The organism is Pseudomonas sp. PIC25 (genome assembly GCF_002286785.1).
Classification (GTDB): domain Bacteria; phylum Pseudomonadota; class Gammaproteobacteria; order Pseudomonadales; family Pseudomonadaceae; genus Pseudomonas_M.
In genome coordinates this window covers 1-57,073 of the sequence record NZ_MUJY01000082.1, presented here as the reverse complement: position 1 = coordinate 57,073, position 57,073 = coordinate 1, and the positions used below count along the sequence as shown (strand labels likewise).

Here is a 57,073-nt window from a genome sequence, read left to right as displayed (position 1 = left end):
GGAACATCACCAAGCACTTGCAGCAACTGGACATGGAGTCCAACGGCAAGAGCGTGCGCCAGGACGGCACCCCGGTCACCATCAGCACCGGCCCGGTGATCTGGGGCGGCGTCGGTTGCAACGGCCAGCACGCCTACCATCAGCTCCTGCACCAGGGCACCCCGCTGATCCCGGCGGACTTCATCGTACCGGTGGTCAGCTACAACCCGGTGGTCGACCACCACCACTGGCTGTACGCCAACTGCCTGTCGCAGAGCCAGGCGCTGATGCTCGGCAAGACCCGCGAGGAAGCCGAGGCCGAGCTGCGCGCCAAGGGCCTGAGCGAGGACAAGGTGCAGGCCCTGGCACCGCACAAGGTCATTCCCGGCAACCGGCCGAGCAACACGCTGGTCCTGGAGCGCATCGACCCACGCCGCCTGGGCGCATTGGTGGCGCTGTACGAACACAAGGTCTTCGTGCAGAGCGTGATCTGGGGGATCAATGCCTTCGACCAATGGGGCGTGGAGCTGGGCAAGGAACTGGGCAAGGGCGTTTACCAGCGCCTCACCGGCTTCGACCAGCCTGCTGCCGAAGATGCCTCGACCCAGGGCCTGATCGACTACTTCCGCGGCCGCCATCGCGGCTGAACCCGGCAGGCAGCCCCTCCCGGCGCCCCGCTGCGCCGGGAACGGCCCGGCAACGTCCCTGGGCTCCTTCTCCAGCCGCTCTGGAATGCGGCTTCCCACCTCCCGAACAACGGCCGCGGCAGTTGTCAAAGCCTGTGTGACATCCACCTGTTTTCGGGCTCCGGGCCATTCGCCAGGGGTTGAACCCGGCGGCTGCCTGGGTGCACCCTTAGGCTCACCGCGGACGGACAAAAACAAGGAACCGCCATGTTCGAGATCAGCACCCACCCGGTCGCCGATGCAGTGCGCAAGCGTGCCCACCTGGACAACGACGCCTACCAGCGCCTGTACCGGCAATCCGTCGAACAACCCGATGCCTTCTGGGGCGAGCAGGCCAAGGTCTTCCTCGACTGGTTCAAGCCCTGGGACAGCGTGCATGAAAGTAACCTGGAACAAGGCCAGGCCAGTTGGTTCAAGGGCGGCCAGCTCAACGTCAGTTACAACTGCATCGACCGCCACCTGGAAAAGCGCGGCGAACAGATCGCCATCATCTGGGAAGGCGACAATCCCGCCGAATCCGCGCAGATCACCTACCGCAAGCTGCACAGCCACGTCTGCCGCCTGGCCAACGTGCTGAAGAGCCGTGGGGTGAAGAAAGGCGACCGGGTGTGCATCTACATGCCGATGATTCCGGAAGCCGCCTACGCCATGCTCGCCTGCACCCGCATCGGCGCCATCCACTCGGTGGTGTTCGGCGGCTTCTCGCCGGATGCGCTGCGCGACCGCATTCTCGATGCCGACTGCCGCACCGTGATCACCGCCGACGAAGGCGTGCGCGGCAGCAAATACATCCCGCTCAAGCAGAACGTCGACAAGGCCCTGCAGAGTTGCCCGGACGTCTCCACCGTGGTGGTGGTCGAGCGCACTCAGGGCAAGATCGACTGGGTCGAAGGCCGCGATCTCTGGTATCACGAAGCCTTGCACAGCGCGAGCACCGAGTGCCCGCCGGAGCCGATGGATGCGGAAGATCCGATGTTCATCCTCTACACCTCCGGCAGTACCGGGAAGCCCAAAGGCGTGCTGCACACCACCGGCGGCTACCTGCTCAGCGCCGCCATGACCCACAAGTACGTCTTCGACTACCACGACGGGGACATTTACTGGTGCACCGCCGACGTCGGCTGGGTCACCGGGCACAGCTATATCGTCTACGGCCCGCTGGCCAACGGTGCGACTACGCTGATCTTCGAGGGTGTGCCGAACTACCCGGACACCTCGCGCTTCTGGCAGGTAATCGACAAGCATCAGGTCAACATCTTCTACACCGCCCCCACCGCCCTGCGCGCCCTGATGCGCGAAGGCGCCGGCCCGGTGGAAAAGACCTCGCGCGCCAGCCTGCGCCTGCTCGGCTCAGTCGGTGAACCGATCAACCCGGAAGCCTGGGAGTGGTATTACCACGTGGTCGGTGAGAGCCGCTGTCCTATCGTGGACACTTGGTGGCAAACCGAAACCGGCGCGATCATGATCACCCCGCTGCCGGGTGCCACCGACCTCAAGCCGGGTTCGGCGACCCGCCCGTTCTTCGGCGTGCAGCCAGTGCTTCTCGATGAGAAGGGCCAGGAGATCGAAGGCCCCGGTTCCGGCGTGCTGGCGATCAAGGCCAGTTGGCCGAGCCAGATCCGCAGCGTCTATGGCGATCACCAGCGCATGGTGGACACCTACTTCAAGCCCTACCCCGGCTATTACTTCACCGGCGACGGCGCCCGTCGCGACGAGGACGGCTACTACTGGATCACCGGCCGCGTGGATGACGTGATCAATGTCTCCGGCCACCGTATCGGCACCGCCGAGGTGGAAAGCGCACTGGTGCTCCACGATGCCGTCGCCGAGGCTGCGGTGGTGGGCTGCCCGCACGATGTGAAGGGACAGTGCATTTACGCCTTCGTCACCCTCATGAGCGGCTGCGAAGCCAGCGAGGAGCTGAAGAAGGAACTGCTGGCCCTGGTCGGCAAGGAAATCGGCAGCTTCGCCAAGCCGGACTTCCTGCAGTGGGCGCCCGGCCTGCCGAAGACCCGCTCCGGCAAGATCATGCGCCGCATTCTGCGCAAGATCGCCTGCAATGAGCTGGATACCCTGGGCGACACCTCGACCCTGGCCGATCCCTCAGTGGTCGATGACCTGATCGCCAACCGCTTCAACCGCTGACAGGGGGCAATCCTGTAGGAGCGAATTCATTCGCGATGGGGCCATACCGAGCCCCATCACGCGCGGATGAATCCGCCGTAGTCCGAATAAGCGCCAGCGCAATCCGGGAGTTCACTGCCCCGGATTGCTGGTCGGCGGAATCTCCGCCCTGCTTCTGCAAGCCTTGCACCCGCTGGCACTGGCGGGCGTCTGGGACCACTCCAACTTCCGCGAGGACATGCTTGGCCGCCTGCGCCGCACCGGCCAGTTCATCTCAGGCACCACCTACGGCTGTCGCGCCGATGCCGAACGCCTGATCGCGCGGGTCCGGCGTATTCATGAAAGCGTCACTGGCGTCGCCCCGGACGGACGGCCCTATTCCGCCAGCGCCCCCGACCTACTGACTTGGGTGCATGTCGCCGAAGTCAGCAGCTTCCTGAAATCCCACCTGCGCTACCTCAACCCGAATCTCTCCGGAGAGGAGCAAGACCGCTATTTCGCCGAAACGGCACTGATTGCGGAGCGACTTGGTGCTCGCGACATACCACGTTCGCGGCAGGCAGTCGCCGATTACCTGGAATCCATGCGTCCGCAGTTGCTCTGCGACGAGCGGACCCGGGAAATCGTGAGGATTCTGCTCGAGGCGCCGGCACCCAACCTGCTGGTCAAACCGTTCGGCGCCCTGATGATGCAGGCCGGGATCGACCTGCTGCCCGAGTGGGCCGCGGAGATGCTGGAACTACCACTCGGTGAGAATCGCCGACGCTGGATTCGCGCCGGCGTGCAGCGCAGCGCGCCCTTGCTGCGCTGGGCGGTCTGCAATGGTTCGGTACACCGCGCCCGGCGGCGCATGGGATTGCCCCCGAAGGGTTGAGCCCGGCCGCTACTTTTCCGGCATCGGCATGGGGAACGGCATCACGTTGCCGCCGCCCTTGGCCTCGCTGATCTTCGGCGTACCCAGGCGCTCCACCTCGTCGATGCGGATGATCGCGTGCATCGGCACGAAGCTGCGCACCACGCCCTCGAACTGGGCCTTGAGCTTCTCTTCGCTGGGATCGACCACGACCTGGGTGCGCTCGCCGAAGACGAACTCCTCCACCTCCAGAAAGCCCCACAGATCGCTCTGATAGATCTGCTTGGCATACATCTCGTACACCTGACCTTGGTTGAGGAAGATCACCTTGTAGATCGGGGTTTCACGCTTGCTCATGGGCGAAGGATAGACAACGGATGGGAATGGAAAGGGCGCGAAGCATAGCACACGGGGCAAGCGGCAAGCGGCACAGCATGGAATCGCGTCCCCCGGAAGCGACCACCCACGCACATCGCCTCTCGCTTGTAGCTTGGTTGCCTTCTATAATGCGCGGTTCTTCGATTTCCCCTGACGAATGCGCATGGCCAAGAAGCTTTTCATCGAAACCCACGGCTGCCAGATGAACGAGTACGACAGCTCGCGCATGGCCGACCTGCTGGGCGAACACCAAGCCCTGGAGCTGACCGAGCGACCGGAAGAAGCCGACGTCATCCTGCTCAATACCTGCTCGATTCGCGAAAAAGCCCAGGAAAAGGTCTTTTCGCAGCTCGGCCGCTGGCGCGAGCTGAAGCAGCAGAATCCGCAACTGGTGATCGGCGTCGGCGGCTGCGTGGCCAGCCAGGAAGGCGCCGCCATCCGCGACCGCGCGCCTTACGTCGATGTGGTGTTCGGCCCGCAGACCCTGCACCGTCTGCCGGAAATGATCGATGCCGCCCGCACCACCCGCAAGCCGCAGGTGGATATTTCCTTCCCCGAGATCGAAAAATTCGACCGCCTGCCCGAACCCCGGGTAGACGGGCCCAGCGCCTTCGTCTCGGTGATGGAAGGCTGCAGCAAGTACTGCACCTTCTGCGTAGTGCCCTACACTCGCGGCGAGGAAGTCAGCCGTCCGCTGGACGACGTGCTGAGCGAAATCATCCACCTGGCCGAGAACGGCGTGCGTGAAGTGACCCTGCTCGGCCAGAACGTCAACGGCTACCGCGGCGACACCCGCGACGGGCGTATCGCCGACTTCGCCGAACTGCTCTACTTGGTGGCCGCGATCGACGGTATCGACCGCATCCGTTACACCACCTCGCATCCGTTGGAGTTTTCCGACGCGCTGATCCAGGCCCACGCGGACATTCCGGAGCTGGTCAAATTCCTCCACCTGCCAGTGCAGTCGGGCTCCGACCGCGTACTGGCGGCGATGAAGCGCAACCACACGGCGCTGGAATACAAGTCGCGCATCCGCAAGCTGAAGGCCGCGGTGCCGGACATCAGCATCAGTTCGGACTTCATCGTCGGCTTCCCCGGCGAGACGGACAAGGACTTCGAGCAGACCATGAAACTGATCGAGGACGTCGGCTTCGACTTCTCCTACTCCTTCGTCTACAGCGCTCGCCCCGGTACACCGGCGGCCGATCTGGTCGACGACACCCCGGAAGAGGTGAAGAAGCAGCGCTTGGCGATCCTGCAGAACCGCATCAACCAGCAAGGCTTCGAGATCAGCCGACGGATGGTCGGCACCATTCAGCGCATCCTGGTCAGCGACTACTCGAAGAAAGACCCCGGCATGCTCCAGGGGCGCACCGAGAACAACCGTATCGTCAACTTCCGCAGCGACAATCCACGCCTGATCGGCCAGTTCGTGGACGTGCACATCGATGACGCCCTGCCCCACTCGCTGCGCGGCAGTCTGCCGGGTTAACGGCACCTTGGCCGCAGGCCCCGCCGGGCCTGCGGCCAAGGGTTTACTTCACGCCTGCCCATCCGAGCGTTATCCTTGCCCTATCTTCCCCTGCCGTACGGCGGCTGACACACGACATTGAACGCACCCATAGAACCGCATCGTTTCGTCCTCGAACCCTTCGAGGCTCGCCGCTTCGCCAACCTCTGCGGGCAATTCGACGAGCACCTGCGCCTGATCGAACAACGCCTGGACATCGAAATCCGCAACCGCGGCAACCAGTTCGAATTGGTCGGCGACCCCAAGCACACCCAATCCGCCGAGCACCTCCTGCGCCGGCTCTACCGTGAGACCAACGGTACCGAGCTGTCGCCGGACATGGTTCACCTGTTCCTCCAGGAATCCGCCATGGAAGAACTTGGCGGCGAGAAAGGCGAAGCCAGCGTCACGCTGCGCACACGCAAGGGCATGATCCGTCCGCGCGGCGCCAACCAGCAGCGCTACGTCAAGGCTATCCTCGACCACGACATCAACTTCGGTATCGGCCCGGCCGGCACCGGCAAGACCTACCTGGCCGTGGCCTGCGCGGTGGACGCGCTGGAGCGCGAGCAGGTACGCCGCATCCTGCTGGTGCGTCCGGCTGTCGAGGCCGGCGAGAAGCTCGGCTTCCTGCCCGGCGACCTGGCGCAGAAGATCGACCCTTACCTGCGCCCGCTGTACGACGCCCTCTACGAAATGCTCGGCTTCGAGACCGTTGCCAAGCTGATCGAGAAGCAAGTGATCGAGGTCGCGCCGCTGGCCTACATGCGCGGTCGTACCCTGAACAACAGCTTCATCATCCTCGACGAAAGCCAGAACACCACGCTCGAACAGATGAAGATGTTCCTCACCCGCATTGGCTTCGGCTCCACTGCCGTGATCACCGGTGACACTACCCAGGTCGACCTGCCGCGCGGCACCCGCTCGGGCCTGCTGCACGTGATCGACGTGCTGCGCGACGTGCCGGGCATCAGCTTCACTCACTTCAAGCCCAAGGATGTGGTGCGCCACCCCTTGGTGCAGCGCATCGTCGAGGCCTACGAGCGCTTCGACGACGCCCAGGGCAAGGCCGCCGAAGCACGAGCCGCCGCGCGCCGGCAGGCCAAGGACGACGACAGCGATGCTTGAACTCGACCTGCAGGTCGCCACCGAAGCCCCCATTCCCGACGAGGCCCATTTCCGCAAGTGGTGCGAACTGGCCCTGCGCCAGCGTTCGGCACCGTCCGAACTGACTATCCGCCTGGTCGACGAAGCCGAAGGCCGCGAACTGAACCGCACCTGGCGGCACAAGGACTATGCCACCAACGTACTGTCGTTCCCGGCCGACGTGCCCGACGAAATGCTGGACATCCCCCTGCTCGGCGATCTGGTGATCTGCGTGCCGGTGGTGGAGCGGGAGGCAGCGGAACAGGGCAAGACGGCGGAGGCCCATTGGGCCCACTTGGTTATCCACGGCTGCCTGCATCTGCTCGGCTACGACCACATCGAGGATGAGGAAGCCGAGGAGATGGAAGCGCTGGAACGGGAATTGCTCGCTGAACTGGGCTACCCCGATCCCTATGCAGATGACGAATAACCGGTGCTCCCCGGAACCATGAGCAGGAAACCATGAGCGAAGATCGATCGAGCAACGGGCAAAAGTCCTGGCTGGACAAACTCACCCAGGCTTTTACCCATGAGCCGAGAAACCGCCAGGAGCTCCTTGAGCTACTGCGCGAAGCCCATCAGAACAAACTCCTCGACAGCGAAGCGCTGTCCATCGTCGAAGGCGCCATCCAGGTGGCCGACCTGCAAGTACGCGACATCATGGTCCCGCGCTCGCAGATGATCAGCATCAAATCGACGCAGACACCCAAGGAATTCCTCCCCGCCGTCATCGAGGCCGCGCATTCGCGCTACCCGGTCGTCGGCGAAAGCCTTGACGACGTGATGGGCGTGCTGCTGGCCAAGGACCTGCTGCCGCTGATCCTCCAGGGCGACGCGCAGAGCTTCAACATCCGCGACCTGCTGCGCCCGGCCACCTTCGTGCCGGAGTCCAAGCGGCTCAACGTCCTGCTCAAGGAATTTCGCGCCAACCGCAACCACATGGCCATCGTCATCGACGAGTACGGCGGCGTGGCCGGCCTGGTGACCATCGAGGACGTGCTGGAACAGATCGTCGGCGACATCGAGGACGAGCACGATGTCGAGGAAGACAGCTACATCAAGCCGCTGCCCAGCGGCGACTTTTTGATCAAGGCACTGACGCCGATCGATAGCTTCAACGAGTTCTTCGACAGCGAGTTCTCCGACGAGGAATACGATACCGTCGGCGGGCTGGTGATGAGCGCATTCGGCCATCTGCCGAAGCGCAACGAAGTCACCGAGATCGGCGAATTCCGCTTCCGGGTGCTGAACGCCGACAGCCGCCGCATTCACCTGCTGCGCCTGTCACCCCTGGCCCAGTGAGCCACGGCCGTCGAGTGCGGCGGCCGGACCAGAGCAAGACACCGGATTCACGGTGCAGTACGCGGGCACGACGACCCTTTTACGCAAGGAATGTGCATGAACTGGATCAAGCGCCCGGGTTGGCCGGGCCATCTGCTGGCGCTCGCTGCCGGGGCGCTGACGCCGCTGGCGCTCTCTCCTTTCAACCTGTGGCCGGTGGAGCTGCTGTCCATCGCCCTGTTCTACCTGGGGCTACGTGCCCTCTCGCCCAAGGCGGCCTTGCTGCGTGGCTGGTGCTACGGCTTCGGCCTGTTCGTCGCTGGCACCAGCTGGGTCTACGTCAGCATTCACGACTACGGTTCGGCCTCGGCCCCGCTGGCGGCCTTCCTCACCTTCGGCTTCGTCGCTGGTCTCGGCCTGTTCTTCGCCCTGCCCGCCTGGCTCTGGGCGCGCTGGCTGCGCCGCGATGAAGCGCCCCTGGCCGATGCCTTGGCCTTCGCCGCGCTCTGGGTGGCCCAGGAAGCGTTCCGCGGCTGGTTCCTCACCGGCTTTCCCTGGCTCTACGCCGGCTACAGCCAACTGGAAGGCCCGCTGGCCGGGTTGGCGCCGGTCGGCGGTGTCTGGCTGCTGTCCTTCTGTCTGGCGCTGAGCGCCGTCCTGCTGGCCAACCTGCGACGGATGCGGGTGCGCCCGCTGTTCTTCGCCATGGGCCTCGTCCTGCTGGCCACGCCCTGGGTCGCCGGCCAGGCCCTCAAGGGCCATGCCTGGACCACCGCGGCCGGTGCACCACTGAAAGTGGCGGCCATGCAGGGCAATATCGCCCAGAACATGAAGTGGGATCCAGAGCAGCTGCACGCCCAGCTCAACCTGTATCGCGACATGAGCTTCACGTCGCAGCAAGCCGACCTGATTATCTGGCCGGAAACCGCCGTGCCCATCCTCAAGGAGTTCGCCGAAGGCTATCTGACCGTGATGGGCCGCTTCGCCGAAGACCGCAAATCGGCGCTGATTACCGGCGTGCCGATCCGCCAGGACAACGAGCGCGGCCAGAAGCGCTACTACAACGGCATCGTCGTGGTCGGCGAAGGCGAAGGCACCTACCTCAAGCAGAAGCTGGTGCCCTTCGGTGAGTACGTACCGCTGCAGGAAGTGCTGCGCGGGCTGATCGCCTTCTTCGACCTGCCCATGTCCGACTTCGCCCGTGGCTCATCCGAACAGCCGCTGCTGGAGGCCAAGGGCTACAAGATCGCACCCTACATCTGCTACGAAGTGGTCTACCCGGAATTCGCCGCGGGCCTGGCGGCGCAAAGCCAGCTGCTGCTGACCATCAGCAACGACGCCTGGTTCGGCACCTCCATCGGCCCGCTGCAACACTTGCAGATGGCGCAGATGCGGGCGCTGGAAGCCGGACGCTGGATGATCCGCGCCACCAACAATGGCGTCACCGTGCTGATCGACCCGTTCGGCGCGATCCGCGAGGAGCTGCCGCAGTTCAAGCGCGCCACCCTCTACGGCGAGGTGGAACCACGCGAAGGACTAACCCCCTATCTCCGCTGGCGTGCCTGGCCACTGATCGTCCTCTGCGGCCTGCTGTTCGGCTGGGCGCTGCTGGCCAACCGCATGGCCAAGATGGTCTAACCGCAGCGGCAAGCAAGGCGAATGTCGGGCGGGCTCCTGGCTAATAGAACAGCGGATAGACCAGTTGCCCCACGGCCTCATTGAGCAGCATGCCGTTCTGCCAGACGGCCTTGCTCTCCGGCAACCAGCCGCCCAGCGGACGGGCGTTGGGCACGCCGAGGAAGCCGATAGGCGCGGTAATCACCTCGAAACCCTGTCGCTCGAAACTCCAGCGTGAACGGGGCATGTGCGCGGCCTGGGTCACCAGGACGATGCGGGTGACACCGTCCGCCTTCAGAATGGGCGCCGATTCCGTGGCGTTCTCCCAGGTCGTGCGGCTTCGCTCTTCGCGCCAGCGCACCTCGATCCCGTAATCGCGCGACAGGCTGTCGGCCATGATCGCCGCCTCGCTGGGTGGCGTGCCGTAATGCAGACCGCCGGTCACCAGGATCGGCAACCCGCTGGCCCTGGCCAGTCGCGACGCATAGCGCAGGCGCTCCATCGCCATGATTCCTGGTTGGTCTTCGCCCCAGGCCGGATCGCCTCGTTCGCGCCCGGCGCCGAGGATGACGATGGCGTCGGCGCGCTGCGCCAGCCCCGCCCAGTCGCTTTCAGCCAGCGGCGGTTCACGTTCGAGGCTACGCGCAGCCCACTCGACCACCGCCGGCAGACTCATCAGCCACAACCCGCCAAAACCGGTCACGAAACACAGCGCGGCCAGCCGCGGTGCGCGCCGGCGCAGCCACCAGGCGAGCAGCAATAACAGCAGCAGAATGCCCGGCGGCAGGATGATCTGTTTGATGATGTAGCGGATCGGCATCGGCACCTCCTGGGTGCGCGAAGCCTAACCCGAAGCCAAGCCCACGTCATGGGAACGTGCCGGAGCAGAGCTATCCCGTCGGGAAACTAACCGATGCGCTTCGGCTGGCCGGCCCGGAACAGTTGCGAACCGCAGGTCATGCAGGCGCACACGCATTGGCCGCGCTGCACGTGGGCCGCCGTGCCGCATAGGGCGCAGAACAACTGCTGGCGCCGCTTGATGAGGGGTTTGAGTTTCATCTGAGACCGGGCTGCCGATGCCTTGCCGTTACTGCGGGCGGGTTTGCCATGGCGCGCCGGCGTCTGCTCGATCAGGGCCAACTCCTCGGCGGCGGCGTGCCAGCCGCGCAGCCAGTTCAGATCCCGATCCAGATAGGCCCGGATCAACTGCAACTCCGCCGGGGTCAGCCCGCGCAATTCCAGTTCCTGAGGAGGCCGCTCGTGCAGGCGAGTAGCGGTATCGGCTTCGTCGAGCGCCAGGGCAAGACGTTGCAATAGACGCTCGTACAGCCCCCCACTTGTCTCCAACCGCCGCGTCTCGCCCATCATCACCTCGTGTCGGGCAGATCGCTGCCCATAGGGAAAGCTTAGCGCCGTCCCTTCGAGCGGCCGCGTGTCGCGACAAACGGCGGCCCGCGCGGCCTCGGGCGAATCAGGCGAAGCGGCGGAACGATCCGCCCGGCTGACCCGGCGCGGCAAAAATCCATCAACAGAAGCGCGCGCTCATGTATGCTACGGCGTTTCCTGTAAGCCCCTTTTTCCAGCGCCAGTAGCCATGCACGAACAGTATCAGCCCCGCGAAATCGAAGCCGCCGCGCAATCCCACTGGGACCAGCAGAAATCCTTTGTAGTGAGCGAACAACCGGGCAAGGACACCTTCTATTGCCTATCGATGTTCCCCTACCCCAGCGGCAAGCTGCATATGGGCCACGTGCGCAACTACACCATCGGCGACGTGATCGCCCGCTACCAGCGCATGCAGGGCAAGAACGTCCTGCAGCCGATGGGCTGGGACGCGTTCGGCATGCCGGCGGAAAACGCCGCGATGAAGAACAAGGTGGCGCCGGCCAAATGGACCTACGAAAACATCGACTACATGAAGTCCCAGCTCAAGAGCCTGGGCCTGGCCATCGACTGGTCGCGTGAAGTCACCACCTGCAAGCCGGACTACTACCGCTGGGAGCAGTGGCTGTTTACCCGCCTGTTCGAGAAAGGCGTGATCTACCGCAAGAACGGCACCGTGAACTGGGACCCGGTCGACCAGACCGTGCTGGCCAACGAGCAGGTCATCGACGGCCGCGGCTGGCGCTCGGGCGCGCTGATCGAAAAGCGCGAAATCCCGATGTATTACTTCAAGATCACCGCCTACGCGGATGAGCTGCTGGAAAGCCTGGACGAGCTGGACGGCTGGCCGGAACAGGTCAAGACCATGCAGCGCAATTGGATCGGCAAGTCGCGCGGCATGGAAATCAGCTTCCCCTACGACGTCGCCAGCATCGGCAGCGAAGGGGTGATGAAGGTCTTCACCACCCGCCCCGACACCCTGATGGGCGCCACCTACGTGGCAGTGGCCGCCGAGCATCCGTTGGCCACCCTGGCAGCGAAGAACAACCCCGAGCTGCAAGCCTTCATCGAGGAATGCAAGCGCGGCGGCGTCGCCGAAGCCGACATTGCCACCCAGGAGAAAAAAGGCTTGGCCACCGCCTTGCGCGTGCAGCACCCGCTCACCGGCGAGCTGCTGCCGGTATGGGTCGCCAACTACGTGCTGATGAACTACGGCGAAGGCGCGGTCATGGCCGTGCCCGCCCACGACGAACGTGATTTCGAATTCGCCAGCAAGTATGGCCTGCCGATCAAGCCGGTGGTCCGCACCAGTGCCGGCGACACCACTCCGGCCCCCTGGCAGGACGCCTACGGCGAACACGGCCAACTGATCAACTCGGGCGAGTTCGACGGCCTGGACTTCGAAGGCGCCTTCGATGCCATCGAAGTGGCTCTGCAGAAGAAAGGCCTCGGCCAGGCGCGTACCCAGTTCCGCCTGCGCGACTGGGGCATCAGCCGCCAGCGCTACTGGGGCTGCCCGATCCCGATCATCCATTGCGACACTTGCGGCGACGTACCGGTTCCGGAAGACCAGCTCCCCGTGGTGCTGCCGGAAGACGTGGTGCCGGACGGCACCGGCTCGCCGCTGGCGAAGATGCCCGAATTCTACGAGTGCAGTTGCCCGAAATGCGGCCAGCCGGCCAAGCGCGAAACCGACACCATGGACACCTTCGTCGAATCGTCCTGGTACTTCGCCCGCTACGCCTCGCCGACCTACGACAAAGGCATGGTCGATCCGGCCGCGGCCAACCACTGGTTGCCGGTGGACCAGTACATCGGCGGTATCGAGCACGCGATCCTGCACCTGCTCTACGCACGCTTCTTCCACAAGCTGATGCGCGACGAAGGGCTGGTCAACTCCAACGAGCCGTTCAAGAACCTGCTGACCCAGGGCATGGTGGTCGCCGAGACCTACTACCGCACCGCGGAAAACGGCGGCAAGGACTGGTTCAACCCGGCCGACGTGGAAGTCGAGCGCGACGCCAAGGCCAAGGTCATCGGCGCCAAACTCAAGAGCGACGGCCTGCCGGTGGAAATCGGCGGCACCGAGAAGATGTCCAAATCGAAGAACAACGGCGTCGACCCGCAGGCGATGATCGATGCGTACGGTGCCGACACCTGCCGTCTGTTCATGATGTTCGCCTCGCCGCCGGACATGAGCCTGGAGTGGTCCGACTCCGGCGTCGAGGGCGCCAGCCGCTTCCTCCGTCGCGTCTGGCGTCTGGCCCATGCCCACGTCAGCCAGGGTCTGCCGGGCACGCTGGACAAGAACGCGCTGAGCGACGAGCAGAAAGGCATTCGCCGCGCCATCCACCTGGCCATCAAGCAGGCCAGCCAGGATGTCGGCCAGCATCACAAGTTCAACACCGCCATCGCCCAAGTGATGACCCTGATGAACGTGCTGGAAAAGGCACCGTCCGACACAGTCCAGGACCGTGCCCTGCTCCAGGAAGGCCTGGAAACCGTGGCCCTGCTGCTGGCACCGATCACACCGCACATCTGCCACGCGCTCTGGGAACAACTGGGCAAGAGCGGCGCGATCATCGACGCCGACTGGCCGCAAGTGGACGAAGGCGCCCTGGTGCAGGACAGCCTGGAACTGGTGGTGCAGGTCAACGGCAAGCTGCGCGGCCACATCGAAGTACCGGCCAGCGCCAGCCGCGAAGAGATCGAAAGCGCCGCCCGGCAGAACGAGAATGTCCTGCGCTTCACCGAAGGCCTGACCATCCGCAAGGTTATCGTGGTGCCGGGCAAGCTGGTCAATATCGTCGCGAACTGATGCAGTCCGCCGCACGCCGACGGGTGGTGCGGCGGGACGCTCGCCAAGGGGAAATGAAAAGATGATGAAACGGAATCTGATCCTGATCGGCCTCGCCGCCCTGCTGAGCGCCTGCGGCTTCCAGCTGCGCGGTACCGGCGATATCCAGTTCGCCCTGCGCGAACTGGACGTTTCGGCGCGCAACGCCTACGGCGAAACCGTCAAGCAGCTTCGCCAGCAACTGGAAAGCAACGACGTCAAAGTCTATCCGGGCGCCGCCTATAAACTGGTGCTGATCCGCGAAACCGAAGGCAAGCGCACCGCCAGCTACACCGGCAGCGCACGTACGGCCGAGTACGAACTGACCGACAAGCTGGACTTCGAAATCCGTGGCGCGAAGAACATGCTGCTGCTCGCCGACAACGCCGAAGTACAGAGCATCTACGTGCATGATGAAAACAACCTGATCGGTTCCGATCAGGAAGAAGCCCAGTTGCGCAACGAGATGCGCCGCGACCTGGTGCAGCAACTGGTGATGAAACTGCAACGGATCACCCCGGACCAGCTCGACCAGTTGCAGCAAGCCGCCGAAGCCGAAGCGCTGGAAGCCGCACGCCGTGCACGGCAGGTCGAACCCCAGCAATCGCCGATCCAATTGCCGGTCCAGTGACCGGCCCGGGCCGTCTCGGCGGCCCGACCGGCTCCCGCCACGATGAAGCTCAATCCCGCCCAGCTCGCCAAGCACCTCCAGGGCTCCCTGGCGCCCGTCTACGTGGTCAGCGGCGACGAGCCGCTGCTCTGCCAGGAAGCTTGCGACGCGATCCGCGCTGCCACCCGCGCCCAGGGGTTCAGCGAGCGCCAGGTATTCAACGTCGAGAACAACTTCGACTGGGGTCAGTTGATCGAAGCCGGCGCCAGCCTCTCGCTGTTCGCCGAGAAGCGCCTGATCGAGCTACGCATTCCCAACGGCAAGCCGGGCGACAAGGGCGCTGCCGCCCTGCTCGAATACCTCGCCCGTCCGGCGGAAGACACCCTCCTGCTGATCAGCCTGCCGAAGCTGGATGGCAGCACGCAGAAAACCAAATGGGCCAAGGCCCTGATCGACGGACCGCAAGCGCAGTTCATCCAGATCTGGCCGATCGACGCCCACCAGTTGCCACAGTGGATTCGCCAACGCCTGTCCCAGGCCGGCCTCGCCGCCAACCAGGAAGCGGTGGATCTGATCGCCGCGCGGGTGGAAGGCAACCTGCTCGCCGCCGCGCAGGAAATCGAAAAGCTCAAGCTGCTCGCCGAAGGCAACCAGATCGACGCCGCCATGGTGCAGGCCGCAGTGGCCGACAGCGCCCGTTTCGACGTCTTCGGCCTGATCGATGCTGCTCTCAACGGCGAAGCCGCCCATGCCCTGCGCATGCTCGATGGCCTGCGCGGGGAAGGCGTAGAAACCCCGGTGATCCTCTGGGCCCTGGCCCGCGAACTGCGTCTGCTGGCCGGCCTCGCCCAGCAGTACGCCCAAGGTGTGCCGTTGGAGAAAGCCTTCAGCCAAGCCCGTCCGCCCGTTTGGGACAAGCGCCGGCCGTTGCTTTCCAAGGCACTGCAACGCCACTCCAGCGCCCGCTGGAACCAGTTGCTGATGGATGCCCAACGCATCGATGCCCAGATCAAGGGCCAAGCGGCCGGCGACCCGTGGAACGCCCTCGGCCGCCTGACCTTGCTGGTTGCCGGCCAGCGTTTGCCGTTGCCATCCGAGTGATCTCAACGCAGGGAGAATGAATTTGCTCCAAAGGCACCCTGCCCGTGGGACGAATTCATTCGCCCAAACTCGCCGGTCACCTGCCCCATCCAACTCTGGACATTTTTTGAACAAGGCCCGATGATGCGCGCGCCTGCCAGCCGGTAGGCTTCCTCAGGAGAAAACAGATGGCCAAGAAATCCCGACCCGGCCCGAACAAGGCCAAGTCCCTGGTTGCCCAGCCCCTCTTCCGCTGTCGCCAGGAAAAGCCGAAAAAAGGTAAAGGCAGCTACCGCCGCGAAGCCTCCCAGTCCACCAACTGGGAGGCTTCGGTCTTTCTGGCGGCATGAAAATCGTCGGGACTCCGGCACGATGCCGGATGTCGTGTTATGGTCTCGGTCTGATTCGACGTCCCGAGAGCGTTCCATGTTTTACCGTTCCGCCGCCGGCCGACCGTTCCGCCATTTGATCGCCGGCTCCGCGCTGCTGCTGACCGCCTGCACCGAACCGCCTGTCGCCGCAGACCAGACCCCGAGCCAGCCTCCCCAACCCCCTCAGGTGCAAGCCGCACCCCAGGCCACGGCGACCCCGACCGACGTACCGTTCGAGCAACCCGCCATCAGCTTCGATGATTGGCGTACCGGCTTCCGCGAACAGGCACTCGGCAAGGGCATCGACGCCAGGGTCTTCGACAACGCTTTCGCTGGCGTCACACCCGATCCCGCGGTGATCGCCGCCGACCGCAGCCAACCCGAATTCACCCGCCCGGTCTGGGAATACCTGGACGGCGCCCTCTCTTCTCAGCGCGTCGGCAAGGGCCGGCAACTGCTGCGCCAACATGCCGCGACGCTACAGAGGATCGAAGACATCTACGGCGTCGATCGCCAGGCGCTGGTCGCCATCTGGGGCATGGAAAGCAACTTCGGCCAGATCATGGGCGACAAGCCGGTGATCCGCTCGCTCGCCACCCTGGCCTACGAAGGCCGCCGTCCGCAGTTCGCCCAGGAACAACTGCTGGCTGCCCTGGACATCCTTCAGCATGGCGACGTCCAGCCCGCCCGGATGCTCGGCTCCTGGGCCGGAGCCATGGGCCAGACTCAGTTCATCCCGACCACCTATAACACCCATGCGGTGGACTTCGACGGCGACGGCCGCCGCGACATCTGGGGTTCGTCCGCCGACGCCCTGGCCTCGGCCGCGCACTACCTGCAAGCCTCCGGCTGGCGCAAGGGGCAGCGCTGGGGCTTCGAAGTGAAGCTGCCCCAGGGATTCGATTACGCCCAGGCCGATGCCGATATTCGCAAGCCCCTGTCCGAATGGCGGCAGATGGGCATCGTCGGGATTCCCACCGGCAACGAATCGGACAGCGCCTACCTGTTGCTCCCGGCTGGCTACCGTGGCCCGGCCTTCCTGGTGCTGAACAACTTCCGCAGCATCCTCAAGTACAACAATTCTTCATCCTATGCCCTGGCCATCGGCCTGCTTGGCGAACGCCTGCAAGGGGGCGGATCGATCGCCGGCCAATGGCCGAAGGACGAGCTGCCGTTGTCGCGCAGCGAGCGCATTGAATTGCAGGAACGCCTAGCCGACAGCGGTTACGACCCCGGCGCCGCCGACGGCATCATCGGCGCCAATACCCGCCGGGCGATCCGTGGCTTCCAGCAGTCCCTCGGCTGGCCGGCGGACGGTTACCCGACCCAGTCGCTACTCCGCCAGTTGCGCGGCGCTTCACTGCCGGCCACGACCAGCCGCTGACTCACGATGCCGCGTTGCCGGTCTGCCGCTCGGTGGAGGCGCCACCACCGAGCACCTTGTACAGCGTCAGGCGGTTGGCCTGCTCCGACAATTCCAGGCTGATCAGGCCCAGGCGCGCCGAATAGAGCGAGCGCTGGGCATCCAGCACTTCCAGGTAGCTGTTGGCGCCGTTGCGATAGAGCGCATCGGATAGCCGATAGCTGCGCTCGGTAGCCTCGACCAGCGCGCGTTGCGCATTCAACCGGTCCTGCAAGGTACTGCGCACCGCCAGCGCATCGGCAACTTCCCGGAACGCGCTCTGCACGGTCTTTTCGTATGTAGCTAATTGGATGGCCTTCTCGGCCTTCGCCGACTCGAGGTTGGCACGCAGACTGCCGGCGTTGAAGATCGGTACGCTGATGCTCGGCGCGAAACTCCAGGCGCCGCTGCCACCCTTGAACAACCCGCTCAGGTCGGCACTGCTGGTACCCGCCGCACCGGTCAGGCTGATGCTTGGAAATAGCGCGGCGCGGGCAGCACCGATATCGGCATTGGCTGCTTTGAGGTCATGCTCGATGGCGAGCACATCGGGCCGGCGTTGCAGCAGGCTGGACGGCAGACCGGCCGGAATATCCACCAGTTGCGCGGCTTCCGCATCCAGGGTGGCCGGCAGCAGCGCGTCGGGCACCCTGTCACCCACCAGCAATGTCAGCGCGTTGATGTCCTGGCGGATCTGGCTGGTGTACTCCGCCACGTCCTCGCGCGCCGACTCCACAGTGCTCTGCGCCTGGGCCAATGCCACACCGGAGCTGTTGCCGAGGTCATGGCTGTGCCGGGTCAGTTCGTAGGACGCCTGCTGGCTTTTCAGGGTGTCTTCGGCGAGTTGCAGCAGGGCCTTGTCGGCGGCCAGGGTGAGCCAGGCGTTGGCGACTTCGGCGACTAGGCTGATCTGCGTGCTGCGATGGGTCTCCTCCAGGGCCAGATAATCTTCCAGGGCCGACTCGCTGAGGTTCTTCAGCCGGCCGAAGAAATCCAGCTCGTAGCTGCTGAACCCCAGCTCGGCGCTGTATTGCGAACCGATGCTGGCCGCCTCTCTTCCATTCAACGAGGCAGGTGTGCGCGAACGGGTTCCGCTGACGCTGGCCGCCACCGTGGGAAAATGCTCGGCGCGCTGGATGCGGTACTGGGCGCGGGCCTTCTCGATGTTCAGGGCGGCGACGCGCAGATCGCGGTTGTTCGCCAGGGCGCGCTCGACCACCTGTTCGAGACGAGCGTCGGTGAAGAAGCTGCGCCAATCGATCTCGGCACTGGCGTTGCCCGAGGTGCTCGCCGCCTGAGCCGGCCATTGATCGGCCACGGGTGCCTGCGGTCGGTGATAATCCGGGGCGAGATTGGCGCAACCGCCCAGCGCGAGCGCCAGCAGCAGCGGAACGAAAACGGGCCGGCGCATCATGGCTGGACTCCTGCGACAAGATTGGATTCGGTCGGCGCCTTTTTGCTGAACAGACGACTAACCAGGACGAAGAACAGCGGCACGAAGAAGATTCCCAGCACCGTGGCCGAGAACATGCCGCCCAGCACACCGGTGCCAATGGCCCGGCGGCCGCCGGAGCCGGCGCCGCTGCTCAGGGCCAGCGGCAGCACACCGAACATGAAGGCCAGGGAGGTCATCAAGATCGGCCGCAGGCGCTGGCGACAGGCCTCAAGGGTGGCGTAGATCAGGTCGCGGCCCTGCTCCTGCAAATGCTTGGCGAACTCGACGATGAGGATCGCGTTCTTCGCCGCCAGGCCTACCGTGGTGAGCAACCCGACTTGGAAATAGACGTCGTTGCTCAACCCGCCGAGACGGGTGGCCAGCACCGCGCCGATGACCCCGAGCGGCACCACCAGCATTACCGCGAAGGGAATCGACCAGCTCTCGTAGAGCGCCGCCAGGCAAAGGAACACGAACAGGATCGACACCCCGTAGAGCAACGGCGCCTGGGAGCCGGACAGGCGCTCCTGGTAGGACTGCCCGGACCATTCGTAGCCGATACCGGCCGGTAATTGGGTGATCAGCGATTCGACCTCAGCCATGGCTTCGCCCGAACTGACCCCGGCCGCCGGATCGCCGACCAGTTCCAGCGAGGCATTGCCGTTGTAGCGTTCCAGCAGCGGCGAGCCGAAGGTCCAGCCGGTACTGGCGAAGGTGGAGAACGGCACCATATCGCCGAGGCTGTTGCGCACGTACCAGCGGCCGATGTCCTCCGGCCGCATGCGCGCGTCGGCATCGCCCTGCACATAGACCTTCTTCACTCGTCCGTTGTGGATGAAATCGTTGACGTAACTGCCACCCATGGCCGTGCCGAGGGTAGTGTTGATATCGCCGGTGGCCAGGCTGTAAGCACCGGTCTTGCGGTCGTCGATGGCCACGCGGAATTCGGCGGTGTCGTCCAGGCCGGTACTGCGCACGCCCACCAGCTTGTCGCTCTTGGCCGCCAGAGCGAGAAATTGGTCGCGGGCGGCGATCAGGGCATCATGCCCGACGCCACCGACGTCCTTGAGTTGCAGATTGAAGCCGGAGCTGTCGCCAAGACCACGGATAGCTGGCGGCTGCATGACGAAGATGCTCGCATCGCGCAGGTTGGAAAGTTCCAGGGTGGCGCGCCGGGCGATGGCCACTGCGGCATGTTCGGCGCCGTCACGCAGACTCCAGTTCTTCAGAGTGATGAAGGCGCGGCCAGCATTCTGCGCATTGCCGCCCATGCCCATGCCCGTAATGCTGACCAGGGAGTCGATCTCCGGCTGGGCGCGGATGTAGTCGATGAACTCCGTCATCGCCGCCTGGGTGCGCGCATCGGTGGCGCCCACCGGCAACTGGATCATCGCCATCAGCATCCCTTGGTCCTCGTCGGGGAGGAAGGAGCCAGGCAGGCGCAGGTATCCCACCGCCATTACAACCAGGATGATCGCGTACAGCGCCAGGAACCGCGGCCCACGGCGCAGCACGCCGCCAACGCCGCCCTGGTAGCGCCCCGCATTGCGCTCGAAGGTGCGGTTGAACCAGGCGAAGAAGCCCCGCTTCGGCACATGCCCGCCTTCGGCCGAGGGCTTGAGCAGGGTGGCACAGAGCGCCGGGCTGAGGCTCATGGCCACCAGCACCGAAAGCAGCATGGCGCTGACGACGGTGATGGAGAATTGCCGATAGATCACCCCGGTGGAGCCGCCGAAGAAAGCCATGGGAATGAACACCGCCGAGAGCACCAGGGCGATGCCGACCAGCGCGCCGCTAATCTCGCCCATGGACTTGCGCGTCGCCTCGCGGGGCGACAGGCCCTCCTCGCTCATGACCCGCTCGACGTTCTCCACCACTACGATGGCGTCGTCCACCAGCAGGCCGATGGCCAGGACCATGCCGAACATGGTCAGGGTGTTGATCGAGTAACCGAACGCTGCCAGCACGCCGAAGGTGCCGAGCAGCACCACCGGTACGGTGATCGCCGGGACCAGGGTGGCGCGCCAGTTCTGCAGGAACAGGTACATGATCGCCACCACCAGAACGATGGCCTCGAACAGCGACTTGACCACCTCCTCGATGGACAAGCTGACGAACGGCGTGGTGTCGTAGGGGATCGCCGTTTCCAACTGCATCTCCGCCGGGAAGTTGGCCGACAGCTCGGCGAGCTTCTCCTTCACCGCCTCGGCGGTATCCAGCGCGTTGGCGCCGGTGGCCAGAGTGATGCCCATGGCCGCCGAAGGATTGCCATTGAGCGAGGTCACCACGTCGTAGCTTTCGCTGCCCAGTTCGACGCGGGCGACGTCCGCCAGCCGTACCAGCGAGCCGTCGCTGCCGGCCTTGAGCACGATCTCGCGGAAGTCCGCCTCGCTCTGCAACTTGCTGCGCGCACTGATGGTGGCGTTCAACTGCTGTCCGGTCCTGGCCGGCAATGCGCCGAGCTGACCGGCCGAAACCTCGGTGTTCTGCGCCTCGATGGCAGTACTGACGTCCGACGGCATCAGCGCGTACTGCTCCAGCCTGGCTGGGTCGAGCCAGATGCGCATGGCGTAGCCGGAGCCCAGGGTTCGCGCCTCGCCGACACCATCCACGCGGCTGACCTGATCGAGCAGGCTGCTGGAAATGTAATCGCCGATATCGGTACTGGTGACCGACGGGTTGGCCGACTGCAGGGCGACGATCATCAGGAAGTCGGAGCCGCCCTTGGTCACCGTGATGCCCTGGTTCTGCACCGCCTGGGGCAGGCGCGACTCGGCCTGTTGCAGCTTGTTCTGCACCTGCATCTGCGCCACGTCCGGGTCGGTGCCGGCGCTGAAGGTCAGGTTGATGCTGGCGGTGCCCGCCGAACTGCTGGAGGCGGACATGTAGGTGAGGCCGTCGAGCCCTTTCATCTGCTGCTCGATCACCTGGGTGACCGAGTCCTCGATGGTCTTGGCCGAGGCACCGGTATAGGTGGCGGAAATGCGTACTTCAGGCGGGGCGATGTCCGGGTACTGCTCCAGCGGCAACTGGCTGATGGACAGCGTGCCGGCGAGCATGATGACGATGGAGATGACCCAGGCGAAGATCGGCCGATCGATGAAAAAACTTGGCATCGTCCGTTCCTCAGTTCGCGCTGCGGGTGGCCAGGCCGTCGCTGGCGCCGGCCGGCTGTTCGAGGGCGACGCTGCGGACCGGAGTACCGACCCTGGCCTTCTGCCCGCCCTCGACGATCACTTGGTCGCCGGCGGCCAGGCCGCCGGTCACCCACCAGTCGTTGCCGACGCTACGACCGAGCGTTACCAGGCGCTGCTCGACCTTGCCGTCGATCACCAGCAGGACACTGGCCGCACCGCTGGCACTGCGCGTCACCGCCCGTTGCGGCACCAGCAAGGCCTCGTCGTCCACCGCTTCCTCCAGCACCGCGCGAATGTACATGCCCGGCAGCAACAAGCCATCGGGGTTCGGTACCACGGCGCGCAGCGTGACGCTGCCGGTGCTTTCCGACACCGTGGCACCGGCGAACTGCAAGCGGCCCTCGTGGGCGTATGGGCTGCCATCCTCCAGCAGCAGGGTGATGCGCGCTTCGTCCTTGCCGGCGCTCTTCAGCTTGCCCTCGGCCAGTTCTCGCTTGAGGCGCAACACCTCGGCGCTGGACTGGGTGACGTCGACGTATAGCTGATCGATCTGCTGCACGGTGGTCAGGGCGGCTTCCTGGCTGGCGGTCACTAGCGCGCCTGGGGTAACCGTGGAGGTCTCGATGCGGCCGGAAATCGGCGCGTCGATGCGGGTGTAGGCGAGGTTGATGCGGGCGCTGTCCACACTGGCCTGGGCCGATTTTACGTCGGCCTCGGCGGTCTTCAGGCTGGCCTGGGCGTCCTCGTTGTCCTGCTGGCTGACCGCATCGATCTTCGCCAGCTCGGCATAGCGCTTCGCCTTCAGCCGCGCCGACACCAGGGTTGCTTCGGCCTTGGCGGCATTGGCCCTGGCCTCGGCATAAGCCGCCTGGTAGGTCGCCGGATCGAGCTGGTACAGCGCATCCCCCGCCTTGACCTCGGCGCCCTCGGTGAACAGCCGCTGCTTCACAATACCGCCAACCTGCGGACGGATCTCCGCCACCATCCAGGCCCGTGTACGTCCCGGCAGCTCGCTGGTAAGCGTCTGCGATTGCGAGGTCACGGTGATCACGCCTACTTCGGTTGGCGGGGGCACCGGCATCTCACCTGCCGGCGAGCATCCGGCCAGCACCGCCGAGAGGGCGATGAGCGGGGCCAGGTTGACCAGGAATCTGTTGAGTACTGTGGGCATCGGCTTCTCCAACCGGCAGGCGCCGGTGCGTTCTCGTCTCTGATGGCCACCGATGCTGAGCGGCAAATGTGGAGAAAAATTGGAGATTACCCCTCCGGGCCCCGTCCTGCCTTGAAACCGGCACCGATGACGGCCTTAATGACGGCTCCTCGACGCGCTCCCGAATCCATGAAAATCAGTATTTCCACCAAACTGTTTCTCGCCGTGCTCTCCACCGCCCTGTGTATCACCCTGGCCATGGGCGCGGCCGACGGCTGGAGCTTCGTCCGCGGCTTCCTCGGCTATGTCAACGAACTGGCAGTGCAGCGCATGGACGCCATGCAGACACAGATCATCGAAGGCTACCGGCAGCACGGCAACTGGGAATTCGTTCGCAACCAGCCCCGTGTCTGGTTCGAGATGACCCGGCCGGAAAACGACCCATTCCGCCCCGGCGCCCCGTCCACGCCCCGGCTCGCGCCGGTTTCCGACCTGACCGGGGCCATGCTGCGCATCTCCCTGCTGGACGAGCGCGGCGAGCCGGTCATGACCTTCATCGAAGTGGGGCGGGACGCGGTGCGCCGGCCGATCGTGGTCGACGGGCGGACCGTCGGCTGGCTGGCTATGACGCCCTTCCAAAGCGTCATCGAGGTCGGCGGCCAGCGCTTCCTGCGCAACCAGTTGCGGGCCAGCCTGGTCGTCGGGCTGATCGCCCTGCTGCTGGCGGCGCTGATCGCCTGGTGGGTGGCGCGACGGCTGCTGGCGCCGGTCAAGCAGGTGGCTGCCGCCACCCATCGTCTGGCCGCGGGCGAATACACCGAGCGGGTGAGTGTCGAGTCCCAGGATGAAGTCGGCCAACTGGCCCGCGACTTCAACCAGCTCGCCCATACCCTAGAGCGCAACGAGCAGATGCGCCGGGCTTTCTTGGCCGATGTCTCCCACGAGCTGCGCACACCGCTGGCGATCCTGCGCGGCGAGCTCGAGGCCATCGAGGATGGCGTGCGCAAACTCGACGGCGAATCGCTTCGCTCGCTACAGACGGAGGTCGGCATGTTGAGCAAGCTGGTAGACGATCTCTACGAATTGTCGCTGGCGGACGTCGGTGCGCTGACCTACCGCAAGAGCGAGCTGGACATCGCCGAGCAACTGCGCATCGCCCTCGGCATCTACCGCGATCGTTGCGCCGAACATGGCCTGGCCCTGGAGCTGCAACTCCCCGCGCAGCCCGTGCCGGTGCTCGCCGATGCCGGGCGCTTGCAGCAGTTGTTCAGCAATCTGCTGGAGAACACCGTGCGCTACACCCATGCTGGTGGCTGCCTGCGAGTCGCCGTCCAGGTCGAGGACGATGCGGTGAGCATCGATTTCCTCGATTCGGCGCCCGGCGTGGACGAACGACACCTGCCGCGGCTGTTCGAACGCTTCTACCGCGGCGAGGGATCGCGCAGCCGTGCCAGTGGCGGGTCCGGGCTCGGCCTGGCGATCTGTCACAGCATCGTCGAGGCCCATGGCGGCACTATCGAAGCGCGCCCCTCTCCCCTCGGCGGGCTTTGGCTGAACGTCCGTCTGCCGAAGGGGGGGTTGTGACATGCTCAACGATGCCCCGGCGTCCACCCGCATCCTGGTGGTGGAGGACGAACCCAAGCTGGCCGCTCTGCTGCGCGACTACCTGCAGGCGGCGGGCCATGACGTCGCCTGTTTGGACAATGGCCTGGAGGTCGTGCCCACGGTCCGCGCACAGGAGCCGGACCTGATTCTCCTCGACCTGATGCTGCCGGGCTGCGATGGCCTGGAGGTGTGCCGGGAACTGCGCACTTTCAGCGACGTGCCGATCATCATGGTCACCGCCCGGGTCGAGGAGATCGACCGCTTGCTTGGCCTCGATCTCGGTGCCGACGACTACATCTGCAAGCCGTTCAGCCCCCGCGAAGTGGTGGCACGCGCCCGTGCGATCCTGCGCCGGCGCCCACTGGCCGCCCGGACGGAACAAGGCCTGAGCCTGGACGAAAGCACCTACAAGGCGAGCTTCAAGGGTATCGAGCTGGACCTGACGCCCGTGGAGTTCCGCCTGCTGAGTTGCCTGGCAGCTTCCCCTGGGCGGGTGTTTTCCCGCGACCAGTTACTGGACCGCCTCTACGACGACCACCGGGTGGTCACCGACCGCACGGTGGACAGCCACGTCAAGAACCTGCGGCGCAAGCTGGAACAGATCGACCCGGAGCAGAGCCTCATCCATTCGATCTATGGGGTGGGATACAAGTTGGAATTCTGAAGCGGGGAGGATCGAAGCCAGGCGCTCCACTACACACCGGCCAGCGGATGGCCGCCAGCTTGTGCGAACGCCTTCTGTGATAGACTGCGCGGCGGCCACAAGCCACCAGCCTATGGAGCCTCTACACGGAGTCCAGATTCCCGATGTCCGATACAACCTCGTCCAAACCCGTTGCCAGCGGCGAAAAGTTCCGCACCGCTCAGGGCATCGTCGCGATCAAGGATGGCCAGAAGCGCCGCTCCTCTGCCGAACCCCAGGTATTCGAGCCCAAGCCCAAGTGGCTGCGGGTCAAGGCACCCGGCGGCAGCCGCTTCGAAGCGGTCAAGCGTAACGTCGGCGAGCACCGCCTGAGCACCGTATGCCAGGAGTCGCATTGCCCGAACATGGGCGAATGCTGGTCCAACGGTACCGCTACGATCATGCTGATGGGCTCGGTATGCACCCGTGCCTGCCGCTTCTGCGCGGTGGACACCGGCAACCCGAATGGCTGGCTGGACAAGGAAGAACCGCAGAACACCGCCGAGTCGGTCGAGCTGATGGCGCTGCGCTATATCGTGCTGACCTCGGTGGATCGAGACGATCTGGAAGATGGCGGCGCCGGCCATTACGCCGCCTGTGTGCGCGCCATCAAGGAACGTACCCCGCAGGTGGTGGTGGAGGCCCTGACTCCGGACTTCAACGGCAACCTGTCCGCCATCGAACGGGTGGTGGATTCCGGCCTGGAAGTGTTCGCGCAGAACGTCGAGACGGTCGAGCGCCTGACCCATGAGGTGCGCGACCCGCGCGCCGGCTACGAGAAGACCCTGAAGGTACTGGCGCATGCCAAGCGCCACCGCCCGGACGTGCTGACCAAGACCAGCCTGATGCTGGGCCTGGGCGAAACCGACGAAGAAGTCATCGCGACCATGGATGACCTGCGTGCCATCGGCGTGGACATCCTCACCCTCGGTCAGTACCTGCAGCCGACGCGCAACCACCTGCCGGTCAAGCGCTGGGTCAGTCCCGAGGAGTTCAACCGCTTCCGCGACATCGGCCTGCAGAAGGGCTTCATGGAGGTCGCCGCAGGTCCGCTGGTGCGCTCCAGCTACCGCGCCGACCGGGTATTCGAGAAGAACAACCTGGGCCTGGTGGCACCTGCTCCGGTGCCCGGCCAGGAAGTCGATACCAGTCTCATCCCGGCGCTGAACCTGAACTGACGCTCCCCGAATCACGCTTTCGGCTAATCCAGGCTATGGTCACCCCGGTGATGTAGCCTGGATTAATGCAGCGTATCTCAGATGTACCCCAGCCGCTGGCGAAGCACGTGCTCAAGACGCTGCGCCACCTCCTCGACCGCTGGCGGTGCGTCGAGCAGATCCCTCAGTTGCACCATTTTCAGCCCGGCATAGCCACAGGGGTTGATGCGCAGGAAGGGCGTCATGTCCATATCCACATTGAGCGCCAACCCGTGGAACGAGCAACCCCGGCTGACTCGCAGCCCCAGCGAAGCGATCTTGTCGCCGTTGACATACACGCCAGGCGCATCGGCCTTTGGCGCCGCCTCAATGGAATAGCTGGCCAGCACATCCACCAGACTTTCTTCCATCGCCGTCACCAGCTCGCGCACACCAAGATTCAGGCGGCGCAGATCCAGCATCAGATAGGCGACCAACTGGCCAGGACCGTGGTAGGTAACCTGCCCGCCGCGATCGACCTGAATCACTGGAATGTCGCCCGGCGCCAACAGATGCTCGGACTTGCCGGCCTGCCCCTGGGTGAACACCTGGGGATGCTGCAGCAGCCAGATTTCGTCAGGCGTCAGTTCGTTGCGCTCGGCCGTCAGCCGACGCATCGCTTCCAGGGTCGGTAGATAGTCCACCACCCCAAGGTGGCGTACGACGAGTTCAGCTGCCGCCACTTACAACACCATGTGCACGCGGCCGGTGGCGCGGAGGTCGACATGGATCGCCTGCAACTGCTCCAGGCCGGTAGCGGTGATCAGCACCTGCACGGAGAGGAAACGCCCGTTGCGGCTGTCGCGCACCACCAGGCTCGATGCGTCGAGATCGGGGGCGTGGCGCTGGATGACTTCGATCACCAGGTCAGCGAAGCCTTCGCCGGCGTCGCCGATCACCTTGATCGGATAGCGCTCGCAGGGGAAATCGATTTTCGGGGCTTGTACGTCGGTATCGGTCATGGCGTCAGCGGGCCTCTGGCCCGTCCAAAGGGGTGCCCCCGACAGGGAGCACCCGGGCAAATCAGTTGAACAATCCGTAGAAGAACAGGCGGATGCTATCCCACAGGCGGCGGAAAAAACCACCTTCCTCCACGCCTTCCAGCGCAACTAGGTCGGCGCTGTGCACCACCTCGTCGCCCAGCTTGACCTCCACCTTGCCGATCACGTCGCCCTTCTGGATCGGCGCGATCAGTTGCGGTTCGAGGGTCATGCTGGCAGCCAGCTTCTTCAGTTGTCCCTTGGGCAGAGTCAGGGTCAGGTCCTGGTTCAGACCAGCCTTGACCTGGCGCGCGCTGCCCTTCCAGACCTGGGCCTGGGCCAGTTCGGCGCCCTTCTGGTAGAAGGTCTGGGTTTCGAAGAAACGGAAACCGTAGGTCAGCAGCTTCTGGGTCTCGGCGGCACGGGCCTGCTCGCTGGCGGTACCGAAGACCACGGCAATCAGGCGCATGCCGTCGCGCACGGCGGAGGACACCAGGCAGTAGCCGGCTTCCTCGGTGTGGCCGGTCTTCAGGCCGTCCACGGTCTTGTCGCGCCACAGCAGCAAGTTGCGATTGGGCTGCTTGATACCGTTCCAGAAGAATTCCTTCTGCGCGTAGATGGCGTAGTGCTGCGGGTCCTCGTAAATGATCGCGCGGGCCAGCAACGCCATGTCGTGGGCCGAGGAATAGTGATCCGGGTCCGGCCAGCCGGTGGCATTCATGAAGTGGCTGTTGCGCATGCCGAGGCGCTCGGCGGTGGCGTTCATCATGTCGGCGAAGGCGTCTTCGCTGCCGGCGATGTGCTCGGCCAGGGCGACGCTGGCGTCGTTGCCGGACTGGATGATGATGCCGTGCAGCAGGTCGCTGACCGACACTTCCTTGCCCACTTCGATGAACATCTTCGAGCCGCCCATCCGCCAGGCCTTCTCGCTGACGCGGACCATGTCGGTTTCCTTGATCTGGCCCCGGTTGATGTCCAAGGTTGCCAGGTAGGCGGTCATCAGCTTGGTCAGGCTGGCCGGCGGCAGGCGCTCGTCGGCATTGTTCTCGATCAGCACGTTACCGCTGGCGGCATCCATCAACACATACGACTTGGCGGCCAGTTGCGGCGGCGCCGGTATCACCGGTTCGGCGGCCCAGGCGGAGGCGCCGGTGAGCAGCAGAAGCGATAAGGTGATGCGTTGGGCAAAGCTGGTGATGTTCATCCGTCTCTCTGAGGTTTTAGGCTGATGGTCAAACATGCCCCGCGGGGCAATTCGGCGGGCCGGGTTCTCACTCCGGCTTCACGAAGGTCGGCTGGCCGAGGTTGGCCAGCCTCACGCTGTCCTGGACTTGCTGGGCCTCACCCTGCGTCTCGATCGGCCCCAGGCGCACCCGGTGCAGGATCTGCTGGTTGCGCACGACTGAGCTGATGAACACCGGCGCATTGACCGCCTGGCTCAGCTTGTCCTTGAGAAGCTCCGCAGCGTCGGGATTGGCGAAGGCCCCAACCTGGAGATACAGGCCAGACGCTCCGGGCGAACCTTTTTTTTTTGCGTCGACCTGCACCGGCAGTACTGCCGCGGCGTGTTGCTGTGGTGGAGGCGTGTATTGCTCGATCGGCTGGGCCACCGATTGCGGCGCGCTGGCCACGGTGATCGGCGCATTCTGGCTGACCGACTGAACCCTGGCCCCCGGCTGCGCCAGGACCATCGGCACCGGACGGCCCTGCTTGGCCCACCACTCGGTGGGATCGATGCCTTCCACCTTGACCCTCGCAGTGCCGACTTCGGCGTAACCGAGCTTCTTCGCCGCGGCGAAGGACAGGTCGATGATGCGGTCGGAATAGAACGGGCCACGGTCGTTGACCCGCAGGATGACGCTGCGGCCATTCTCCAGGTTGGTCACCCGCACGTAGCTCGGCAGCGGCAGCGTCTTGTGCGCAGCGGTCATGCCGTAGAGATCGTAGGTTTCGCCGTTGGCGGTGGCTTGGCCGTGGAACTTGGTGCCATACCAGGAGGCGGTGCCGACGGCCTGGTAACGCCGCGCATCGCTCATGGGGTAGTAGGTCTGGCCGAGCACCGTATAGGGGTTGGCCTTGTAGCTGCCGTAATGCGGCATGGGCACCGCATCGGGGATGCGCGAGACGTCCACGTCCCACCAGGGCGCGCCGTCCCGATGCGGACGGCTGTAGGCGCCGGGGCCGGAAATCGGCGTCACGCCCGGCTGCACCGGCTGCGGCGCGCGGCTGCTGGAACAGCTCGCCAACATCAGGCCCAGCGTACCCAGGGCGACCCATTTGATCGGCATCTGTACCATCACTTCCGGCCTCGTGCCTGAACCAGCAGATCGGACAGCTGATGCACGGCCATGGCGTACATCACGCTGCGGTTATAGCGTGTGATCACGTAGAAATTCGGCAACCCCATCCAGTACTCCGGGCCGGCTTCGCCGTCCAGGCGGAAGGCGGTGACGGCCAGGTCGTCGCGCAGGGCGTCCCGGCTCGCCCAGCCCAGGCTACGCAATTCGCCGACGTTTTTCACCGGTTCCAGACCTTCGGTCAAGCCCTGCTCGACCTGGTCGCCGCGCACTTGGGCCTCGCTGACTACCGGTTCGCCGGCCACCCAGCCGTGACGCTGGAAGTAGCTGGCGACACTGCCAATGGCATCCACCGGATTGCTCCAGATATCGATGTGCCCGTCATTGTCGAAGTCCACCGCGTAGGCGCGGAAGCTGCTCGGCATGAACTGCGGCAGGCCCATCGCGCCCGCATAGGAGCCTTTCAAAGTCAGCGGATCGACCTGCTCCTCGCGGGCCAGCAGGAGGAATTCCTTGAGCTGCTGGCGGAAGAACGGCGCCCGCGGCGGATAATCGAAGCCAAGGGTGGACAGCGCGTCGATCACCCGGTAGCTGCCGGTGTTGCGGCCGTAGAAGGTTTCCACGCCGATGATCGCGACGATCACCTGGGCCGGCACCCCATATTCCTGCTCGGCGCGGGCCAGCGCGGCCTCATGCTCGCGCCAGAAATCCACCCCGCGGGCGATGCGCGATTCGGTGATGAAGATCGGCCGGTATTCCTTCCACGGCTTAACCTTCTCCGCCGGCCGGGAAATCGCGTCGAGAATCGTCTGCTTGCGCTCCACGTCGTGGAACAGGCTGACCAGTTGCTCACCGGCGAAACCGTAGTCACGCGTCATCTCGGCGACGAACTCGGCCACCTGGGGCGAACCTTCGTAATCCCCCGCCTGCGCGAAAGCGGAAAACCCCAGAACGCCAGCCAGACCGATTCGAATCGCCTTGCCTGCAGCCCAGCTACGCAGCTCTTGCATGGATTCCTTCACTTCTCGTCATACCTGCGCGATCCACTTGCGATGGGTGTGGATCGACATCAAAACCCCGAACCCTGACAGTAGCGTCACCAGCGAAGTTCCGCCGTAACTGATGAAGGGCAGCGGCACCCCCACCACGGGCAGCAAGCCGCTGACCATACCGATATTCACGAAGACATAAACGAAAAAGGTCATGGTCAGGCTGCCGGCCAGCAGCTTGCCGAACAACGTCTGCGCCTGGACCGTGATCACCAGACCGCGACCGATCAGCAGCAGATAGATCAACAGCAGCAGGCAGACGCCGACCAGGCCGAACTCTTCGCCAAGGACCGCAATGATAAAGTCCGTATGGCTTTCGGGCAAAAAATCCAGGTGCGATTGGGTGCCGAGCAGCCAGCCCTTGCCGAACACCCCGCCGGAACCGATCGCCGCCTTCGACTGGATGATGTTCCAGCCGGTACCCAGGGGATCGCTCTCCGGGTCGAGGAAGGTCAGCACCCGCTGCTTCTGGTACTGCTTGAGGACGAAGAACCACATGCCGACGGCGATCGGCACCACCGCCGCCGCCGCCCCGAGAATCCAGCGCCAGCGCAGACCGGCGATGAACAGCACGAAGGCACCGGAAGCCAGGATCAGCAACGAGGTTCCCAGGTCCGGCTGCTTGAGGATCAACACGAACGGCACGCCAATCAGCGCCAGGCTGATGGCGATGTGTTTGAGCCGGGGCGGCAGGTTGCGCTTGGCCAGGTACCAGGCGATGGTCGCCGGCATGATGATCTTCATGAACTCCGAGGGCTGGAAGCGGATCACCCCGGGAATGTTGATCCAGCGCGTCGCCCCCTTGGCGTCATGTCCCATCACGTCCACCACCACCAGCAGGCCGACGCCAACCAGGTAGGCCAGCGGCACCCAGCGTGCCATGAAGCGCGGCTCGAGCTGGGCGATGACGATCATGGCGGTCAGCCCCAAGCCGAAGGAGACTGCCTGCTTGATCAGCATGTCCCAACTCTTGCCGCTGGCCGAATACAGGACGAACAGGCCGCCGGCGGCCAGGAGCAGCAACAGCAGCAGCAATTGACCGTCGATGTGCATGCGCTGCAGCAGGCTGGCGCGGCGGCGCATCACATCTTCGCTGGACAGGGTACGGTCGAAGTTACCGTTCATGGGCGAGCACCTCCGCGGGCCGGGGCTCGGCGAATTCGGGTTTCAGTTGGCCGTTCTCGTCCAGCAGCCAGGCGTCCATCACCTGCTTGACCACCGGTGCGGCAACACCGGAGCCGGACTCACCGTTCTCCACCATCACCGCCACGGCGATCCTCGGGTTGTCTGCCGGGGCGAAGGCGACGAACAGGGCGTGGTCGCGATGGCGCTCCTGCACCTTGGAGCGGTCGTACTTCTCGCCCTGCTTGATCGCCACCACCTGGGCGGTACCGCTCTTGCCTGCGATGCGATAAACCGCGCTGTCGCCCACCTTGCGCGCAGTGCCGCGCGGCCCGTGGAGCACCATTTCCATGCCGTTTCGCGCATAGTCCCAGAACTTCGGATCTCGCAGCACGATATCGGGCATCGGATTCTCGTCCACCGGCGGCTTGCCCTCGATGCTCTTGGCCAAGTGCGGGCGAATCCACTTGCCGCGGTTGGCCATCAGCGCCGTGGCCTGCGCCAGTTGCAGCGGCGTCGCCTGCATGTAGCCCTGGCCGATGCCGAGGATCAGCGTCTCGCCGGGATACCAGGCCTGACGGTAACGGGCGCGCTTCCAGTCGCGCGAGGGCATCAGGCCCTCGGCTTCCTCGAACATGTCCAGGGATACGCGTTGGCCGATGCCGAAACGCGACAGATAGTCGTGCAGCCGATCGATGCCCATCTTGTGGGCGAGGTCATAAAAATAGGTGTCGTTGGAGCGCATGATCGCCATCTCCAGGTTCACCCAGCCGTCGCCGCTGCGGTTCCAGTTGCGGTACTTGTGATCGTAATTGGGCAATTGATAGAAGCCTGGATCGAACACCCGCGTCGCCGGCGTCACCACCCCGGCGTCCAGCCCGGCCACCGCCACCATCGGCTTGATCGTCGAACCCGGCGGGTAGAGCCCCCGCAGCACGCGGTTGTAGAGCGGCCGGTCGATGGAGTCGCGCAGCTCGGCGTAGTCCTTGAAACTAATGCCGGTGACGAACAGGTTGGGGTTGAAGCTCGGCTGGCTGACCATCGCCAGCACGTCGCCGGTGGCCGGTTCGATCGCCACCACTGCGCCACGGCGCCCCCCCAGGGCGGCCTCGGCGGCTTCCTGCAGCTTCAGGTCGAGGGTCAGGGTCAGGTCCTTGCCGGGGGTCGGGTCGGTGCGCTTGAGCACCCGCAATACCCGCCCGCGGGCATTGGTCTCGACTTCCTCGTACCCCACCTGGCCGTGCAACTGGTCTTCATAGAAGCGCTCGATGCCGGTCTTGCCAATATGGTGGGTGCCGCTGTAGTCCACCGGATCGAGCTTCTTCAGCTCCTGTTCGTTGATCCGTCCGACATAGCCGACCGAATGGGCGAAATGCTCCTTCTGCGGATAGTGCCGGACCAATTGGGCAGCCACCTCCACGCCGGGCAGGCGGAACTGGTTGACCGCGATACGGGCGATCTGGTCCTCGCTCAGCTCGAACAGCACCGGCACCGGCTCGAACGGCCGCCGCCCCTGCTTCATGCGCTTCTCGAACAGCGCGCGGTCGTCCGGGGTCAGCTCCAGCACCTCGACAATGACGTCCAGCACCTTTCCCCAGTCGCCGGCCCGCTCGCGGGTTACCGTGAGACTGAAACTCGGCCGGTTATCGGCAATGATCACGCCATTGCGATCGAAGATCAGCCCGCGGGTCGGCGGAATCGGCTGGACGTGGACCCGGTTGTTCTCCGACAGGGTCGAGTGGTACTCGTACTGGATCACCTGCAGGTAATACAGCCGCGCCACCAGCGCCAGGATCAGCGCCACCACCACCACGGCACCCGCGATGACGCGGCTGCGTACCAGGCGCGCATCCTTTTCGTGGTCTTTCAGGCGGATCGGCTGCGGCATCGGTGACGGTTACTTGTGATAGGGGTGGCCGGACAATACCGTCCAGGCCCGGTAGATCTGTTCGCCGATCAGGATGCGAACCAGCGGGTGCGGCAAGGTCAGCGGCGACAGCGACCAGCGCTGCTCGCTGCGAGCGCAGACCTCCGGTGCCAGCCCTTCCGGCCCGCCCACCATCAGGTTGACGGTCCGCGCGTCCAGCCGCCAGCGATCCAGCTCCGTCGCCAGTTGTTCGGTGCTCCAGGGCTTACCGTGCACCTCCAGGGTGACGATGCGCTCGCCCGGCTGCACCTTGGCCAGCATGGCCTCGCCCTCCTGACGGATCAGGCGCGCCACGTCGGCATTCTTGCCACGGGTGTTCAGCGGGATTTCCACCAGGTCGAGCGCCAGCTCGGGCGGCAGGCGCTTGGCATATTCCTGCCAGCCCTCCTCCACCCAGCGCGGCATGCGCGAACCGACGGCGATCAGCTTGATACGCACGGCGGTCGCTTACTCGTGATCGGAACCGTGTTGCGCGCGGCTCTGCTCGGCGCCCTGCCAGAGACGCTCAAGGTCATAGAATTGACGGGTGGCGACCTGCATCACATGGACCACCACGTCGCCCAAGTCGAGCAGGGCCCATTCGCCACCGTCCAGGCCTTCGCTGCCCAACGGTCGCACGCCGTTTTCCTTGACCTTCTCCAGCACGTTGTCGGCAATCGACTTCACGTGACGGCTGGAGGTACCGCTGGCGATTACCATGTAATCGGTGACGCTGGTCTTGCCGCGGACATCGATGGTGGTGATGTCCTGGGCCTTCATGTCTTCCAGGGCGTCGATCGCCAGCTGGACCAGTTGATCGTTCTGCATGAGTGGTTCTGTTGCCTCGTGTTCAATTCGTCGGCGCACGGTACAGCCCGTGCGCATTGATGTAAGCCAGCACCGCATCGGGTACCAGGAAACGCACCGATCTGCCGCTGGCCAGCCGTTGGCGGATCTGGGTGGCCGACACTTCCAATGGCGTTTGCCAGACGAAAGCGATGTGGCCACTCGGCCCGGTGAGGGCCTGTGGATCGTTGATGCTGCGCGCGGCGACCAGGTCGCGCAGGCTTTCCGGGGGCTCGCTGTCGGCATCCGGCCGCTGCAGCACCAGGATGTGGCAGTGATCGAGCAGCTCCTCCCAGCGGTGCCAGCTCGGCAGACCGCAGAAGGCATCCCAGCCCAACAGCAGGAACAACTGATCTTCCGGCGCCAGTTCGGCGCGCAGGGACTCCAGGGTGTCGATGCTGTAGGACGGCTTGTCGCGCTTCAGCTCGCGATCGTCCACCGTGAGCGGCGGCAGGCCCGCCACGGCCTGCTCGACCATCGCCAGCCGGTCGGCCGCCGATACCTGCGGCGTGTTACGGTGCGGCGGACGCGCGCTGGGAATCAGGCGCAGTTCGTCGAGACCGAACTGTTCGGCCACCTCCAGCGCGCCGCGCAGATGGCCGATATGCACCGGGTCGAAGGTGCCGCCGAGAATGCCGATCCGTTTCGCCATCAGCCGCGCAGCTGACCGTCGCCGATCACCACGTACTTCTCGCAGGTCAAGCCTTCCAGGCCGACCGGACCGCGTGCATGCAGCTTATCGGTGGAAATGCCGATCTCCGCGCCCAGGCCGTACTCGAAGCCGTCGGCGAAGCAGGTCGGGGTATTGAGCATCACCGAGCTGGAGTCCACCTCGGCGAGGAAGCGCCGGGCATGGCCCTGGTGCTCGGTGACGATGGAGTCGGTGTGGTGCGAACCGTAACGGTTGATGTGCGCGATGGCCTCGTCGAGCCCATCGACCACGCGGATCGACAGGATCGCCGCCAGGTACTCGGTGCTCCAGTCCTCTTCCTTCGCCGGCTCGGCCTGGATCAGCGCACGGGTGCGCTCGCAACCGCGCAGCTCGACGCCCTTCTCCACGAACATCTGCGCCATGGCCGGCAAGAAGGCCGCGGCCACCGCCTGGTCCACCAGCAGGGTTTCCATGGCACCGCAGATACCGTAGCGGTAGCACTTGGCGTTGAAGGCGATGCTCCGGGCCTTTTCCAGGTCGGCCAGCGCATCGACGTAGACATGGCAGATGCCGTCCAGGTGCTTGATCACCGGCACGCGGGCATCGCGGCTGATGCGTTCGATCAGGCCCTTGCCGCCACGCGGAACGATCACGTCGACGAACTCCGGCATGGCGATCAACGCGCCTACGGCAGCGCGGTCGGTGGTATCCACCACCTGCACCGCCGTGTCCGGCAGCCCGGCCTCGGCCAGCCCCTGGCGGATGCAGGCCGCGATGGCACGGTTGGAATGGATCGCTTCGGAACCGCCGCGCAGGATGGTGGCATTGCCGGACTTCAGGCACAGGCTGGCGGCATCGATGGTCACGTTCGGCCGCGACTCGTAGATGATGCCGATCACGCCCAGCGGCACGCGCATCTTGCCGATCTGGATGCCCGAGGGGCGGTAGCTCATGTCGCGGATCGCACCGACCGGGTCGGGCAGCGCGGCGACCTGGCGCAACCCTTCGATCATCGAATCGATGCGCGCCGGGGTCAGGGCCAGGCGGTCCAGCAGGGCTGGCTCGAGATCGTTCGCCTTGCCCTGGTCAAGATCCTTCTGGTTGGCGGCGGCCAGCTCGTCGCGGGCGGCGTCGAGGGCGGCGGCGGCGGCCAGCAGGGCGCGGTTCTTCTGCGCGGTACTGGCCTGGGCGATCACCCGCGAGGCGTCGCGCGCGGCGCGGCCCAGGCGGGTCATGTAGTCGAGCACGGACTCGGTCATGGTCTCGGAGGTCTGGCAGTCGAGGAAAGCGGCTGATTATAGCGGGGCCGGGAGCCCGCGCCCAGCGGCGTCGGGCGGATGGCAGACGAGGCGTTATGCCACACCGGAAGTAACGCCGTGACGCGCCGTTCCTGACCGCTGGGATGAATGGAGACGTCCGCCCGCCCGAAGGTTGGGTGAACAAATGTGCTACCGGTGATTACCTTCCCCTGGAGGGTGCCGCCAGAACAAGAAGAAGCGGCCGCCAGGGAGATGCCTGCATGCAATACCGTACCGACTTCAGTGCCGGCCAGCTCGGCGCCGCCCCGGAAGTGCTCGAAGTGGGCCCCTGGCGCCTGCATTACCAGGCCTTCGCCGCCCATACGGAAGACGGCCGCGCACCGGTGCTGCTGCTCGGCGGGGCGTTCCAGAGTTTCCGCTCCTTCACCAGCGAAGTCGCCGAACTGCTCGCCGAACACCCGGTGATCTTGCTCGACCTGCCCAGCCAGGGCGGCAACCCGCAGCTCGCCCCGGAACTGACGCTGGCCGACCTCGCCGACCTGATCGCCGCCTTCGCCGAGGCCCTGCACATCCCGCCGCTGATGCCCATCGGCCTGTCCTACGGCTCGGCCATCGCCGCCCTGTTCGCCGCCCGCCATCCGCGTCATTGCGCGCGCCTGCTGCTGGCCGGCATCACCGCCTTCGGTCGCCCCGGCGCCCGGCTGTTGCTGGAGGAAAGCCTGGCGCTGCTCGCCGAAGGCCGTCATGCAGCGTTTGCCCAGGGGGCCCTGAACGGCCTGATCAATCCGTTGCGCGTGCAGGAAACCGAGGTCTCGCCGACCTTCCGCAAGGCCCTGCTGCGCCAGTTGCAACGCCTGACGCCCGAGGAAATCGAGCGTTACCGGCAGAACAGCCGGCGCCTGCTGGCGTTCCCCGGCTTCGACCGCCACCCGCAATGCCCGACGCTGGTGCTCGCCGGCGAACACGACCACTTCACCCAGCCCTGGGAACATGCCCTGTTCGCCGCCACCTGCGCCAATGCCGATTGCGCGCTGATCCACGGTGCCGACCACCTGGCCCAGTTCGAGCGCCGCGAAGCCTGCGCCGGCCTGTATGGCCCATTCCTGAGAGGTGAGGCGCTGCCGCTGGCCAGCCCGGGCAGCACCCGCCTGGCTCGCGACGGCCTGCAACTGCTCGATCGCCGCCACGAACCGCGCCTGCCGCCCCGCCAGCGCAAGGCGCTGCTACACCACGACCAGGGCGGCGACTGGCCGGTGGAACTGAATGAGCTGGGCTTCTTCGGCGGCCACCTGCTCGCCGACCTCCCGGACGAGCTGCCGTGGCGCGGATGGCAGTTGCTGACAGCCGACCTCCCCGCCCTCGACCTGCTACCCTTGCGGCGGACCGCAGGCGGACTGGCGTTCATCTTCTCCCACATCGAGCCCCAGGCCAGCACGGCGCTGGCGGCGCATATCGCTCCGCCGGCACCGCGGGCGGCCTGCGCCTGAGTCTTCGCGATCAGCGCAGGCTAGCGCCGATACTCGCCTCGATCACCCGCACCAACGTCGGCACCTTCGACGGGCGCAGGCCGAGGCCAGGGCTTTCCCGGCTCGGGTCGAGTACGCGGGTGTTGTGAAAACCACAACGCCCGAACGCCTCGCGGATTTCCTCATGGCTGCGGTAATGCAGCGGGTAGCTGCCACGGGTCAGGCGGCCGATGAAGTCCACCGCCCAGCGCAACTGGCGGTAATGCGGATGCTCGCGCAGGTCCGGGTAGAGCTCGGTGAGGTAGGTGGCGCGGGGAAATTCGGCGAGCTGCACGGCGAGCCGGGCCCAGAAGCCCTCGATCAGCGGACGCTCGAAGTAGTTCACCAGCCCCTCGGTGATCACCACCACCGGGTAGTTCGGATCGAGCCCGGCGAACAGCGCCTCCAGGCTGTTCGGGCCGCGCTCGGCGAGGATATCCACTGCGCGAACCTGATGACGGTTGTCCAACCAGCCTTCGCCGTGCAGCAACAGACGCTTGCGCGCCGCCATCGGCGGCAGGTCGGCTTCCACGTAGTGCAGGTCCGGGTAACGCACCCGGAAGCGCCGGCCACGAGGCGACAGGCCGCAGGCGATCTCCACCACCTGACGCACCCCGCCCTGTTCGATGGCGGCGGTCAGGCGCGCATCGATCAACAGGTGGCGCTGGAGCAGGAAGTGCTCGACATCCAGGCCGAAGCCCACCCGCGCGGCCCAGGCCACCGGCGACAGCACGCCGTGGGCGAAGCGGCCGAAGCCGGTGACGAACGCCGGCTCGGCCAAGTGATGGCGATACCAGACGTAACCCGTGTAGTGGGCACTGGGCGTGATGTGGGCGCTGTCGGTGCGGGTGGAGCGGCTCATGCTGGCACTCTTGTCGTTATGCCCGCAGGCTAGGCCAGCCAAGCGAAGCGGACAATCCGGCGGAGCGCACGCCCAACCTAAGTTGGCCGCCGGTGTCCCATGCCTTGTTACAACTCATCGGCGGGTGTGCGGCGGGCTTGGTTATCATGTCCGGCATCCCAGCCTGGACCGCTTCCCTGTATGCCCGATTCGCTCCCTGCCGATCTGCCCTGGCCCGGCGCCCGGCCATTGCCGGGCGCCTTCTTCGACCGCGATGCCCAACTCGTCGCCCGCGAACTGCTGGGCAAGGTGCTGCGGCACAAGGTCGGTGACCTCTGGCTGGCGGCGCGAATCATCGAGACCGAGGCCTACTACCTCGACGACAAGGGCAGCCACTCGTCCCTCGGCCATACCCACTCGCGGCGGGCCATGTTCATGGATGGCGGGCACATCTACATGTACTACGCCCGCGGCGGCGACACCCTGAACATCAGCGTCCACGGCCTGGGCAACGCCGTGCTGGTGAAATCCGGGCATCCCTGGCTGGACGCCGTCTCCGGGGCGGAGAGCCTGGCCCTGATGCAGTGCAACAATCCAGACGCTAACGGCCACCCACGACCGGCCGAACGCCTCTGCGCCGGGCAAACGCTGCTGTGCAAGGCACTCGGCCTGAAGGTGCCCGAATGGAACGCCCGGCGCTTCGACTGGCAACGGTTTTTCGTCGAGGATGTCGACGAACACCCTATCGGCATCATCCAGACCACACGCCTTGGCATTCCGCTGGGGCGCGACGAGCACCTGGCCTATCGCTTCGTCGATGCCGGCTTCGCGCGTCACTGCACACGAAACCCGCTACGGCGCGGACAGGTCGAAGGTCGCGACTTCCATCGTCTCGTCCACGGGAACCCCATCCATGAGTGAATGGCTCGACACCCTCACCGCCTGGCTTTCCGCCCACCCGCAGTGGCTGGGGCTGGCCTTGTTCGTGGTGGCCTGCACCGAGTGCCTGGCCATTGTCGGCCTGCTGATGCCCGGTGCCGTGCTGCTGTTCACCCTTGCGGTGCTGGCCGGCAGCGGCGCCCTGGGGCTCGGCGAGACGCTGCTGCTGGCCTACTGCGGCGGGCTGCTGGGGGATTTGTTGTCCTATGCGCTGGGGCGACGCTTCCACCAAAACATCCGGCGTCTTCCCGGCTTGCGTCACCACCCGGAATGGATGGCCGGCGCGGAAATCCATTTCCACAAATACGGTTTCGCCAGCTTGTTAGTGGGGCGCTTCATCGGTCCGCTGCGGCCCATGCTGCCGATGGTGGCCGGCATGCTCGATATGCCGTTCGGCCGTTTCCTGCTAGTGAGTCTGCTGGCGTCGGTCGGCTGGGCGCTGGCTTACCTGCTGCCCGGCTGGGCCACCGGCGCGGCCCTGCGCCTGCCGCTGCCGGAGGGTTTCTGGAGCGAGGCGGCTCTGGTCGCGGCTCCCCTGGGCCTGCTGCTCGGGCTGTGCATCCACTTCAGCCTGCAACGGCATCCGAGAGTCCCGCTGCTGACCGCCGGGCTGTGCTTGGCCGCCCTGTCCGCGCTGTTCGTCGGCTGGCCGCAGCTCGATCGCCTCGATCAGGGCTTGCTGGCGTTGCTGCAGGAGCACCGTCATGCCTGGGTCGACCGACTGATGGTAGTCGCCACCCGGCTCGGCGATTTCAAGACCCAGGTGGTTGCGGGCACCCTGCTCTGCGCGCTGCTGCTGTTCGCCCGGCAAAGGCGAGCGGCGCTTTTCGCCATCGGCAGCCTGCTCGGCACGGCGCTGGCCAACGGCAGCCTGAAATGGCTGTTCGCCCGGGTTCGCCCGGACGTGCTGGTGCATCCCTTGGAGAGCTACAGTTTCCCCAGCGGACACAGCTCGGCGGCCTTCGCCTTCTTCCTCACCCTCGGCGTACTGGCCGGCCGAGGCCAACCGCCGCGCCTGCGCCTGACCTGGCTGCTGCTGGCCTGCCTGCCGGCGCTGGTGATCGCCTTGTCGCGGGTCTACCTGGGCGTGCACTGGCCGACCGATATCCTCGCCGGCGCCCTGCTCGCCGCGACCTTCTGCGCCGCCAGCCTGAGCCTGGTGCAACGCCACGCCGCGTTGCCGGCGCTGGCGCCACGGGTCTGGTGGCTGGTGCTTCCCGCCACCCTCGCGCTGCTCGGCAGCATCGCCACCTGGGCCTTGCCGGAGGCGATGGAGATGTACCGGTATCGGTGAAAATGCGGGCGAATGAATTCGCCCCAGATGCGGGAGCAACCGTGGGAGCGAATTCATTCGCGATGACGGGGCTGAGTGTGCACCGATTCGCGAATGAATTCGCTCCCACAAGAAGGTGGCTCACCATAAAACGCACCGACTTGTAGGGGCGAATTCATTGGCCCAATGGGTTACGTCTTAAGCCGTCATTTCGCTCTGGAAGTCGTCGAGCAGCTCCTGGATGAAGTCCAGGCGTTGCGCCGGGTCGTTGAGCAGCAGGAGCTGCAGCTTCTGCGCCGGGCTGAACGGCAGCAGGTAGGCGAGCTGGTTGGCCAGCGCCTGCTGGCTGGTCACCGTTCCACTCATGCCCAGCGCCTCGACCATCGGGTGTTCCACCAGCACCGTGAGCAGCGCCATCAGGTCGGCATGCTCGCCCAGCAGCGGGCGGTCCGGCGCCTCGCTCAGCCAGTCCACTTCGGCCAGGGTGAGCTGGTCCGGCTGCACCGTGGCGCGGTTGACGCGAAAGCGCCGGCCACCCTCGACGCGAATTCCCAGCAGGCCATTGGGACGTTGTTGCCAGTCACGGATCAGCGCCTCGCAGCCGATCGCGGCGAAGCGGCTGGCGGCCTCGCCGGTTTCCTCGCCCTCGATGATGCACACCACGCCGAAGCCTTCTTCCTGTTTCAGGCAGCGCCCAAGCATGTCCAGGTAACGCGCCTCGAACAGTTGCAGATCGAGCATACAGCCGGGAAACAGCACGGTGTTGAGCGGGAACAATGGGAAATTCATGTACAAGCCCCTCATCGATAAATCGCGGCCCCCTCCTTCCAGAGAGCGGATCGGGCCGCGATGGTTCAAGGCGACAGGGCCATATCAGGCCAGCAAGGCCACCACCAGCGGCAGCACCACGGCAGTGGCCATGCCCATCAGGCTCATGGCCAGGGCGGCGAAAGCGCCACACTCCTCGCCTTCCTGCAACGCCCGCGAGGTACCGACGGCGTGGGCGGTGAGGCCGAGGGCCATGCCCTGGGCCGCTGGATGACGCACGCCGATGAGGCGCAGCAGCTCCGGGCCGAGGATCGCGCCAAGCACTCCGGTGATCAGCACGAACACCGCCGCCAGCGCCGCCACGCCACCGATCTGGTCGGCCACCAGCATGGCAATGGGCGAGGTCACCGACTTCGGCGCCATGGTCATCAGCACCATGCGCTCAGCGCCGAAGGCCCAGGCCAGCGCCACGCCCGAAACGGTCGCCACGACACCGGCGATCAGCAGGGTCAGCAGCGTCGGCCAGAACAGTTGGCGAATCCGCCGCAGGTTGAGGAACAGCGGCACCGCCAGCGCCACCGTGGCCGGGCCAAGCAGCACGCTCAGCACTTCCACGCTCTTGCGGTACTCGGCGTAGGTCAGGCCGCAGAGCAGCAGCACGCCGATCAGCACCAGCATGGACACCAGCACCGGCTGAAGGAATACCCAGCGGGTCTTCTCGTAGGCCGCCAGTGCCAACTGGTAGGCGGCCAGGGTAATGCCGACGCCGAACAGCGGATGGTGGATCAGCGCCTGCCAGGCACCCTGCCAGTCGAGGCTCATGTCGGCTCCCGGCGGCGCATCTGGCGCTCGATCAGCTTCTGCATCAACCAACCGGCGAAGGCCAGCGACAGCACCAGGGACAGTGCCAGCGCGCCGACGATGGCCCAGAAGTCGGCGGCGATCGCCGCCGCATAGACCATCACCCCCACCGCCGGCGGCACCAGCAGCAATGGCAAGTAGCGCAGCAGACTGGAGGCCGCGATATTGAGCGGCTCGCCCACTTCGCCACGCATCAGCAGGAAGATGAACAGCAACACCAGCCCGATGATCGGGCCCGGCAGCATGGGCAGGATGAGTACCGAAAGAACGGTGCCGATCAGTTGAAACAGCACCAGCCAGGTCAGGCCGCGTAACAGCATGGGGGTCTCCACAATCAAGCGGGCCATTATAGGCATGCCGGCGGCGCGCTATAACCCGCCATTCGCCAAGGCGATGCAGGCTTGACCCTGCGCCCCCGCCATGCTGATCTTAGCGGCACGTTCGCATCCAATAACAACAACACCCCGCGTCCTCAAGGAGGATCTATGCCGTTCGTACCCGTAGCAGAACTGAAGGACCATGTAGGCAAGGAGCTGGGTCGCTCCGAGTGGCTGACGATCGACCAGCAGCGTATCAACCAGTTCGCCGAATGCACCGGCGACCACCAGTTCATCCATGTGGACCCGGAAAAGGCTAGGCAGACTCCCTTCGGCTCCACCATCGCTCATGGCTTCCTGTCGCTGTCGCTGATCCCCATGCTGATGGAAAAGATCATGATCATGCCCCAGGGCCTGAAAATGGCGGTCAACTATGGCCTGGACAGCGTGCGCTTCATCCAGCCGGTGAAAGTGGACTCCCGGGTACGCCTGGTGGTGACCCTCACCGACGCCAACGAGAAAAACCCCGGCCAGTGGCTGCTCAAGGCCCGCGCCGTGCTGGAAATCGAAGGCCAGGAGAAGCCCGCCTACATCGCCGAGCCGCTGACGCTCTGCTTCGTCTGATCCACGCCTCGACGGAACCGGGGCGCGGCGACGCCCCGTTTTCATTTCTGTCGTCCAGTTGCGGCATACTGCGGCGAAACGCCCGTCTCCCTGGAATCCCCCATGCGTCGCCGATTCGCCTCCCTGGCTCCCCTTAGTCTCGCCCTGCTGCTCGCCGCCTGCGGTGACGGCGAACCGCTGCTGCCACCGGATGGCGTGCTGCCGGACGGCGGACGCTACCGGGGCGAGCTGGTCGACGGCCGGCTGCATGGCCACGGCCGGATCGACTACCCCAACGGCAGTTGGTCCGAAGGCGAATTCCGCAATGGCCTGCAGGAAGGGCCGGGCACTTGGCACGGCCCGTCCGGGGATACCTACACGGGCGGTTTCCACCAGGGCCAGTTCGATGGCCAGGGCACTCTGGTCTACCGCGATGGGACCCGCTACCGGGGTGGCTTCAAGGCCGGTCGCATGCACGGCGAAGGCACCTTCGAGCAGAACGGCCTGGTCTATCGCGGCGAATTCCGCGACGACCGCTTCCACGGCCTCGGCAGCCTGGAGCGGCCGGATGGCAGCCGCTTCCTGGGCCAGTTCGTGCGTGGCGAACCGAATGGCGAAGGGGTGCGCCACGACACCGACGGCGGCCAGTTGAGCGGACGCTTCCGCAAGGGACAACTGGATGGCGAAGGCAGCTACCAGGGCAGCGACGGCGGGCGCTACAGCGGGCTGTTCAAGAACGACCTGTTCCATGGCCGGGGTCGCTACGAAAGCGCCAACGGAGATGTCTGGCTCGGCTCGTTCAAGGACGGCGCGCTGAACGGTCCCGGCGAGTTCCACGGTGCCGACGGCAGCCGCTACCTGGGCGAGTTCCGCGACTGGCGCTACCACGGCGAAGGCCGCTTGGACCTGCCCGACGGCAGTCATTACCAAGGCCGTTTCGCCAACGGCGACTACCAGGGCAAGGGCACCCTGACCCTGGCCGACGGCAGCCGGCAGAACGGCACTTGGCGGAACGGCCGGCTGGTCCTCGATGCCCAGGGCCGTACCCAGGCCGACCCGCTCGAACTCGGCCTGCTGGAACAGGGCCGTCTGCTCGACCAGGCCCTAGCCGCCCTGCCCGCCTCCACCCCGGCGATGGAACTGTACAGCCTGACCCTGGCTGGCGACGGCAAGCAGAGCGTGTTCCTGCGCGAGGCCGATTATGTCAGCCAACTGCTCGGCAAGCGCTTCGGCGCCTATGGCCAGGTCACCCTGGTCAACCACCGCGACCACCTGGCCGACCGTCCGCTGGCCACCCGCGAGAGCCTGTCCCGCGCGGTGCAAGCCATCGCCGAACGCAGCGGCCCGGAAGACTTGGTGTTCATCTACCTGACCAGCCACGGCTCGCACACCCATGAACTGGCGCTCGACCAGCCGCGCCTGCAACTCGCCGACCTGCCTGCCCGAGAACTGGCCACCCTGCTCCAGCCACTCAAGGATCGGCACAAGGTCCTGGTGATTTCCGCCTGCTACTCCGGCGGTTTCATCCCGCCGCTAAAAGACGGCAAGACCCTGGTGATGACCGCCGCACGCGCCGACCGGGTGTCCTTCGGCTGCTCGGAAGAAGCCGACTTCACCTACTTCGGCCGGGCTCTGTTCGCCGAAGCCCTGCAGGAGACCGACGACCTGGAGAAGGCTTTCGCCCTGGCGAAGGAGACGGTCGCCGAGCGCGAGAAGGCCGACGGTTTCGAACCGTCGGAGCCGCAGATCTGGGCGCCCAAGGCCGTCATCGCCCACTGGCGCACGCTGCGCGAACAACAAGCCGCGAAAACCCTCACGGCCAACGCCGGCCAAACATCCGACTAAGCTGATGGGTATCAGCGGAGACCAACCATGTACCTGACGCCCCAGCGCATTCTGCTTGCCGGCGCCACCGGCCTCACCGGCGAACACCTGCTCGACCGGCTGCTCAACGAACCCACCATCGAGCGCGTGCTGGCCCCCACCCGTCGCCCGCTGGCCGAGCACCCGCATCTGGACAATCCGGTGGGCGAGCTGTCCGGCCTGCTGCCGCAACTGGAGGGTCCGCTGGACACCGCCTTCTGCTGCCTCGGCACCACCATCAAACAGGCCGGCTCCCAGGAAGCCTTCCGCGCGGTCGACCACGACCTGGTGTTGGCGGTCGGCGCCCGCGCCCTGGAACTGGGAGCGCGGCATTTCCTGGTGATCAGCGCCATTGGCGCCAACCCCACGTCCTCGGTGTTCTACAACCGGGTCAAGGGCGAGATGGAAGAGGCGCTCAAGGCGCAGGGTTGGCCGCAACTGACCATCGTCCGCCCGTCCCTGCTGCTCGGCCCGCGCAGCGAGTTCCGCCTCGGCGAACGCCTGGCCGCGCCCGTGCTGCGCTGGCTGCCGGGCAAATGGCGCGGCATCGGCGCCTGCACCCTGGCCCGCGCAATGTGGCGCCTGGCCCTGGAGGAAGGCCGAGGCGTGCGCGTGGTCGAGTCGGACGAACTGCGCCGCCTGGGCCGCTGAGCAGGCGGCCCGCTAAGCGCGCCGCACGGCCTCTGCTGCGCATTCGCGCAACAGCGCCAGCACGTTGCGGGACACCGGCGCCAGCAGTTCCTCGTTGCGGGTGATGATGCCGTAGGCCATCAGGTTGCGATTGAGAGCCTCCTCGATGCCCGCCGCCACCGGCACCACGGCTAGCATGCCGTAGCGCGCGTAATGCGCCACCACATCGCGCGGCAAGACAGTGAGCATGTCGTTCCGCTCCAGCAGGGTGGTCACCATCAGCAGGTTCTCCGCGTTCACCACCCGGGTCGGCGGTAGCATGCCAACCTGCTGGAACAAAGCATCGAACTCGTAGCGCAACACGCTGCCCGACGGCGGCAGTACCCAATCGGCTTCATGCAACTCGGTGAAAGACAGCACCCCTTCGACCAGCCCGGCCCGTGCGCATACGCATAGCGGCTCCTGGAACAAGGGCTCGAAGCGCATCCCGTCCTGCCCACCCTCGGCGAAGAAACGCGCCACCAGGAAATCCAGCTCGCCATCCTCCAGCAGCGCCATCAAGTCGCGGCTCGCGCCGGTGCGGACACTCAGCTCCAGGTGCGGATGGCGCTGCTTCACGCGGCGGATCACCTCCGGCAGCAACTCCGCGCAGGGCGTCAGGATGGTGCCGATGCGCACATGACCGCTCTGCCCGGCGCGCAGGGCATTGACCTCGTCGAAGGCGCTGTCCAGGTCGGTGAGCAGGCGGCGAGCGTGACGGATCATCGACTCGCCATAGAGGGTCGGCACCACGCCCCGGGCCTGTCGCTCGAACAGCTCCACGCCGAGTCCCTCCTCCAGTTCCTTGAGCAGCTTGGAGATCGCCGGCTGGGAAATCCCCAGCCCCTCGGCGGCGCGGTTGAGGTTACCGGTCTCGCCCAAGGCGACCAGCAGCGGAATATGCCGACTTTTCAGGCGGGCGCGGACGAACCAAATGCTATTGAGAGGCTTCAAGCTATATCCATCCATGTATCGCTTAAGCGGGATTACATATTTGTTGATGATACCTGGTCCTGTCTACGCTCAATTCCGGCTATTGCCGCGCAGTCCGACAGGAAAGACCGCCATGACCGATAAGAACATCAAACTCCGCTCCGCCCAGTGGTTCGGCACTGCCGACAAGAACGGCTTCATGTATCGCAGCTGGATGAAGAACCAGGGCATCCCCGACCACGAATTCCAGGGCAAGCCAATCATCGGCATCTGCAATACTTGGTCCGAGCTGACGCCGTGCAACGCGCATTTCCGCAAGATCGCCGAGCACGTCAAGCGCGGTGTGTACGAGGCCGGCGGCTTCCCCGTGGAATTCCCGGTGTTCTCCAACGGCGAATCCAACCTGCGTCCCACCGCCATGCTCACCCGCAACTTGGCGAGCATGGACGTGGAGGAAGCCATTCGCGGCAACCCGGTGGACGCCGTGGTGTTGCTCGTCGGCTGCGACAAGACCACCCCCGCGCTGCTGATGGGCGCCGCCAGTTGCGACGTGCCGGCCATCGTCGTCACCGGCGGGCCGATGCTCAACGGCAAGCACCACGGCCGCGACATCGGTGCCGGCACCATCGTCTGGCAGATGCACGAAGCACTGAAGGGCGGCCTGATCGATCTCAACGAATTCCTCTCCGCCGAGGCCGGCATGTCGCGCTCGGCCGGCACCTGCAACACCATGGGCACCGCCTCGACCATGGCCTGCATGGCCGAGGCCCTGGGCACCTCGCTGCCGCACAACGCGGCTATTCCGGCGGTGGACGCGCGCCGCTACGTGCTCGCCCATCTTTCCGGCATGCGCATCGTCGACATGGTCTGGGAAGACCTGCGCCTGTCCAAGGTACTGACCAAGGCCGCGTTCGAAAACGCCATCCGGGTCAACGCGGCGATCGGCGGCTCGACCAACGCGGTGATCCACCTCAAGGCCATCGCCGGGCGCATCGGCGTCGACCTCGAACTGGACGACTGGACCCGCGTCGGCCGGGGCACACCGACCATCGTCGACCTGCAACCGTCCGGGCGCTTCCTGATGGAGGAGTTCTACTACGCCGGCGGCCTGCCGGCAGTGATCCGCCGCCTCGGCGAGAACGGCCTGCTACCCAACCCCGAGGCACTGACGGTGAACGGCAAGAGCCTCTGGGAGAACTGCGCCGATGCACCGATCTACGGCAAGGACGAAGTGATCCGCACCCTGGACAACCCGATCCGCGCCGACGGCGGCATCTGCGTCCTGCACGGCAACCTGGCGCCGCAGGGTGCGGTGCTCAAGCCCTCGGCGGCCAGCGCCGAGCTGATGCAGCACCGCGGTCGTGCCGTAGTCTTCGAGAACTTCGAGGACTACAAGGCACGCATCAACGATCCCGACCTTGACGTCGACGAGACCTGCGTGCTGGTCATGAAGCACTGCGGGCCCAAGGGTTATCCGGGGATGGCCGAGGTCGGCAACATGGGCCTGCCGCCCAAGCTGCTGGCCAAAGGCATCACCGACATGGTGCGCATTTCCGACGCCCGCATGAGCGGTACCGCCTATGGCACCGTGGTGCTCCACGTGGCGCCGGAGGCGGCGGCCGGTGGCCCGCTGGCGGTGGTGCGCAACGGCGATTTCATTGAACTGGACTGCGCCAATGGCCGTCTGCACCTGGACATCCCCGACGCCGAGTTGCAGGCACGCCTGGCGGACCTGCGCCTGCCCGAGCGGATCTGGGACGGCGGCTATCGCCGGCTCTACGTCGATCACGTGATGCAGGCCGACCAGGGCTGCGATTTCGACTTCCTGGTCGGCTGCCGGGGCGCGGAGGTACCGCGCCACTCGCATTGACCGAATCGCTTCAAGCGGATGCCCCTGCCAGGCCGTCCCGGACATCCGCCTGTAAACCGGCACGGAAGCGTGCCGCTGACCTACAACAAAAAGGTGGCCTCGATGAAACATGCTCGGATTCTCAGCGGACTCGGTTTATCAATGATGATCGGCATCGCCCAGGCCCAGGGCCTCTCCAGCGAGCGCGGCAGCTTCGGCACACTGCCCGACGGCAGGGCAGTGGAGAAATTCACCCTGCGCAACAGCCAGGGCATGGAGGCAGTGGTCATCGCCTACGGCGGCATCCTCCAGGCGCTACGGGTACCAGACAAACAGGGCAAGGTCGATGACATCGTGCTCGGCTTCGACAACGTCGACGGCTACCTGAAGAACGGCAACGTCTACTTCGGCGCCACCATTGGCCGCTTCGGCAATCGCATCGCCGAAGGCCGCTTCGTGCTGGACGGCAAGACCTACCAGATCCCGCAGAACAACGGCAGCAACGCCCTGCACGGCGGGCCGGAAGGCTTCGACCGCAAGCTCTGGCAGGCCACCCCGCACGACGAGGACGGCTGGGTCGGTGTGCAGCTCAGCTATGTCTCGCCCGACGGCGAGATGGGCTTTCCCGGCACCCTCACCACCCGCGTCACCTACAGCCTCAACGACGCCAACGAACTGCGCATCCAGTACCACGCCACCACCGACAAACCCACGGTGCTCAACCTGACCAACCACAGCTACTTCAACTTGGCCGGTGCCGGCAGTCCGAGCATCCTCGAGCAGGTCGCCACGCTGCACGCCTCGCGCTACACACCGGTCAACGACAAGCTGATCCCTACCGGCGAACTCCCGGACGTCGCCGGCACGCCCATGGACTTCCTCACCCCCACCGCCTTCGGCAAGCACATCAAGGACGACCACCCGCAACTGAAATTTGCCGAACCCAAGCAGGGCGGCTTCGACTTCAACTGGCTTCTCGATACCGGTGGCGACCTGAGCAAACTGGCCGCCGAAGTCACCGATCCGGCCTCCGGCCGGGTGCTGCAGATGTACACCACCGAACCCGGCGTGCAGCTCTACACCAGCAACTTCCTCGACGGCAGCATCCACGGCAAGGGCGGCAAGGCCTACCCGCACTGGAGCGCTTTCACCCTGGAAACCCAGCACTACCCCGACTCGCCGAACCAGCCGGACTTCCCCAGCACCCGGCTCGACCCGGGGCAGGTCTACACGCAGACGACGATCTATAAGTTTCCCAAGGCGAAGTAGGCCACCCCTTCCGTAAAAGGGATGGCTTCGGCCATCCCCCACCTCCCGGAATACCGATCCGCGTCCCGCCAACCGCCCTGGTTCCGTGACATCCAAAGTGAACTCGACGTGACATAGACCACACGGTATTCAAGCCCACCCATTCGGGTGATGGCTGATTGCCTGATGCTCCATGAATCTGCCGGCACCACCGCCATAACAACAACAGGTGCCAACATGCGCAGGCTCTTCTTATTGCTAGTGCTGAGCTTTTCCTCCCTGACCCATGCCGCCGTCGGCGTATTCCCCGACAGCATCTTCCAGAACCTCGACCACGGCCTGTACTGGTTCGGCTATGGCGACACCTGGGAGAAGGCCATCCCCGGCCACGCCAACGCCTATTTCAGCAACAGCAAGCCCACCGTCATCTACATTCACGGTTGGCAGAACGGCAAAACCCGGGCGAAAAACCGCGAAACCTTCAACCGCAAGGACGCCGGCGGCCCGGATCTGGACTTGGCCTACGCCTGGCTCGCGGCCGGCTACAACGTCGGCATCCTCTACTGGAACCAGTTCGCCGACGAAGCGGAAGTGAAAGACGCCGAAGCCAAGATCTGGACCGCCAGCGGCCCGCGCGCGATGCGCTGGCGCAACAGCAGCGGCGCGTACAGCAGCGGCCCGAACAAATCGGTCGGCGACCTGCTGTTCGAACACTACAAGGCCAACATGGCTGGCTACAGCGGCAGCAACATCCGCATCCTCGGCCACTCCCTCGGTAACGAGCTGGCGATTGTCCTGACCAAGAAAATCAGCGACGCCGTGACCGCCGGCACCCTGTCCAGCCGCCTGCTGCCCAAGCGCGTGGCCCTACTCGACCCCTTTTATTCCAACTGGCCCAAGAGCTACCTGGGCAACAAATGGGTCGGCGAGGTGTGCCGCAGCTACGTCAGCGAACTGAAGACCAAGGGCGTGATCTTCGAGGCCTACCGCAGCTCGGCCGTCGCCAGCAACCCTTTCGTCGGCGACGAGAACAAGGGCCTGATGAAAATGACCGCCTTCACCGAACTCAAACCCTGGTACTTCAACGCGGTGCAAATCAGCGAAAAACACTCGGCAGCCGTCTGGCACTATCTCTGGTCGTTCAGCTTCAACCCGCCGTCGATCAGCGGCACCAGCAACCAGGCCGCCTCGGCCAGAACCAGCGACAGCCGCACCGCGGCCCTGATGAACGGCACCAAGAAACTGGTGCACAACCGGGGCATCTACTCCAAGGAACCTTCCGACGACACTTTCGTGGAAGCCAGCCGCTGATCCCCGCGCCCTCTCCCGGAGCGGGAGAGGGCGCGCCAGGCCTGTCCTACAAGCCAACCTCACTCTGGGTGCGACTCATCCCGAGCATCGCCTTACCACTCCGCCACACTCCCATCCGCATGCCGCCACACCGGGTTGCGCCAGCGGTGGCCGGTGCGGGTGCGTTCTATCACGTACTCTTCGTTGACCTCGATACCCAGGCCGGGGCCGTTGGGGAGGGTGACGAAGCCGTCCTGGTAGTGGAAGACTTCCGGGTTGTGCAGGTAGTCGAGCAGGTCGTTGCCTTCGTTGTAGTGGATGCCGAGGCTCTGTTCCTGGATAAAGGCGTTGTAGCAGACGCCGTCCAGTTGCAGGCAGGTGGCCAGGGCGATGGGGCCCAGGGGGCAGTGGAGGGCCAGGGCGACGTCGTAGGCTTCGGCCATGCTGGCGATCTTGCGGGTTTCGGTGATACCGCCGGCGTGGGAGGCGTCCGGCTGGATGATGTCGACGTAGCCTTCGGCGAGGATGCGTTTGAAGTCCCAGCGCGAATACAGCCGTTCGCCCAGGGCGATAGGGGCGCAGGAGAGCGGTGCCAGTTCCTTCAATGCCTCGTAATTCTCACTGAGCACCGGCTCCTCGATGAACATCGGCCGGTAGGGTTCGAGCTCCTTCATGAGGATTTTCGCCATGGGCTTGTGCACCCGGCCGTGGAAGTCCACGCCGATGCCGATCTCGCCGCCCACCGCCTCGCGGATGGCCGCCATGTTGGCCAGTACCGCGTCCACCTTGGCGTGGCTGTCGACGAATTGCATTTCCTCGCAGGCATTCATCTTCACCGCGCTGAAGCCGCGTGCCACCGCCTGTCGCGCGGCGTTGGCGGTATCGGCCGGACGGTCGCCGCCGATCCAGGAGTACACGCGGATGCGCTCGCGCACGCGGCCGCCGAGCAGGTCGGCTACCGACACACCGAGGGCCTTGCCTTTGATGTCCCAGAGTGCCTGGTCGATACCAGCCAGGGCGCTCATGTGGATCGCGCCACCCCGGTAGAAGCCGCCGCGATAGAGCACCGTCCAGTGGTCCTCGATGTGTCGCGGGTCCTTGCCGATCAGGTAGTCGGCCAGTTCCTCGACCGCCGCCGCGACCGTGTGCGCCCGCCCTTCCACCACCGGCTCGCCCCAACCGCTTAGGCCCACATCGGTGTCGATGCGGAGGAACAGCCAGCGCGGCGGAACGAGATAGGTGGTGAGCCCGGTGATTTTCATCGTCGACTTCTCATGGGAACGGAATGGGAGCGGTGGCGGCCTGGACGAAGGCCCGCGCGCGGCGGCCCACTTCGTCGGCATCCATGCCCGGTGCATAGAGCGCCGAGCCGAGGCCGAAACCGGAGGCGCCGGCCCGACGGTAGGCCGCCATGTTCTCCGGCGTGATGCCGCCCACCGGCAACAGGGCGGTCGCGGCGGGCAGCACCGCGCGCCACGCCTTGAGTACGCTGGGGCCGAGCTGTTCGGCCGGGAACAGCTTGAGCACGTCGGCACCCTCGGCCAGGGCGGCGAAGGCTTCGGTGGGCGTCGCCACGCCGGGCGCGACAGCCAGCCCGGCAGCCTTGGCCGCGCAAATCACCTGGGGGTCGCCGTGCGGCATGACGATCAGTTCGCCTCCCGCCGTCCACACCTCTTCCACCTGGGTGACACTCAGTACGGTGCCGGCGCCAATCAGGCAATCGCGCGGCAGGCTCCTGCGCAGAAGGGCGATGCTCTCCAGCGGCTGCGGCGAATTGAGCGGGACTTCGACGACCCGGAAACCGGCATCGTAGAGAGCACGGCCAATGGCTTCCACCTCGTCGGGCTGCACGCCGCGCAGGATGGCGATCAGGCCGTTGGCGGCTAACGCTTGGCGGAGCATGCGCGTACCTCGTCTACGGGATGAATCGCGAGCAGCCCACCCCGCTCCGCGATGCGCCAGAGTCCGGCGGCTGTAGCCTGCGAGGCGAAGCTGAGGGCGCAGAAACCACTGTGTTCCAAGGCCCACAGGTAACGCGCGCAAAGCGCGGAGTTGCCGACCAGCACGATGCGCTGGTGTGGGTCGGCCTGGCAGACCTCGGCCATGGCCATCAATTCGTGGCCGATCAGCAGGCCGGACAGGTAGTCAGCCTGGGACTCGCCACGCAGGCTGCCGGTCAGCACCCGCGTGCGACTGCTGAAGATGGTGGACAGCGGGCCGCCGCGTCCGTCGTCGGAGCGGGCAACGCGCACGCCCTCTTCGAAGGCCGCAGCATCGAAGGCATCGCAAGGGACGACGGTCCGCCCGAGCAAGGTATGCCCCAGAAGCGCGGCGTAGACTTCGCCGGTCATGAAGGTGTGGAAGCGGCCCAGGCGTCCGTCCTCCGCCGTCACCCATTTGCTGTGGCTGCCCGGCAGGCCGATCAGCAGGGGCTCGTCCCGCTCGTCTTCGCCCAGCCCGGCGAGCAGGCCGAACACCTGGGTTTCCTCGCCGCGCATGACGTTTGGCAGTGGACCTTGCTGGATCGCCCCGGGGATCACCCAAAGCATGTTGCCGCGCCGGGTTTCGATGGGGGTCAGCGCCGCGGCCAGTCGCCCGTCGTCCAGCGGCACGTCCACGTAGGCGGCCTCGCGCCAGCCCTGGGCACTGCCGACCATGCCGCAGGCGATCAGCGGCACGCCGGGCTCGGCATCCAGCCAGTCGCCGCAGGCTTCGTCCAGGGCACCTTCGAAGGCGGCGTCACCGCTACCGTCGAGTTGCAAGATGCCGCGCGCCAGGCTGCGCTCTTCCAGCGTTTCGCCAGCCACGCCGAGCCGATAGGCACGCAGCGACGTGGTGCCCCAGTCCAGCGCGATCAGATGCGTTCTCACCGCGATCCTCCCGGCCACACACGGCCGTGTCTCAGCGTTGTTTCAAGCGATCGATGATCACCGCCAGCAGCAGGATCGTGCCGCGGATGACGTACTGGTAGAAGGTGTCGATGTTCTTCAGGTTCATGGCGTTTTCGATGATGGCCAGGATCAGCACCCCGGCGATCACGTGGCGCATCATGCCGATACCGCCGCTCAGGGAGACGCCGCCGAGCACGCAGGCGGAAATCACGGTGAGTTCGAAGCCCTGGCCGATCATCGGCTGCCCGGAGGTCATCCGCGACGCCAGCACCACGCCGGCCAGTGCGCCGATCAGGCCGTGCACGGCGAAGATGACGATCTTGGTGCGGTCGACCCGCACCCCGGCCAGCAGCGCCGCTTCCTGGTTGCCGCCGATGGCCATGGTGTTGCGCCCGTAGGTGGTGTAGTTGAGCAGCCAGCCGAAGAAGATGAAGCAGAGGATGGTGATCAGGATCGGCACCGGCACGCCGAGCAGTTGGCCGTTACCGAAGATGAAGAAGTCTTCCTGCATCACCCCCACCGCCTTGCCGTTGGAGAAGATGTAGGCCAGGCCGCGGACGATCTGCATGGTCGCCAGCGTGGTGATCAATGCGTTGATGCGCAGCTTGGCGATGACGATGCCGTTGACCATGCCCACCGCCAGGCCCAGCGCCAAGGCGGCGGACACACCGAGGAAGACGCTCTCGGTATCGCGCATGACCACTGCGGCGACCACCCCGGAGCAGGCGATCACCGAGCCCACCGATAGATCGAAATGCCCCGAGGCGAGGCAGAACAGCATGGTGCAGGCGGCGATGCCCACCGTGGAGATCGCCAGGCCCAGGCCACGCATGTTCAGCGGCGAGAGGAAGTTCTCGATGAACAGCGCCGAGAGCAGGAAGATGCCCAGCGCCGCCAGCAGCATCGCCCAGTCGTCGAGGAAGCGCCGCATATTGAGGCCTTGCCGGGGAGCCGCCAGGGTCGTTTCTTGAGTCGCCATGGATCACCTCGTGTTTCGTTCAGCCGCGCGAACGCGGCAGGGCCAATTGCAACAGGCGCGATTCCTCCGCCTGCTCGCGCGGCACCTCGCCGGTGATCGCGCCTTCGCTCATGACCAGGATGCGGTCGGATATGCCGATGACTTCCATCAGGTCGCTGGACACCACGATCACCGCGATGCCCTCGGCGGCGAGGTCGTGGATGATCTGGTAGATCTCGGCCTTGGCGCCGATATCGATGCCGCGGGTGGGCTCGTCGAGCAGCAGGACTTTCATCGGCATCGACAGCCAGCGGCCGAGGATCGCCTTCTGCTGGTTGCCGCCGGAGAGATAGAGGATCTGCTGGGCCGGCGATGGGGTTTTTATGCTCAGGGCGCGGATCTGCCGGACGGCGTTGTCGCGCTCCCAGCGCCCCTGGAGCAGGCACCCCAGCCGCGTGTGTCGGCTGCGCGCGCCAATGTTGATGTTCTCCGCCACGCTGGCCAGCGGCACGATGCCTTCTTTCTTGCGGTCCTCGGGACAGAGCAGGATGCCGGCGGCGATGGCGTCGCGCGGGGATGCCAGCACCAGCGGCTGGCCATCGAGAGCCAGACTGCCGGCACTGCTGCGCGTCAGGCCGGCGAGCAGCCGCAGCAGCTCGGTGCGCCCGGCGCCGACCAGGCCGAAGAAACCCAGCACCTCGCCCTTGTTCACCGCGAAGCTGACCGGCTCCTGCAGGCCGGGCCCCAACAGCCCGTCGACCCGCAGGGCCTCGCCGTGCTGCTCGCGGGGGCGGTAGTTGTAGATGTCCTGGATGTCGCGGCCGACCATGCAGGTCACCAGTTGGTCGTGGGTCAGCGCCTGCATGTCCTCGAAGGTGCGCACGAAACGGCCGTCCTTGAATACCGTGACGGCATCGCAGATGCGGAAGATTTCTTCCATGCGGTGCGAGACGTAGAGCACCACCCTGCCCTCGTCGCGCAGGCGGGCGATGATCGCCATCAGCCGGTCGATCTCGCGGGCGGACAGGCTGCTGGTGGGCTCGTCGAAGGCGATCACGTGGGCGTTGCGCGACATCGCCTTGGCGATTTCCACCAGTTGCCGCTGGCCCAGGGACAGGCTGCCGAGGCGCGCCGCCGGGTCGATCTCGTCGGCCAGCCCCTTGAGCAGTTCTCGGGCCTGGCGCAGCATCGCGCGCCGGTTGACCAAGCCGAAGCGGGCCGGCAGGTGGCCGAGCAGCAGGTTCTCCGCCACGCTCATTTCCGGCACCAGATGCAACTCCTGGTGGATCACCGCGACGCCGTTGGCGATGCTCTCGGCCGCCGAGCGGAAGGTCATCTGGCGCTCGCCGATCTGCAGATGGCCGCTGCTCGGCGCATAAGCGCCGCCGAGGATCTTCAGCAGGGTCGACTTGCCCGCGCCGTTCTCACCCATCAGCGCATGCACCGTGCCCGGCCGGGCGACGAAGCTGATCTCCGACAGCGCGCAAACGCCGGGGAACGTCTTGCCGATACCGTGGAAGCGCAGGCTCTCGCCCGCCTTGGCCTGTTCGAACATGACCGTCTCCCGTTCCCCCGCCTCGGTCACCGGACGCGAAACCGCGGGGCTCGGCCCGTCGCGACGGGCCTGCCCGTGGAACGCCCCGTTCATTTCCAGAGACCGATCTTTTTCCGTTCCGCCCGGAAATTCTCCCCG

The 57,073-nt window shown here is 65.5% G+C and carries 51 protein-coding genes and 1 pseudogene (1 of these 52 cut by a window edge); 25 read left to right on the top strand and 27 right to left on the bottom strand.

Translation table 11 applies throughout. The features are described 5' to 3' along the window. From pgi to BZL41_RS10150, 3 genes and pseudogenes are all read left to right on the top strand, one after another. Window positions 1–626 carry the end of a glucose-6-phosphate isomerase gene (pgi, locus tag BZL41_RS10160; protein ID WP_095599181.1) on the top strand. Its footprint begins 1,039 nt before the window's first position, so only the last 626 of its 1,665 coding nucleotides appear in the window; its start codon lies beyond the left edge, outside the window; the stop codon is at window positions 624–626. Window positions 627–872: 246 nt separating this feature from the next. Further along, a complete protein-coding gene (gene acs / locus BZL41_RS10155) occupies window positions 873–2,810 on the top strand; it encodes an acetate--CoA ligase (protein ID WP_095599180.1) in 1,938 nt (645 codons plus the stop codon). Window positions 2,811–2,934: 124 nt separating this feature from the next. Beyond that, window positions 2,935–3,663 (top strand): annotated as a pseudogene (locus tag BZL41_RS10150) (oxygenase MpaB family protein); the annotation flags it as partial. Window positions 3,664–3,672: 9 nt separating this feature from the next. On the opposite strand, the gene BZL41_RS10145 reads toward BZL41_RS10150, so the two are convergent. Next, a complete protein-coding gene (locus BZL41_RS10145) occupies window positions 3,673–3,999 on the bottom strand; it encodes a DUF1820 family protein (protein WP_084335400.1) in 327 nt (108 codons plus the stop codon). A 184-nt stretch (window positions 4,000–4,183) separates the two neighbouring features. On the opposite strand from BZL41_RS10145, the gene miaB reads away from it, so the two are divergent. From miaB to lnt, 5 genes are all read left to right on the top strand, one after another. After that, window positions 4,184–5,512, top strand: a complete 1,329-nt coding sequence (miaB, locus tag BZL41_RS10140) for a tRNA (N6-isopentenyl adenosine(37)-C2)-methylthiotransferase MiaB (RefSeq protein WP_095599178.1) — start codon at window positions 4,184–4,186, stop codon at window positions 5,510–5,512. A 117-nt stretch (window positions 5,513–5,629) separates the two neighbouring features. After that, window positions 5,630–6,658 carry a PhoH family protein gene (locus BZL41_RS10135; RefSeq protein WP_095599177.1) on the top strand — a complete coding sequence of 343 codons (1,029 nt, stop codon included), beginning with the start codon at window positions 5,630–5,632 and terminating at the stop codon, window positions 6,656–6,658. Further along, a complete protein-coding gene (gene ybeY / locus BZL41_RS10130) occupies window positions 6,651–7,106 on the top strand; it encodes an rRNA maturation RNase YbeY (RefSeq protein ID WP_095599176.1) in 456 nt (151 codons plus the stop codon). The genes BZL41_RS10135 and ybeY overlap by 8 nt, the downstream gene beginning before the upstream one ends. 32 nt (window positions 7,107–7,138) lie before the next feature. Next, entirely contained in the window at window positions 7,139–7,978 is an 840-nt protein-coding gene (locus BZL41_RS10125) for an HlyC/CorC family transporter (RefSeq protein ID WP_095599175.1), read from the top strand. A 96-nt stretch (window positions 7,979–8,074) separates the two neighbouring features. Then, window positions 8,075–9,595, top strand: coding sequence for an apolipoprotein N-acyltransferase (gene lnt / locus BZL41_RS10120; RefSeq protein WP_095599174.1), 1,521 nt, complete (start codon window positions 8,075–8,077; stop codon window positions 9,593–9,595). 40 nt (window positions 9,596–9,635) lie between these two features. Here lnt and BZL41_RS10115 read toward each other — a convergent pair whose 3' ends face one another. Further along, a complete protein-coding gene (locus BZL41_RS10115) occupies window positions 9,636–10,394 on the bottom strand; it encodes a YdcF family protein (protein WP_095599173.1) in 759 nt (252 codons plus the stop codon). An 86-nt stretch (window positions 10,395–10,480) separates the two neighbouring features. Continuing rightward, window positions 10,481–10,939, bottom strand: coding sequence for a hypothetical protein (locus BZL41_RS10110; RefSeq protein ID WP_095599172.1), 459 nt, complete (start codon window positions 10,937–10,939; stop codon window positions 10,481–10,483). Window positions 10,940–11,168: 229 nt separating this feature from the next. Between BZL41_RS10110 and leuS the strand changes: the two genes are divergently transcribed. The 5 genes from leuS (at window position 11,169) to BZL41_RS10085 (ending at window position 17,238) form a co-directional block, all read left to right on the top strand. Beyond that, window positions 11,169–13,775, top strand: a complete 2,607-nt coding sequence (gene leuS, locus BZL41_RS10105) for a leucine--tRNA ligase (protein WP_095599171.1) — start codon at window positions 11,169–11,171, stop codon at window positions 13,773–13,775. A gap of 61 nt (window positions 13,776–13,836) precedes the next feature. Next, the gene (gene lptE / locus BZL41_RS10100; protein ID WP_095599170.1) at window positions 13,837–14,424 is read left to right on the top strand and encodes an LPS assembly lipoprotein LptE; all 588 of its coding nucleotides are present in this window, start codon (window positions 13,837–13,839) and stop codon (window positions 14,422–14,424) included. Window positions 14,425–14,466: 42 nt separating this feature from the next. Further along, window positions 14,467–15,504: a DNA polymerase III subunit delta gene (holA, locus tag BZL41_RS10095; protein WP_095599169.1), complete on the top strand. Its 1,038-nt coding sequence runs from the start codon at window positions 14,467–14,469 to the stop codon at window positions 15,502–15,504. Between the two features lie 167 nt (window positions 15,505–15,671). Then, window positions 15,672–15,833, top strand: a complete 162-nt coding sequence (arfA, locus tag BZL41_RS10090; RefSeq protein ID WP_084335389.1) for an alternative ribosome rescue factor ArfA — start codon at window positions 15,672–15,674, stop codon at window positions 15,831–15,833. A gap of 76 nt (window positions 15,834–15,909) precedes the next feature. Further along, window positions 15,910–17,238: a lytic murein transglycosylase gene (locus BZL41_RS10085; RefSeq protein ID WP_095599168.1), complete on the top strand. Its 1,329-nt coding sequence runs from the start codon at window positions 15,910–15,912 to the stop codon at window positions 17,236–17,238. A gap of 1 nt (window position 17,239) precedes the next feature. On the opposite strand, the gene adeC is transcribed toward BZL41_RS10085, so the two are convergent. From adeC to BZL41_RS10070, 3 genes are read right to left on the bottom strand one after another with little or no spacing between them, the layout of a single operon-like run. Next, window positions 17,240–18,667, bottom strand: a complete 1,428-nt coding sequence (gene adeC, locus BZL41_RS10080) for an AdeC/AdeK/OprM family multidrug efflux complex outer membrane factor (protein ID WP_371916510.1) — start codon at window positions 18,665–18,667, stop codon at window positions 17,240–17,242. Next, the gene (locus BZL41_RS10075) at window positions 18,667–21,807 is read right to left on the bottom strand and encodes an efflux RND transporter permease subunit (protein ID WP_095599166.1); all 3,141 of its coding nucleotides are present in this window, start codon (window positions 21,805–21,807) and stop codon (window positions 18,667–18,669) included. Before BZL41_RS10075 ends, adeC begins: the two co-directional genes overlap by 1 nt. 10 nt (window positions 21,808–21,817) lie before the next feature. Further along, the gene (locus tag BZL41_RS10070) at window positions 21,818–22,999 is read right to left on the bottom strand and encodes an efflux RND transporter periplasmic adaptor subunit (RefSeq protein ID WP_095599165.1); all 1,182 of its coding nucleotides are present in this window, start codon (window positions 22,997–22,999) and stop codon (window positions 21,818–21,820) included. 168 nt (window positions 23,000–23,167) lie between these two features. On the opposite strand from BZL41_RS10070, the gene baeS reads away from it, so the two are divergent. The 3 genes from baeS to lipA all read left to right on the top strand — a co-directional run bounded on the left by baeS (window position 23,168) and on the right by lipA (window position 26,443). Then, on the top strand, window positions 23,168–24,562 hold the full coding sequence (gene baeS / locus BZL41_RS10065) for a sensor histidine kinase efflux regulator BaeS (RefSeq protein WP_095599164.1): 1,395 nt from the start codon (window positions 23,168–23,170) through the stop codon (window positions 24,560–24,562). Window position 24,563: 1 nt separating this feature from the next. Next, entirely contained in the window at window positions 24,564–25,247 is a 684-nt protein-coding gene (locus BZL41_RS10060; protein WP_095599163.1) for a response regulator, read from the top strand. Window positions 25,248–25,390: 143 nt separating this feature from the next. Beyond that, complete coding sequence (gene lipA, locus BZL41_RS10055; protein ID WP_095599162.1) at window positions 25,391–26,443, top strand: lipoyl synthase; 1,053 nt, start codon at window positions 25,391–25,393, stop codon at window positions 26,441–26,443. 77 nt (window positions 26,444–26,520) lie between these two features. On the opposite strand, the gene lipB is transcribed toward lipA, so the two are convergent. The 11 genes from lipB to BZL41_RS10000 all read right to left on the bottom strand — a co-directional run bounded on the left by lipB (window position 26,521) and on the right by BZL41_RS10000 (window position 36,572). After that, window positions 26,521–27,144 (bottom strand): lipoyl(octanoyl) transferase LipB, encoded by a 624-nt coding sequence (gene lipB / locus BZL41_RS10050; RefSeq protein ID WP_095599161.1) that lies wholly within the window; start codon window positions 27,142–27,144, stop codon window positions 26,521–26,523. After that, window positions 27,145–27,423 (bottom strand): DUF493 domain-containing protein, encoded by a 279-nt coding sequence (locus BZL41_RS10045; protein ID WP_095599160.1) that lies wholly within the window; start codon window positions 27,421–27,423, stop codon window positions 27,145–27,147. A gap of 61 nt (window positions 27,424–27,484) precedes the next feature. Further along, complete coding sequence (locus BZL41_RS10040; RefSeq protein ID WP_095599159.1) at window positions 27,485–28,645, bottom strand: D-alanyl-D-alanine carboxypeptidase family protein; 1,161 nt, start codon at window positions 28,643–28,645, stop codon at window positions 27,485–27,487. A gap of 67 nt (window positions 28,646–28,712) precedes the next feature. Continuing rightward, window positions 28,713–29,738, bottom strand: coding sequence for a septal ring lytic transglycosylase RlpA family protein (locus BZL41_RS10035; protein ID WP_168190977.1), 1,026 nt, complete (start codon window positions 29,736–29,738; stop codon window positions 28,713–28,715). After that, window positions 29,738–30,748, bottom strand: a complete 1,011-nt coding sequence (gene mltB / locus BZL41_RS10030) for a lytic murein transglycosylase B (protein ID WP_095599158.1) — start codon at window positions 30,746–30,748, stop codon at window positions 29,738–29,740. Before mltB ends, BZL41_RS10035 begins: the two co-directional genes overlap by 1 nt. A gap of 18 nt (window positions 30,749–30,766) precedes the next feature. Beyond that, window positions 30,767–31,870 (bottom strand): rod shape-determining protein RodA, encoded by a 1,104-nt coding sequence (gene rodA / locus BZL41_RS10025; RefSeq protein ID WP_174706155.1) that lies wholly within the window; start codon window positions 31,868–31,870, stop codon window positions 30,767–30,769. 31 nt (window positions 31,871–31,901) lie between these two features. Further along, window positions 31,902–33,797, bottom strand: coding sequence for a penicillin-binding protein 2 (gene mrdA / locus BZL41_RS10020; RefSeq protein WP_095599156.1), 1,896 nt, complete (start codon window positions 33,795–33,797; stop codon window positions 31,902–31,904). Between the two features lie 9 nt (window positions 33,798–33,806). Further along, window positions 33,807–34,274: a 23S rRNA (pseudouridine(1915)-N(3))-methyltransferase RlmH gene (rlmH, locus tag BZL41_RS10015; protein ID WP_095599155.1), complete on the bottom strand. Its 468-nt coding sequence runs from the start codon at window positions 34,272–34,274 to the stop codon at window positions 33,807–33,809. Window positions 34,275–34,283: 9 nt separating this feature from the next. After that, window positions 34,284–34,643 carry a ribosome silencing factor gene (gene rsfS, locus BZL41_RS10010; RefSeq protein ID WP_084335374.1) on the bottom strand — a complete coding sequence of 120 codons (360 nt, stop codon included), beginning with the start codon at window positions 34,641–34,643 and terminating at the stop codon, window positions 34,284–34,286. Between the two features lie 22 nt (window positions 34,644–34,665). Beyond that, the gene (gene nadD / locus BZL41_RS10005) at window positions 34,666–35,313 is read right to left on the bottom strand and encodes a nicotinate-nucleotide adenylyltransferase (RefSeq protein WP_095599154.1); all 648 of its coding nucleotides are present in this window, start codon (window positions 35,311–35,313) and stop codon (window positions 34,666–34,668) included. Continuing rightward, on the bottom strand, window positions 35,313–36,572 hold the full coding sequence (locus BZL41_RS10000; RefSeq protein WP_095599153.1) for a glutamate-5-semialdehyde dehydrogenase: 1,260 nt from the start codon (window positions 36,570–36,572) through the stop codon (window positions 35,313–35,315). Before BZL41_RS10000 ends, nadD begins: the two co-directional genes overlap by 1 nt. A gap of 260 nt (window positions 36,573–36,832) precedes the next feature. On the opposite strand from BZL41_RS10000, the gene BZL41_RS09995 reads away from it, so the two are divergent. Then, window positions 36,833–38,059 carry an alpha/beta fold hydrolase gene (locus tag BZL41_RS09995; protein WP_095599152.1) on the top strand — a complete coding sequence of 409 codons (1,227 nt, stop codon included), beginning with the start codon at window positions 36,833–36,835 and terminating at the stop codon, window positions 38,057–38,059. A 10-nt stretch (window positions 38,060–38,069) separates the two neighbouring features. Here BZL41_RS09995 and BZL41_RS09990 read toward each other — a convergent pair whose 3' ends face one another. After that, window positions 38,070–38,939: a class I SAM-dependent methyltransferase gene (locus BZL41_RS09990; RefSeq protein ID WP_095599151.1), complete on the bottom strand. Its 870-nt coding sequence runs from the start codon at window positions 38,937–38,939 to the stop codon at window positions 38,070–38,072. A gap of 180 nt (window positions 38,940–39,119) precedes the next feature. Here BZL41_RS09990 and BZL41_RS09985 point away from each other — a divergent pair, with 180 nt between their 5' ends. Next, window positions 39,120–39,839 carry a DNA-3-methyladenine glycosylase gene (locus BZL41_RS09985; protein ID WP_095599150.1) on the top strand — a complete coding sequence of 240 codons (720 nt, stop codon included), beginning with the start codon at window positions 39,120–39,122 and terminating at the stop codon, window positions 39,837–39,839. Continuing rightward, window positions 39,832–41,151: a bifunctional DedA family/phosphatase PAP2 family protein gene (locus BZL41_RS09980; RefSeq protein WP_095599149.1), complete on the top strand. Its 1,320-nt coding sequence runs from the start codon at window positions 39,832–39,834 to the stop codon at window positions 41,149–41,151. Before BZL41_RS09985 ends, BZL41_RS09980 begins: the two co-directional genes overlap by 8 nt. Window positions 41,152–41,328: 177 nt before the next feature. On the opposite strand, the gene BZL41_RS09975 is transcribed toward BZL41_RS09980, so the two are convergent. The 3 genes from BZL41_RS09975 to BZL41_RS09965 form a co-directional block, all read right to left on the bottom strand. Next, window positions 41,329–41,919, bottom strand: a complete 591-nt coding sequence (locus BZL41_RS09975; RefSeq protein WP_095599148.1) for an LON peptidase substrate-binding domain-containing protein — start codon at window positions 41,917–41,919, stop codon at window positions 41,329–41,331. Between the two features lie 84 nt (window positions 41,920–42,003). Continuing rightward, the gene (locus BZL41_RS09970; RefSeq protein ID WP_095599147.1) at window positions 42,004–42,720 is read right to left on the bottom strand and encodes an LrgB family protein; all 717 of its coding nucleotides are present in this window, start codon (window positions 42,718–42,720) and stop codon (window positions 42,004–42,006) included. Continuing rightward, on the bottom strand, window positions 42,717–43,079 hold the full coding sequence (locus BZL41_RS09965; protein WP_095599146.1) for a CidA/LrgA family protein: 363 nt from the start codon (window positions 43,077–43,079) through the stop codon (window positions 42,717–42,719). The genes BZL41_RS09970 and BZL41_RS09965 overlap by 4 nt, the downstream gene beginning before the upstream one ends. A gap of 165 nt (window positions 43,080–43,244) precedes the next feature. Here BZL41_RS09965 and BZL41_RS09960 point away from each other — a divergent pair, with 165 nt between their 5' ends. The 3 genes from BZL41_RS09960 to BZL41_RS09950 all read left to right on the top strand — a co-directional run bounded on the left by BZL41_RS09960 (window position 43,245) and on the right by BZL41_RS09950 (window position 46,193). Continuing rightward, the gene (locus BZL41_RS09960) at window positions 43,245–43,700 is read left to right on the top strand and encodes a MaoC family dehydratase (RefSeq protein ID WP_084335365.1); all 456 of its coding nucleotides are present in this window, start codon (window positions 43,245–43,247) and stop codon (window positions 43,698–43,700) included. 102 nt (window positions 43,701–43,802) lie between these two features. Next, window positions 43,803–45,524, top strand: a complete 1,722-nt coding sequence (locus tag BZL41_RS09955) for a C13 family peptidase (protein ID WP_095599145.1) — start codon at window positions 43,803–43,805, stop codon at window positions 45,522–45,524. 27 nt (window positions 45,525–45,551) lie between these two features. Further along, window positions 45,552–46,193, top strand: a complete 642-nt coding sequence (locus BZL41_RS09950) for an oxidoreductase (protein ID WP_095599144.1) — start codon at window positions 45,552–45,554, stop codon at window positions 46,191–46,193. A gap of 12 nt (window positions 46,194–46,205) precedes the next feature. On the opposite strand, the gene BZL41_RS09945 is transcribed toward BZL41_RS09950, so the two are convergent. Then, complete coding sequence (locus BZL41_RS09945) at window positions 46,206–47,165, bottom strand: LysR family transcriptional regulator (protein ID WP_256578122.1); 960 nt, start codon at window positions 47,163–47,165, stop codon at window positions 46,206–46,208. A gap of 112 nt (window positions 47,166–47,277) precedes the next feature. Between BZL41_RS09945 and BZL41_RS09940 the strand changes: the two genes are divergently transcribed. The 3 genes from BZL41_RS09940 to BZL41_RS09930 all read left to right on the top strand — a co-directional run bounded on the left by BZL41_RS09940 (window position 47,278) and on the right by BZL41_RS09930 (window position 51,552). Then, complete coding sequence (locus BZL41_RS09940; protein WP_095599143.1) at window positions 47,278–49,014, top strand: IlvD/Edd family dehydratase; 1,737 nt, start codon at window positions 47,278–47,280, stop codon at window positions 49,012–49,014. A 102-nt stretch (window positions 49,015–49,116) separates the two neighbouring features. Continuing rightward, window positions 49,117–50,262, top strand: a complete 1,146-nt coding sequence (locus BZL41_RS09935; protein WP_095599192.1) for an aldose epimerase family protein — start codon at window positions 49,117–49,119, stop codon at window positions 50,260–50,262. A 216-nt stretch (window positions 50,263–50,478) separates the two neighbouring features. After that, the gene (locus tag BZL41_RS09930) at window positions 50,479–51,552 is read left to right on the top strand and encodes a hypothetical protein (RefSeq protein ID WP_095599142.1); all 1,074 of its coding nucleotides are present in this window, start codon (window positions 50,479–50,481) and stop codon (window positions 51,550–51,552) included. Between the two features lie 92 nt (window positions 51,553–51,644). Here BZL41_RS09930 and dgoD read toward each other — a convergent pair whose 3' ends face one another. From dgoD to araG, 5 genes are read right to left on the bottom strand one after another with little or no spacing between them, the layout of a single operon-like run. Continuing rightward, window positions 51,645–52,793 (bottom strand): galactonate dehydratase, encoded by a 1,149-nt coding sequence (dgoD, locus tag BZL41_RS09925; RefSeq protein WP_095599141.1) that lies wholly within the window; start codon window positions 52,791–52,793, stop codon window positions 51,645–51,647. Between the two features lie 10 nt (window positions 52,794–52,803). Continuing rightward, window positions 52,804–53,433 carry a 2-dehydro-3-deoxy-6-phosphogalactonate aldolase gene (locus tag BZL41_RS09920; RefSeq protein WP_095599140.1) on the bottom strand — a complete coding sequence of 210 codons (630 nt, stop codon included), beginning with the start codon at window positions 53,431–53,433 and terminating at the stop codon, window positions 52,804–52,806. Next, entirely contained in the window at window positions 53,415–54,401 is a 987-nt protein-coding gene (locus tag BZL41_RS09915; RefSeq protein WP_095599139.1) for a 2-dehydro-3-deoxygalactonokinase, read from the bottom strand. Before BZL41_RS09915 ends, BZL41_RS09920 begins: the two co-directional genes overlap by 19 nt. Before the next feature lie 31 nt (window positions 54,402–54,432). Continuing rightward, window positions 54,433–55,401: an L-arabinose ABC transporter permease AraH gene (gene araH, locus BZL41_RS09910; RefSeq protein ID WP_095599138.1), complete on the bottom strand. Its 969-nt coding sequence runs from the start codon at window positions 55,399–55,401 to the stop codon at window positions 54,433–54,435. 19 nt (window positions 55,402–55,420) lie between these two features. After that, a complete protein-coding gene (gene araG / locus BZL41_RS09905; protein ID WP_095599137.1) occupies window positions 55,421–56,935 on the bottom strand; it encodes an L-arabinose ABC transporter ATP-binding protein AraG in 1,515 nt (504 codons plus the stop codon). Window positions 56,936–57,073 lie beyond the last annotated feature (138 nt).

Coding starts and splice junctions, on each gene's coding strand:
- baeS (WP_095599164.1), top strand. CDS start 23,168: ATGAAAATCAGTATTTCCACCAAACTGTTTCTCGCCGTGCTCTCCACC.
- BZL41_RS10145 (WP_084335400.1), bottom strand. CDS start 3,999: ATGAGCAAGCGTGAAACCCCGATCTACAAGGTGATCTTCCTCAACCAA.
- BZL41_RS09920 (WP_095599140.1), bottom strand. CDS start 53,433: ATGCTCCGCCAAGCGTTAGCCGCCAACGGCCTGATCGCCATCCTGCGC.
- BZL41_RS09930 (WP_095599142.1), top strand. CDS start 50,479: ATGCGCAGGCTCTTCTTATTGCTAGTGCTGAGCTTTTCCTCCCTGACC.
- BZL41_RS10125 (WP_095599175.1), top strand. CDS start 7,139: ATGAGCGAAGATCGATCGAGCAACGGGCAAAAGTCCTGGCTGGACAAA.
- BZL41_RS09995 (WP_095599152.1), top strand. CDS start 36,833: ATGCAATACCGTACCGACTTCAGTGCCGGCCAGCTCGGCGCCGCCCCG.
- rodA (WP_174706155.1), bottom strand. CDS start 31,870: ATGCGCCGCCGCGCCAGCCTGCTGCAGCGCATGCACATCGACGGTCAA.
- BZL41_RS09935 (WP_095599192.1), top strand. CDS start 49,117: ATGAAACATGCTCGGATTCTCAGCGGACTCGGTTTATCAATGATGATC.
- BZL41_RS10110 (WP_095599172.1), bottom strand. CDS start 10,939: ATGGGCGAGACGCGGCGGTTGGAGACAAGTGGGGGGCTGTACGAGCGT.
- leuS (WP_095599171.1), top strand. CDS start 11,169: ATGCACGAACAGTATCAGCCCCGCGAAATCGAAGCCGCCGCGCAATCC.
- holA (WP_095599169.1), top strand. CDS start 14,467: ATGAAGCTCAATCCCGCCCAGCTCGCCAAGCACCTCCAGGGCTCCCTG.
- BZL41_RS10075 (WP_095599166.1), bottom strand. CDS start 21,807: ATGCCAAGTTTTTTCATCGATCGGCCGATCTTCGCCTGGGTCATCTCC.
- BZL41_RS10060 (WP_095599163.1), top strand. CDS start 24,564: ATGCTCAACGATGCCCCGGCGTCCACCCGCATCCTGGTGGTGGAGGAC.
- BZL41_RS09955 (WP_095599145.1), top strand. CDS start 43,803: ATGCGTCGCCGATTCGCCTCCCTGGCTCCCCTTAGTCTCGCCCTGCTG.
- BZL41_RS09970 (WP_095599147.1), bottom strand. CDS start 42,720: ATGAGCCTCGACTGGCAGGGTGCCTGGCAGGCGCTGATCCACCATCCG.
- araG (WP_095599137.1), bottom strand. CDS start 56,935: ATGTTCGAACAGGCCAAGGCGGGCGAGAGCCTGCGCTTCCACGGTATC.
- rsfS (WP_084335374.1), bottom strand. CDS start 34,643: ATGCAGAACGATCAACTGGTCCAGCTGGCGATCGACGCCCTGGAAGAC.
- lptE (WP_095599170.1), top strand. CDS start 13,837: ATGATGAAACGGAATCTGATCCTGATCGGCCTCGCCGCCCTGCTGAGC.
- BZL41_RS09990 (WP_095599151.1), bottom strand. CDS start 38,939: ATGAGCCGCTCCACCCGCACCGACAGCGCCCACATCACGCCCAGTGCC.
- ybeY (WP_095599176.1), top strand. CDS start 6,651: ATGCTTGAACTCGACCTGCAGGTCGCCACCGAAGCCCCCATTCCCGAC.
- BZL41_RS09985 (WP_095599150.1), top strand. CDS start 39,120: ATGCCCGATTCGCTCCCTGCCGATCTGCCCTGGCCCGGCGCCCGGCCA.
- adeC (WP_371916510.1), bottom strand. CDS start 18,667: ATGCGCCGGCCCGTTTTCGTTCCGCTGCTGCTGGCGCTCGCGCTGGGC.
- BZL41_RS10115 (WP_095599173.1), bottom strand. CDS start 10,394: ATGCCGATCCGCTACATCATCAAACAGATCATCCTGCCGCCGGGCATT.
- BZL41_RS09980 (WP_095599149.1), top strand. CDS start 39,832: ATGAGTGAATGGCTCGACACCCTCACCGCCTGGCTTTCCGCCCACCCG.
- dgoD (WP_095599141.1), bottom strand. CDS start 52,793: ATGAAAATCACCGGGCTCACCACCTATCTCGTTCCGCCGCGCTGGCTG.
- araH (WP_095599138.1), bottom strand. CDS start 55,401: ATGGCGACTCAAGAAACGACCCTGGCGGCTCCCCGGCAAGGCCTCAAT.
- BZL41_RS10040 (WP_095599159.1), bottom strand. CDS start 28,645: ATGAACATCACCAGCTTTGCCCAACGCATCACCTTATCGCTTCTGCTG.
- BZL41_RS09965 (WP_095599146.1), bottom strand. CDS start 43,079: ATGCTGTTACGCGGCCTGACCTGGCTGGTGCTGTTTCAACTGATCGGC.
- mltB (WP_095599158.1), bottom strand. CDS start 30,748: ATGCAAGAGCTGCGTAGCTGGGCTGCAGGCAAGGCGATTCGAATCGGT.
- lnt (WP_095599174.1), top strand. CDS start 8,075: ATGAACTGGATCAAGCGCCCGGGTTGGCCGGGCCATCTGCTGGCGCTC.
- miaB (WP_095599178.1), top strand. CDS start 4,184: ATGGCCAAGAAGCTTTTCATCGAAACCCACGGCTGCCAGATGAACGAG.
- arfA (WP_084335389.1), top strand. CDS start 15,672: ATGGCCAAGAAATCCCGACCCGGCCCGAACAAGGCCAAGTCCCTGGTT.
- nadD (WP_095599154.1), bottom strand. CDS start 35,313: ATGGCGAAACGGATCGGCATTCTCGGCGGCACCTTCGACCCGGTGCAT.
- BZL41_RS09960 (WP_084335365.1), top strand. CDS start 43,245: ATGCCGTTCGTACCCGTAGCAGAACTGAAGGACCATGTAGGCAAGGAG.
- BZL41_RS09940 (WP_095599143.1), top strand. CDS start 47,278: ATGACCGATAAGAACATCAAACTCCGCTCCGCCCAGTGGTTCGGCACT.
- BZL41_RS10085 (WP_095599168.1), top strand. CDS start 15,910: ATGTTTTACCGTTCCGCCGCCGGCCGACCGTTCCGCCATTTGATCGCC.
- lipA (WP_095599162.1), top strand. CDS start 25,391: ATGTCCGATACAACCTCGTCCAAACCCGTTGCCAGCGGCGAAAAGTTC.
- BZL41_RS09975 (WP_095599148.1), bottom strand. CDS start 41,919: ATGAATTTCCCATTGTTCCCGCTCAACACCGTGCTGTTTCCCGGCTGT.
- BZL41_RS10035 (WP_168190977.1), bottom strand. CDS start 29,738: ATGGTACAGATGCCGATCAAATGGGTCGCCCTGGGTACGCTGGGCCTG.
- BZL41_RS10045 (WP_095599160.1), bottom strand. CDS start 27,423: ATGACCGATACCGACGTACAAGCCCCGAAAATCGATTTCCCCTGCGAG.
- mrdA (WP_095599156.1), bottom strand. CDS start 33,797: ATGCCGCAGCCGATCCGCCTGAAAGACCACGAAAAGGATGCGCGCCTG.
- BZL41_RS09950 (WP_095599144.1), top strand. CDS start 45,552: ATGTACCTGACGCCCCAGCGCATTCTGCTTGCCGGCGCCACCGGCCTC.
- BZL41_RS10070 (WP_095599165.1), bottom strand. CDS start 22,999: ATGCCCACAGTACTCAACAGATTCCTGGTCAACCTGGCCCCGCTCATC.
- BZL41_RS10000 (WP_095599153.1), bottom strand. CDS start 36,572: ATGACCGAGTCCGTGCTCGACTACATGACCCGCCTGGGCCGCGCCGCG.
- acs (WP_095599180.1), top strand. CDS start 873: ATGTTCGAGATCAGCACCCACCCGGTCGCCGATGCAGTGCGCAAGCGT.